At 67.6% G+C, this 57312-nt stretch carries 53 protein-coding genes (2 of these 53 running past the window's edge); 22 read left to right on the top strand and 31 right to left on the bottom strand.

All coding sequences use genetic code 11. The features are described from left to right. The 3 genes in view from alaS to AB0M15_RS30940 are tightly spaced (at most 4 nt apart) and all read right to left on the bottom strand, a layout consistent with a single transcriptional unit that may run on beyond the window. On the bottom strand, positions 1-26 hold the 5' portion of the coding sequence (gene alaS, locus AB0M15_RS30950) for an alanine--tRNA ligase (RefSeq protein WP_363825699.1). 2644 nt of this gene lie to the left of the window's left edge; only the first 26 of its 2670 coding nucleotides appear in the window; it begins with the start codon at positions 24-26; its stop codon lies beyond the left edge, outside the window. Between the two features lie 4 nt (positions 27-30). After that, positions 31-270 (bottom strand): DUF6167 family protein, encoded by a 240-nt coding sequence (locus AB0M15_RS30945; protein ID WP_343965931.1) that lies wholly within the window; start codon positions 268-270, stop codon positions 31-33. Next, positions 267-689 carry a DUF948 domain-containing protein gene (locus AB0M15_RS30940; RefSeq protein ID WP_363825695.1) on the bottom strand — a complete coding sequence of 141 codons (423 nt, stop codon included), beginning with the start codon at positions 687-689 and terminating at the stop codon, positions 267-269. The genes AB0M15_RS30945 and AB0M15_RS30940 overlap by 4 nt, the downstream gene beginning before the upstream one ends. A gap of 233 nt (positions 690-922) precedes the next feature. Here AB0M15_RS30940 and AB0M15_RS30935 point away from each other — a divergent pair, with 233 nt between their 5' ends. From AB0M15_RS30935 to AB0M15_RS30920, 4 genes are read left to right on the top strand one after another with little or no spacing between them, the layout of a single operon-like run. Beyond that, the gene (locus tag AB0M15_RS30935) at positions 923-2146 is read left to right on the top strand and encodes an NAD(P)-binding domain-containing protein (protein ID WP_363825692.1); all 1224 of its coding nucleotides are present in this window, start codon (positions 923-925) and stop codon (positions 2144-2146) included. Beyond that, on the top strand, positions 2143-3348 hold the full coding sequence (locus tag AB0M15_RS30930; protein WP_363825689.1) for an ATP-grasp domain-containing protein: 1206 nt from the start codon (positions 2143-2145) through the stop codon (positions 3346-3348). The genes AB0M15_RS30935 and AB0M15_RS30930 overlap by 4 nt, the downstream gene beginning before the upstream one ends. Next, entirely contained in the window at positions 3348-4787 is a 1440-nt protein-coding gene (locus tag AB0M15_RS30925) for a hypothetical protein (protein ID WP_363825686.1), read from the top strand. The genes AB0M15_RS30930 and AB0M15_RS30925 overlap by 1 nt, the downstream gene beginning before the upstream one ends. A gap of 4 nt (positions 4788-4791) precedes the next feature. Next, positions 4792-6003 (top strand): glycosyltransferase family 4 protein, encoded by a 1212-nt coding sequence (locus AB0M15_RS30920; RefSeq protein WP_363825683.1) that lies wholly within the window; start codon positions 4792-4794, stop codon positions 6001-6003. Here AB0M15_RS30920 and AB0M15_RS30915 read toward each other — a convergent pair. From AB0M15_RS30915 to AB0M15_RS30870, 10 genes are all read right to left on the bottom strand, one after another. Next, positions 5959-6951 (bottom strand): hypothetical protein, encoded by a 993-nt coding sequence (locus AB0M15_RS30915; protein WP_363825680.1) that lies wholly within the window; start codon positions 6949-6951, stop codon positions 5959-5961. The genes AB0M15_RS30920 and AB0M15_RS30915 overlap by 45 nt on opposite strands. Before the next feature lie 4 nt (positions 6952-6955). Further along, the gene (locus tag AB0M15_RS30910; RefSeq protein ID WP_363825677.1) at positions 6956-8338 is read right to left on the bottom strand and encodes a CpsD/CapB family tyrosine-protein kinase; all 1383 of its coding nucleotides are present in this window, start codon (positions 8336-8338) and stop codon (positions 6956-6958) included. Then, on the bottom strand, positions 8335-9864 hold the full coding sequence (locus AB0M15_RS30905) for a hypothetical protein (RefSeq protein ID WP_363825675.1): 1530 nt from the start codon (positions 9862-9864) through the stop codon (positions 8335-8337). The genes AB0M15_RS30910 and AB0M15_RS30905 overlap by 4 nt, the downstream gene beginning before the upstream one ends. Continuing rightward, positions 9861-11567, bottom strand: a complete 1707-nt coding sequence (locus AB0M15_RS30900; RefSeq protein WP_363825672.1) for a lipid II flippase MurJ — start codon at positions 11565-11567, stop codon at positions 9861-9863. Before AB0M15_RS30900 ends, AB0M15_RS30905 begins: the two co-directional genes overlap by 4 nt. Beyond that, positions 11564-12163, bottom strand: a complete 600-nt coding sequence (locus AB0M15_RS30895; protein WP_363825669.1) for a sugar transferase — start codon at positions 12161-12163, stop codon at positions 11564-11566. The genes AB0M15_RS30900 and AB0M15_RS30895 overlap by 4 nt, the downstream gene beginning before the upstream one ends. Positions 12164-12246: 83 nt before the next feature. Beyond that, positions 12247-12930, bottom strand: a complete 684-nt coding sequence (locus AB0M15_RS30890; protein WP_363825666.1) for a DapH/DapD/GlmU-related protein — start codon at positions 12928-12930, stop codon at positions 12247-12249. Further along, positions 12927-14093, bottom strand: coding sequence for a DegT/DnrJ/EryC1/StrS family aminotransferase (locus AB0M15_RS30885; protein WP_363825663.1), 1167 nt, complete (start codon positions 14091-14093; stop codon positions 12927-12929). Before AB0M15_RS30885 ends, AB0M15_RS30890 begins: the two co-directional genes overlap by 4 nt. Then, entirely contained in the window at positions 14090-15223 is a 1134-nt protein-coding gene (locus AB0M15_RS30880) for a Gfo/Idh/MocA family oxidoreductase (RefSeq protein ID WP_363825660.1), read from the bottom strand. Before AB0M15_RS30880 ends, AB0M15_RS30885 begins: the two co-directional genes overlap by 4 nt. Positions 15224-15696: 473 nt before the next feature. After that, positions 15697-17085 carry a replication-associated recombination protein A gene (locus tag AB0M15_RS30875; protein WP_363825657.1) on the bottom strand — a complete coding sequence of 463 codons (1389 nt, stop codon included), beginning with the start codon at positions 17083-17085 and terminating at the stop codon, positions 15697-15699. 149 nt (positions 17086-17234) lie between these two features. Continuing rightward, positions 17235-17444: a hypothetical protein gene (locus tag AB0M15_RS30870; RefSeq protein WP_363825653.1), complete on the bottom strand. Its 210-nt coding sequence runs from the start codon at positions 17442-17444 to the stop codon at positions 17235-17237. Positions 17445-17578: 134 nt separating this feature from the next. On the opposite strand from AB0M15_RS30870, the gene AB0M15_RS30865 reads away from it, so the two are divergent. The 7 genes from AB0M15_RS30865 to AB0M15_RS30835 all read left to right on the top strand — a co-directional run bounded on the left by AB0M15_RS30865 (position 17579) and on the right by AB0M15_RS30835 (position 24459). Further along, entirely contained in the window at positions 17579-18820 is a 1242-nt protein-coding gene (locus AB0M15_RS30865; protein WP_363825645.1) for an MFS transporter, read from the top strand. 296 nt (positions 18821-19116) lie between these two features. Beyond that, a complete protein-coding gene (locus AB0M15_RS30860) occupies positions 19117-20310 on the top strand; it encodes a GGDEF domain-containing protein (protein WP_363825642.1) in 1194 nt (397 codons plus the stop codon). A 719-nt stretch (positions 20311-21029) separates the two neighbouring features. Continuing rightward, entirely contained in the window at positions 21030-21665 is a 636-nt protein-coding gene (locus AB0M15_RS30855; RefSeq protein ID WP_363825639.1) for a hypothetical protein, read from the top strand. A 143-nt stretch (positions 21666-21808) separates the two neighbouring features. After that, the gene (locus tag AB0M15_RS30850; protein ID WP_363825636.1) at positions 21809-22237 is read left to right on the top strand and encodes a hypothetical protein; all 429 of its coding nucleotides are present in this window, start codon (positions 21809-21811) and stop codon (positions 22235-22237) included. A gap of 46 nt (positions 22238-22283) precedes the next feature. After that, on the top strand, positions 22284-22658 hold the full coding sequence (locus AB0M15_RS30845; protein ID WP_363825632.1) for a hypothetical protein: 375 nt from the start codon (positions 22284-22286) through the stop codon (positions 22656-22658). Positions 22659-22865: 207 nt separating this feature from the next. After that, positions 22866-23432: a sigma-70 family RNA polymerase sigma factor gene (locus AB0M15_RS30840; RefSeq protein ID WP_363825627.1), complete on the top strand. Its 567-nt coding sequence runs from the start codon at positions 22866-22868 to the stop codon at positions 23430-23432. A 151-nt stretch (positions 23433-23583) separates the two neighbouring features. After that, complete coding sequence (locus tag AB0M15_RS30835; RefSeq protein ID WP_363825624.1) at positions 23584-24459, top strand: hypothetical protein; 876 nt, start codon at positions 23584-23586, stop codon at positions 24457-24459. Positions 24460-24746: 287 nt separating this feature from the next. Here AB0M15_RS30835 and AB0M15_RS30830 read toward each other — a convergent pair whose 3' ends face one another. The 5 genes from AB0M15_RS30830 to AB0M15_RS30810 all read right to left on the bottom strand — a co-directional run bounded on the left by AB0M15_RS30830 (position 24747) and on the right by AB0M15_RS30810 (position 31462). Continuing rightward, on the bottom strand, positions 24747-25409 hold the full coding sequence (locus tag AB0M15_RS30830; protein WP_363825621.1) for a hypothetical protein: 663 nt from the start codon (positions 25407-25409) through the stop codon (positions 24747-24749). Positions 25410-26422: 1013 nt separating this feature from the next. Beyond that, complete coding sequence (locus AB0M15_RS30825; RefSeq protein ID WP_363825618.1) at positions 26423-26776, bottom strand: helix-turn-helix transcriptional regulator; 354 nt, start codon at positions 26774-26776, stop codon at positions 26423-26425. Beyond that, complete coding sequence (locus AB0M15_RS30820; RefSeq protein WP_363825615.1) at positions 26773-27861, bottom strand: site-specific integrase; 1089 nt, start codon at positions 27859-27861, stop codon at positions 26773-26775. Before AB0M15_RS30820 ends, AB0M15_RS30825 begins: the two co-directional genes overlap by 4 nt. Positions 27862-28120: 259 nt before the next feature. Beyond that, positions 28121-30601: an accessory Sec system translocase SecA2 gene (secA2, locus tag AB0M15_RS30815; RefSeq protein WP_363825612.1), complete on the bottom strand. Its 2481-nt coding sequence runs from the start codon at positions 30599-30601 to the stop codon at positions 28121-28123. 60 nt (positions 30602-30661) lie between these two features. Further along, complete coding sequence (locus AB0M15_RS30810; RefSeq protein ID WP_363825609.1) at positions 30662-31462, bottom strand: GNAT family N-acetyltransferase; 801 nt, start codon at positions 31460-31462, stop codon at positions 30662-30664. 93 nt (positions 31463-31555) lie between these two features. Between AB0M15_RS30810 and AB0M15_RS30805 the strand changes: the two genes are divergently transcribed. From AB0M15_RS30805 to AB0M15_RS30790, 4 genes are read left to right on the top strand one after another with little or no spacing between them, the layout of a single operon-like run. After that, on the top strand, positions 31556-32158 hold the full coding sequence (locus tag AB0M15_RS30805; RefSeq protein ID WP_363825605.1) for a hypothetical protein: 603 nt from the start codon (positions 31556-31558) through the stop codon (positions 32156-32158). A 38-nt stretch (positions 32159-32196) separates the two neighbouring features. After that, the gene (locus AB0M15_RS30800; RefSeq protein WP_363825602.1) at positions 32197-32955 is read left to right on the top strand and encodes a DeoR/GlpR family DNA-binding transcription regulator; all 759 of its coding nucleotides are present in this window, start codon (positions 32197-32199) and stop codon (positions 32953-32955) included. Further along, positions 32952-34124, top strand: coding sequence for an MFS transporter (locus AB0M15_RS30795; RefSeq protein ID WP_363825599.1), 1173 nt, complete (start codon positions 32952-32954; stop codon positions 34122-34124). Before AB0M15_RS30800 ends, AB0M15_RS30795 begins: the two co-directional genes overlap by 4 nt. Before the next feature lie 46 nt (positions 34125-34170). After that, complete coding sequence (locus AB0M15_RS30790) at positions 34171-34770, top strand: hypothetical protein (protein WP_363825596.1); 600 nt, start codon at positions 34171-34173, stop codon at positions 34768-34770. 51 nt (positions 34771-34821) lie between these two features. On the opposite strand, the gene AB0M15_RS30785 is transcribed toward AB0M15_RS30790, so the two are convergent. Further along, positions 34822-36834 (bottom strand): GxGYxYP domain-containing protein, encoded by a 2013-nt coding sequence (locus tag AB0M15_RS30785; RefSeq protein WP_363825593.1) that lies wholly within the window; start codon positions 36832-36834, stop codon positions 34822-34824. Positions 36835-36998: 164 nt separating this feature from the next. Here AB0M15_RS30785 and AB0M15_RS30780 point away from each other — a divergent pair, with 164 nt between their 5' ends. Both AB0M15_RS30780 and AB0M15_RS30775 read left to right on the top strand, forming a co-directional pair. Further along, positions 36999-37619, top strand: coding sequence for a TetR/AcrR family transcriptional regulator (locus AB0M15_RS30780; RefSeq protein WP_363825590.1), 621 nt, complete (start codon positions 36999-37001; stop codon positions 37617-37619). Positions 37620-37624: 5 nt separating this feature from the next. Continuing rightward, positions 37625-38005 (top strand): RidA family protein, encoded by a 381-nt coding sequence (locus AB0M15_RS30775; RefSeq protein ID WP_363825587.1) that lies wholly within the window; start codon positions 37625-37627, stop codon positions 38003-38005. A 2-nt stretch (positions 38006-38007) separates the two neighbouring features. Here AB0M15_RS30775 and AB0M15_RS30770 read toward each other — a convergent pair whose 3' ends face one another. From AB0M15_RS30770 to AB0M15_RS30745, 6 genes are all read right to left on the bottom strand, one after another. Next, positions 38008-38361 (bottom strand): GntR family transcriptional regulator, encoded by a 354-nt coding sequence (locus AB0M15_RS30770; RefSeq protein WP_363825583.1) that lies wholly within the window; start codon positions 38359-38361, stop codon positions 38008-38010. After that, entirely contained in the window at positions 38361-39239 is an 879-nt protein-coding gene (locus AB0M15_RS30765) for a hypothetical protein (protein ID WP_363825578.1), read from the bottom strand. Before AB0M15_RS30765 ends, AB0M15_RS30770 begins: the two co-directional genes overlap by 1 nt. Before the next feature lie 66 nt (positions 39240-39305). Next, the gene (locus AB0M15_RS30760; RefSeq protein ID WP_363825575.1) at positions 39306-39740 is read right to left on the bottom strand and encodes a VOC family protein; all 435 of its coding nucleotides are present in this window, start codon (positions 39738-39740) and stop codon (positions 39306-39308) included. Positions 39741-39772: 32 nt separating this feature from the next. Next, positions 39773-40201: a helix-turn-helix transcriptional regulator gene (locus tag AB0M15_RS30755; RefSeq protein ID WP_363825572.1), complete on the bottom strand. Its 429-nt coding sequence runs from the start codon at positions 40199-40201 to the stop codon at positions 39773-39775. Next, a complete protein-coding gene (locus tag AB0M15_RS30750) occupies positions 40198-40773 on the bottom strand; it encodes a TetR/AcrR family transcriptional regulator (protein ID WP_363825569.1) in 576 nt (191 codons plus the stop codon). Before AB0M15_RS30750 ends, AB0M15_RS30755 begins: the two co-directional genes overlap by 4 nt. 19 nt (positions 40774-40792) lie before the next feature. Then, a complete protein-coding gene (locus tag AB0M15_RS30745) occupies positions 40793-42220 on the bottom strand; it encodes an MFS transporter (RefSeq protein WP_363825566.1) in 1428 nt (475 codons plus the stop codon). Positions 42221-42557: 337 nt separating this feature from the next. On the opposite strand from AB0M15_RS30745, the gene AB0M15_RS30740 reads away from it, so the two are divergent. The 3 genes from AB0M15_RS30740 to AB0M15_RS30730 all read left to right on the top strand — a co-directional run bounded on the left by AB0M15_RS30740 (position 42558) and on the right by AB0M15_RS30730 (position 45414). Further along, positions 42558-43661, top strand: a complete 1104-nt coding sequence (locus tag AB0M15_RS30740; protein ID WP_363825563.1) for an AI-2E family transporter — start codon at positions 42558-42560, stop codon at positions 43659-43661. A 254-nt stretch (positions 43662-43915) separates the two neighbouring features. Continuing rightward, complete coding sequence (locus tag AB0M15_RS30735; protein WP_363825560.1) at positions 43916-44530, top strand: sigma-70 family RNA polymerase sigma factor; 615 nt, start codon at positions 43916-43918, stop codon at positions 44528-44530. Next, positions 44527-45414: a hypothetical protein gene (locus AB0M15_RS30730; RefSeq protein ID WP_363825557.1), complete on the top strand. Its 888-nt coding sequence runs from the start codon at positions 44527-44529 to the stop codon at positions 45412-45414. Before AB0M15_RS30735 ends, AB0M15_RS30730 begins: the two co-directional genes overlap by 4 nt. Positions 45415-45488: 74 nt before the next feature. On the opposite strand, the gene AB0M15_RS30725 is transcribed toward AB0M15_RS30730, so the two are convergent. From AB0M15_RS30725 to AB0M15_RS30705, 5 genes are all read right to left on the bottom strand, one after another. Continuing rightward, entirely contained in the window at positions 45489-46448 is a 960-nt protein-coding gene (locus AB0M15_RS30725) for a glycoside hydrolase family 19 protein (protein ID WP_363825554.1), read from the bottom strand. 123 nt (positions 46449-46571) lie between these two features. Further along, positions 46572-47516, bottom strand: coding sequence for a glycoside hydrolase family 19 protein (locus AB0M15_RS30720; protein WP_363825551.1), 945 nt, complete (start codon positions 47514-47516; stop codon positions 46572-46574). 192 nt (positions 47517-47708) lie between these two features. Further along, entirely contained in the window at positions 47709-49505 is a 1797-nt protein-coding gene (gene aspS, locus AB0M15_RS30715; protein WP_363825548.1) for an aspartate--tRNA ligase, read from the bottom strand. Continuing rightward, the gene (hisS, locus tag AB0M15_RS30710) at positions 49502-50842 is read right to left on the bottom strand and encodes a histidine--tRNA ligase (protein WP_363825541.1); all 1341 of its coding nucleotides are present in this window, start codon (positions 50840-50842) and stop codon (positions 49502-49504) included. Before hisS ends, aspS begins: the two co-directional genes overlap by 4 nt. Before the next feature lie 2 nt (positions 50843-50844). Next, positions 50845-51525 (bottom strand): MBL fold metallo-hydrolase, encoded by a 681-nt coding sequence (locus tag AB0M15_RS30705; RefSeq protein ID WP_363825538.1) that lies wholly within the window; start codon positions 51523-51525, stop codon positions 50845-50847. A gap of 262 nt (positions 51526-51787) precedes the next feature. Between AB0M15_RS30705 and AB0M15_RS30700 the strand changes: the two genes are divergently transcribed. Both AB0M15_RS30700 and AB0M15_RS30695 read left to right on the top strand, forming a co-directional pair. Next, positions 51788-53014 carry a DUF349 domain-containing protein gene (locus tag AB0M15_RS30700; protein WP_363825535.1) on the top strand — a complete coding sequence of 409 codons (1227 nt, stop codon included), beginning with the start codon at positions 51788-51790 and terminating at the stop codon, positions 53012-53014. A 115-nt stretch (positions 53015-53129) separates the two neighbouring features. Next, positions 53130-53981 (top strand): hypothetical protein, encoded by an 852-nt coding sequence (locus AB0M15_RS30695; protein WP_363825532.1) that lies wholly within the window; start codon positions 53130-53132, stop codon positions 53979-53981. 18 nt (positions 53982-53999) lie between these two features. Here the strand turns inward: AB0M15_RS30695 and AB0M15_RS30690 are convergent, their stop codons facing one another. After that, on the bottom strand, positions 54000-57312 hold the 3' portion of the coding sequence (locus AB0M15_RS30690; RefSeq protein ID WP_363825529.1) for a hypothetical protein. The gene runs 551 nt beyond the window's last position; only the last 3313 of its 3864 coding nucleotides appear in the window; its start codon lies off the right edge, out of view — the gene reads right to left on this strand; it ends in the stop codon at positions 54000-54002.

The following is a 57312-nucleotide window of genomic DNA, read 5'->3' as shown; positions in this document are numbered from 1 at the left end:
CGCCGGCGAATCTCACTGGTTTCCATGGTGTTACCGGTAGTCCTCACGTTCGTTTGCCGCTGTGTCTATGCCGAGCGCGTCGCGCAGCTCGGTCTCCCGCTCGGCCATCCCGGCCCGTACCTCGTCGCCGAAGTGCCGGATCGCGCTGGCCATCTTCTCCGCCGACTGCTGCAGGCCCTCCGGCGCGAACTGCTGGGCCCGCTTCTTCAGCCGGGTCACCGCGTACACGCCGACCAGGATGCCCACGATCAGCCACAGGATCCGCTTCATCGCACGTCACCCCGCTTCTTCGCCTTGCGCTCGGCCTTCATCTCGTCCTTCACCCGGCGGGACACGTCGCGGCGCTGGTTCTCGCCGAGCGCCTTGCGGACGCCGTAGGTGAAGGCGGCCGCCTTCACCAGCGGGCCACCGGCGGTCGCCGCGAACAAGGACGCGAGCGCGGCCGCGTTGGTTGTCACGGTGGTGGCGTTGTCGGTGATCGTGTCCACCTTGGCCAGCTGGGCGTTCGTCGTCGCGACGGTGTTGGTCACCTCGCCGAGCAACGGAACGCTGGAGTCCGAAACTCCCTTGACCATGATCCGGGTCTCTTCGAACACCTTGCCGAGCTTGAGGATCGGATAGGCCAGCAGGCCCACCAGGATGAGCAGTGCGCAGGCTGCTATCAGCCCCGCGACTTCACCGACGCTCATGGTTACGATCCGCCTTCCGTTCGTCTGCCCCGTCCCGAGACCCCGGGTACCTCAGGGACCTTATCGCGCGGATAGCACAGTCCCGGACACAGGGACACCCTCACTGCCGGGTCAGCAACACATCTGCAATCCGGCAGAAGTTCGCCGCGCGGACCCGTGACGCAGCGCCACGAATGCGCAATACTGGCCGAAGCTCCGGGGGGAGTGTTCAGGACGTGGGGGGAGACCACCTAATGGACGAGACAGCCATTGCTGTCCTTGGCGCGGGCCCGCATGGCCTCGCCGCAGCCGCACACCTTCGCCGGGCAGGTGAAGAAGTCCGCATCTTCGGCGACCCGATGTCGTTCTGGCGGACCATGCCGGCCGGGATGTGGCTCAGATCGAACTGGACCGCGACGTGTATCGCGGAGTACGACGGACCGCTCAATCTCGACTCCTACATCGCCGGGACCGGCGCCAAGGTGACCAAGCCGGTACCGCTGGACGACTTCATCGCCTACGGCACCTGGGTGCAGTCGAAGGTGGCGCCGGACGTGGACCGCCGGTGGGTCAAGAAGGTCGCCAAGGACGGTGACGGGTTCGTGCTCACGCTGGGCGACGAGTCCCAGCTGCGGGCCCGGCGGATGGTCGTCGCGGCCGGTATCGCCGACTTCGTGAACCGGCCGGACGTGATGTCCGGTCTGCCGCGCGAGCTCGCCTCGCACACGGCCGACCACACCGACCTGTCGGTCTTCAAGAACCAAGAGGTGCTGGTCGTCGGCGGCGGGCAGAGCGCGCTCGAGTCGGCCGCGCTGATGAGCGAGTCCGGCGCCGATGTGGAGGTCGTCGCCCGGGCCGAGAAGATCAACTGGCTGCACGGCGGCAAGTACCACCGCATGCTCGGCCCGAAGCTGGTGCCGCTGGTCTACGCGCCGACCGACGTCGGCCCGATGGGTCTGTCCAAGATCGTCGCCAAGCCGGGCCTGTTCACCGCCCTGCCGCGCAAGATCCAGGACCCGTTGGCCTACCGGGCGATCCGGCCGGCCGGTGCGGCCTGGCTGATTCCGCGGCTCGCGGACGTACAGGTCGGTACCGGTATCCAGGTGACGAGCGCCAAGGCGGTCGGTGACCGGGTGCACGTCGAGCTGAGTGACGGCAGTGCCCGCGATGTCGACCACCTGATGTTCGGCACCGGCTACAAGGTCGACATCACGCGGTACCCGTTCCTCGACCCGGCGCTGGCGCTGCAGGTCCGGACGCTCGACGGCTACCCGCTGATGAAGCCAGGTATGGAGTCGTCCGTCCCCGGCCTACACTTCCTCGGCGCACCGGGCGCCCGCAGCTTCGGCCCGCTGATGCGGTTCGTGGCAGGCGGCTGGTACGGCGCGGAGTCACTCACCAGGCTGGTACGCAACAGCCGGCGCAAGACCGCTACCAGCGGCGCCGGCCGACTGGAACCAACAGGCGACGGCGTATGAACAGGAACCCGTTCCGCAAGAACACTGCCGGACCGGGTTCTGGAGTAGGGGCGGTAGTCGTCGGAGGCGACTACCAGGGCCTCGGCATCGTGCGCAGCCTCGGCCGGTACGGCGTACCGGTGACTGTGATCGACGACGAGCGGTCCATCTCGCGCGTGTCCCGGTACGTCACCGGGCACGAGCGCGTGCCCGAGCTCCGGGACGCCGGCGAGACGGTCCGGATCCTGATCGACGCCTGCGAGCGGCTCGGTCTGCACGGCGCCGTCCTCTACCCGACCAGGGAGGAGACGGTCGCCGCGATCGCGGCCAACCGGGAGGAGCTCAGCGAGTACTACAAGCTGCCGACTCCCGCCTGGCAGGCGGTTCAGCCTGCCTGGGACAAGAGAGAGACCTACCAGCGGGCGGAGCGGCTCGGGATCCCCATTCCCCGGTGCTGGTTCCCGGAGTCCTTCGCCGACCTGGACCAGATCGATCTCACCTCGCCGGTGATCCTGAAGCCGGCGATCAAGGAGAACTTCTTCTACGAGACCCGCGCCAAGGCGTGGCGGGTCGACACCCGGGCCGAGCTCGAGGCGGTGTACCGGAAGGCGGTCGACATCGTCGGCGAGGCCGAGATCATCGTCCAGGAGCTGATCCCGGGCGGCGGTGACCGGCAGTTCGGCTACTGCGCCTTCTTCAAGGACGGCGAGGCGGTCGCGGAGATGACCGTTCGCCGGCTGCGCCAGCACCCGTCCGACTTCGGCCGGGCGAGCACGTTCGTCGAGACGATCGACCTGCCGGAGCTGGCCAAGCACTCGCTGACGTTCCTGCGCGACATCGGGTACTACGGGCTGGTCGAGCTGGAGTACAAGCAGGACGAGCGCGACGGGCAGTACAAGTTGCTGGACGTCAACGCCCGGACGTGGGGCTACCACTCGCTGGGCTACACAGCAGGTGCCGACTTCCCCTACCTGGTCTACCGCGACCAGCTGGGGCTGCCGGTGACCGAGTGCCGGGCCCGGGCGGGGGTCCGTTGGCTACGGCTCGCCACTGACCTGCCCAACGCGGCGCTGGACATCAAGGCCGGGAAGCTGAAGGTCTGGCCGTACCTGAAGACCTTCCGCGGCGTGCAGACGGAGGCAGTGTTCAGCCTGCGCGACCCGCTGCCCGGCCTGTACGAAGTAGCGCTACTGCCGTACCTGTTCTTCAAGCGGGGGTTGTGATGTTCGAGTCGACGCATCCCTTTGCGTTCTTCGACTACTGGCGAGTCCCGTACGACCTGAGCGGCGACTCGCCAGAGACCCGGCTAGGTGTCGTCACTGCCGGTACTTCCGGCAGGCGGCTCACCTGGGTCCGGGCCAACGGCGGCAAGGCCCGCAGCGACTACAAGGCCGGCCGTTACCAACTGGCCGGCTTCTCGATCGTCTGCCACCTCTACACCGGTACTGCGCTGTCGCCGGTCGACGAGACCTGGCACAAGCTGGAGCCGATCCTCGATGGCCACGGCACCGAGGTAGCAGCCGTCTGGGAGGACCAGCAGGGCAACGTGTTCCTGCCGCTCGACCCGGGCGAGTCGATGAGCTTCCTGTGGTCCGAGCGCTACAAGACGGTCGGCAGCGCCAACGTGAAGCGCCTTGTGCGCAAGGGAATGGTCAAGGGCTACTACGTAGTCCGCCCGCTACTCCCGCGGCCGCTGCAGCTCAAGATGCGCCGGACGCTCGCCAAGCGCCAGAACGCGCCGTCCTTCCCGTCCTGGCCGCTCGAGCCCAGCCTGCACTCGTTCTACGACTGGCTGTTCGACCTGACCACGCGACTGGCCGGTGCACCGGTGCCGTGGATCGACCTGTGGCCGGACGGCCGCTCCTGGGCGATGGTGCTCACGCACGACGTCGAGACCGGTTTCGGTCGCGACGAGATGGAGCTGCTGCGGGCGCCCGAGCGCGACCGCGGCTACGTCTCCTCGTGGAACTTCGTGGCCGAGCGGTACGAGGTGCCCGACGAGGTAGTCGCCAAGGTCAAGGCCGACGGGTGCGAGGTCGGCGTACACGGTCTGCGGCACGACGGGCGGGATGTGGCGTCCAAGCGCATGCTGGGCCAGCGGTTGCCGGCCGTGCGCAAGCACGCGGACCACTGGGGTGCGGTCGGCTTCCGCTCCCCCGCGACCCAGCGGTCGTGGGAGCTGATGCCGACGATGGGCTTCGACTACGACTCGTCGTACACGGACTCGGACCCCTACGAGCCGCAGCCGGGTGGTTGCTGCACGTACCTGCCGTTCTTCAACGAGGGCCAGGTCGAGCTGCCGATCACGCTGCCCCAGGACCACACCCTGTTCGAGATCCTGCAGCACGACGACGGCGAGCTGTGGGTCGGCAAGGCCCGCGACATCCGGGAGCGGCGCGGCATGGTGCTGGTGCTGGCGCACCCGGACTACGCCGAGGACCCGCGGCTGGCCAAGGGCTGGCAGCAGCTCCTGGACGAGTTCCAGAGCGACGAGACGGCATGGAAGGCACTACCGCGAGATGTGGCGTCCTGGTGGCGCGACCGCGCGTCCAGTGAGCTCCGCCAGAGTCCTGACGGGTGGACCCTGACCGGGCCCGCCGAGGGCCGTGGCAGGGTTCAGCACGCCCAGCTCGCAGACTCTGCCGTCTCAAAGGAGGCCTAGCAGCATGCCGAAGCCGTTGCACGTCGCAGTGATCGTCGAGAACGTCGCACTGGGCGTCGACACCCGGCTGCGCAAGCAGGTCGACAACCTGATCGAGGCCGGGGTCCAGCTGTCGGTCATCACCATGCGGGACGACGACAACGCCCGCTACCGCGACATACCGAACCTGACGATCTTCGAGTACCCGGCGCCCAAGCAGCCGTCCGGGCCGGTCGGGTATGTCGGTGAGTACCTGCAGTCCTTCGCCTGGGCCAGCTGGTACCTGGCCAAGCTCCGGTTGCGCGGGCGGATCGACGTACTCCAGATCTGCCAGCCGCCGGACATCTACTTCCCGCTGGCCTGGGTGCTGCGCTGGGCCGGCACCCGCATCCTGGTCGACCAGCGCGACCTGATGCCAGAACTCCTCGGCAGCCGGTACGACGAACCGCCGAAGCTGATGCTCAAGGCGATGCACTGGCTCGAGCGGCGTACCCAGCGGGTTGCCCACCACAGCCTCACGGTGAACTCCTACCTGAAGAACCGCATGGTGGAAGCCGGAGCCAAGCCGGACGCGATCTCCCTTGTCTACAACGGCCCTGTACTGGCCCGTACTGCGCTGGCCGTACCCGAGCCGAGCCTGCACGGCGAACACCGCTACCTGGTCGCCTGGGCCGGCAAGATGGGCCGCCAGGACCGGGTGGACCTGACGATCGACGTGGCCGAGCACGTGATCCGCCAACTCGGCCGGGAGGACGTCGGCTTCGTCCTCCTCGGCGACGGCGAGTGCGTCGAAGAGCTGCAGCAGTCGGTCCGGGACCGTGGACTGGAACGCTGGATCACCTTCCCTGGCTGGATTCCCGAGAAGGACCTGTTCAGCTATCTGGCCACCGCGGACCTCGGGATCGACTGCAGCCTGCAGGTGGAGGTCTCGCCGGTGAAGGTGATGGAGTACATGGCTCAGGGCCTGCCGGTCGTCTGCTTCGACCTGCAGGAGAGCAAGCTGCTCGCAGACGGCGCGGGCGTCTTCACTCCGGCCGGCGACATCCCGGCGCTCGCCGCGAAGGTGGTCGAACTGCTGGACGACCCGACCACCCGCAAGCAGCTCGGCGACACCGGGCGGCAGCTGATCACGGAGAAGCTGTCCTGGGAGCGGCAGACGCCGATCTATCTGAAGGCGATCGGCTGGGAGCCGTCAGTTGTTGCTACCGCAGCGGCGGAGCCAGGAGCAGACGCCTGACGGTGAGGCCCAGGTCCTGTTCAGCCAGGGCCTCTCCTTCATCGTCTTGTACACCAGTGCGGTGTAGTCGTCAGCAGGCTTGGTGTGCCAGGCGCCCGCGAACCAGGCGCCGACACAACCGTCCAGCCGCTTGTCCGGGTCGACCGGGTTGTCCTTGCCGGTCAGCCACCAGGCCCAGCCCTCGAGGCAGCCACGGATGTAGGCGCCGTAGTAGTCGAGCGCGAAGGCCGTCGAGTCGCGATTGAAGGGAAAGGTCCCGTTCTGGTTGCCGGCCATCTCGCCCCAGGCCGGGTCCTGCCACGACATCACGCCGATGATCGAGAACGTCTTCGGGCACAGGTTCTGCCCGTAGTCACGCTGGTAGTCGTAGCCGGCGAGCTTGATCTCGTTGCAGTACTCCCCTGAGGCCGCTGACGGCTTGGGGAACAGGTCACCGCAGCCACGCTTCTCGACGCAGGCGCCGGAGGGGTACAGGTCCTTCTGGTACCAGGTGGACTCGGTCACGGCCACTGCGCGCACCAGGTTGTCGGCTAGCCCCCATTTGCAGGCAGCCCATTGGATGTTCTCGTCCGTAGTACCGGTGTGGTGGCCGGTGACCCGGGCTAGTCCGAGGCTGTCCCAGCGGGTGTCGTACGCCTCTGCGGGAGTCGCCCGCGGCCGGACGGCCAGTGAGGTGTGCACCTGCTCCACGGCCGGCATCGTCTGGTTGGGCTTGCTGTTGCCCGGGCGGGGCTCCCACTCCGACCGATGCACGCGGTTGGCGCACTCGGCCTCGGTGGGCAGCTGGGCGAACGATCCCGCGGGCAGCGTCTGCCAGTAGCCATCCGCCGCCGGTGGATCGTCGCCCGCACTGTGTAGCCCAGGTAGTGCGAAATACACGCCGGCCAGCGTCACCGCGGCGATGATTCCCCGTACTGCGCGCCGCTGGAACCGGCCCTCCAGACGCATCCGATCAGTGCCCGACATGTTCCGACTTGGCGACCGGACCGTCGCCTACCGGGTGACCGTCGCCACGCGCGCTCCCCCGGCCGCTGTGCGGCTCGAAGGACGCGGGCACCGTCTTGCGCTTGAACCGCCGCGAGCGCGGGGCGTTCGTCACGCAGCCGATGAGATTGCCACCGACGCCGGTGAGGGCGGAGACGGCCTCGGCGGCCAGTGCGCGGGAGCCCCGCTGGCCGTCGACGACGAGCAGCGTGAAGTCGGTCCGGCCGGCCAGCACGGCCGACTCGGTCGCACCGATCGCGGTCGGCGCGTCGACGATCACGAACGAGTGCTTCGAAAGGGCCTGCAGCAACAACTCGAGGTCCTCGACGTTGAACCACGCGCCGACCCGCGGTGTCCCACCAGGCAGCACTCGCAGGTTCACGAACTCGGTCGACTGCACGGACCGCTCGAGCTTGCCCGAATCAGCCAGTACGTCGGTCAGCCCAGGCGTCAGCGGGAGCCCGAAGAGCAGGTGCAGATCCGGGTGCCGCAGGTCGCCGCCGATCAGCACGACCTCCTTGCCGGTGGCCGCCATCGCGATCGCCAGCTGCGCGGCCACGGTGGTCTTGCCGGCGCCCGGCGACGGGCTGGTGATCAGCAGCGAAGCGCCCTTGCCACGCGTCGTCAGCGTGGTCAGATGCGCTGCCAGATAGCCGAAGACCTCGCGTTCCGGGGTCGACGGCCCGACCTGTGGAGCCAGCGGGAAGTGCTGCTTGACGACCGGGATCTGGGCGAGCACGTCCAGCCCGGTCTGCCGCGTGACGTCCGCCGCGCCTCTGAGCCGGCCGCGGACACGGTCCCAGACGAAGGCGAAACCGATGCCCAGCATCAGGCCGAGAACCAGGCCCAGACCGATGATCAGCGGCATGTTCGCCGCCTCCGGCTCGGTCGGCACGGTGGCCGGCGAGATGACCTCGGCGAGCTTCGCCGACCGGCCCTTGTTGCGGTAGTCGACATAGGCGTCGGTGAACGCGGCTGCACCGGCCAGTGCCCGCGAGCGGTTCTCCGACGAGTACTTGAACTGCAGCACCTGAGCGTCGACCGGCACGGAGACCGAGAGTGCCTTGGTGGCCTCGGTGACGCCGATCCCCATCGCCTTGGCCGCCGCGGCCGAGACGAGACCGGAATTCGCCACCTCACGCTCGGTGCCCATGTCGGGTGCCACTGTGCCGCCACCACGGGCTGCATCCGGGTAGACGACGACCTGGGCGGCACCGACGTACATCTTCGGCCTGGACATCACCGTGGCGCCTGCTGCGGCGGTGGTGAGCAACGTGATCAGGATGATCACCCACAGGTAGCTGCGGACGATCCCGCGTGACTTCGCGGTGCGATGGGTCGATCCGCTCATCTGTCCACTCCCGTGAGTGTGTCTGCTGATCTCATCATCGCTCCCCGTTGCGGCTTTTCGACAGTATCTTCCACTTCTTGTGCCTGAGCTGTATCCGGCGGATCCTTGCCGACCGCCGCCAGAGCCAGCAGCGCGAACAGCAGGTCCGCGGTACCTCGGTAGGTCAGGTGCGGGTCGAAGTTCATCAAGACGATGATCACCACGACCGCGGTGAACGCTCCCACCGCCGCCACCGCGCTCCAGTCCGTCAGGCCCCGGCAGCGCGCCCACAGGTCCTTGATGGCGACCCGGCAGAACCACACGTAGGCCGCGAACAGGGGGATCCCGCCACCCCACAGCAACCAGGTGTAACCGCTCTCGATCCAGACGTAACCGGTGCCCTGGGTCAGCACCACGACCCGGGCCGACGGCCGGACGCCGAAGAGCACGTTCGAGCCGTGGAACAGATCCGGCCAGAAGTAGGTCTGCAGGTTGTACCAGCGCACGATCCAGCTGTTCGGCAGACCCTGCGCGGACTGGAACCCCTCCAGCCGGTGCGTCACCGCGGGCCAGGCCGCGATCACCGCGACCGACAGGCCGACCGGCGCGTACTTGAGCAGGTCGAGCCGGCGGAGCGCGAACGCGATGCAGATCACCGCGACCACCAGGCCGAGCACGCTGGAGAACTCACCGGCGGCGAAGGTGCCGATCACGAAGACCAGGCAGGCGATCACCAGCAGGGCGGTCTGACGGCGGTTCTTCCACAGCATCGCCACCGCGATCGCCAGGTTGAAGATCAGGACGTCGGCAGTTGCCGCCGGCAACGAGAGCGTCGAGCTGCCGCGCGGGATCTCCAGCTGCGCCTCGAACCCGAACGGCACCCAGTACGTCATCAGCAGCGCGCGGACCCCGAGCACGTCGAGCGTCTGCAGGATGGCGAGCCCGCCGAGGATCACCGCCGACGACACCGACGCCCAGAGACAGAACCAGACCTGCCGCTGGGTGTGGACGGTCCCCCGGACGATCGCGTACACGCCGAGGAACTTCCACAGCACCAGTGCGTAGGTGATGTCGTCGCCGGTGATCTCCTTGCCCTGCAGGAACATCCAGGCCAGCGGGGTGATCGACGTGGTGATGGCGATCGCGATCAGGGAGGCCTCGATGCGGCCTACTCGCAGGCGCAGCGCAGTACCGGGGCGGTACCGGACGAAGAACCTCAGGGTCAGCAGGCCGGCGAAGAAGACGGCCAGTGCCTCGTTGGGGCGCAGCACCGGCACGATGCGGCCGCGGTCGATGCCGGCGACCAATGGAGTCAGGAAGATGATCAGGTACGCCGCTACTGCGGGCTTGCGCCAGATCACGATGGACAGGCCGATCACTGCTGCCACTGCGAGTGCTGCCATCGCCGAGACGGCCACCAGCGCGCCCAGCAGGACTGGGAGGCAGACACCTGCCGCCACCAGCCCGACGAGGTCCAGACGCAGCCGACGGGCCCGGTCAGTCGCCTGACCGGACCCCAACAGCACACTCGGAGCGGCGACCGTCATCCGGTCTCCACCACCGTCGTCTTGCCACGATTCCGTAGTCCTGAGGTCAGCCAGGCGAATTCCGGCGAGCGCAACAGGAGCTGGATGAGGGCATACACGATCACGCCGACCGCGGCTCCGACGACCAGTGCGAGAGCCTGTCCGGGCCGGCCGCCGAGCTGCGAGCTGATCAGCTGCGCGCTGAAGTACGCCGGGATGGCCATCACGATCGAGCCGAAGGTGATCCGGACCAGCGAACCCCACAGCTCCCGCCGCTGCCAGCCCCGGCTCATCCGCAGGAACAGGTGAGCGCCGCCGATGACCGCTCCGATCGCGTAAGCGCCACCGATCGCCGGTACCAACAGCCTGGCCGGAGCGAAGGCAGCCAACGCACAGAGAGTGAGGCAGAAGACCGCCTGGATGCCCATGGACACCAGTGGCGTCCGGGTGTCACCGCGGGCGTAGGAAGCCTGCGTGGTCACGTAGAAGGTGGTCTCCCCCACCAACCCGAGCGCCAGCGCGGCGAGCCCCAGGGCGATCATCCGCAGACCCTCGGGCGAGGCCATCTGGCCCGCCGCGATGGTGTGCGCGATCGGGTCGGCCAGTACTACGAAGCCGACCGCCGCAGGGATCGCCATGAACAAGGCCAGCCCCAACCCCTCGATGAACGTGCTGGTGAATTCACCTGTCGAGTCGCTCTGGTGCAGCCGCGACAGCCTCGGCAGGAGCGCCAGGGCGACCGGGGTGGCAGCAAGCGCGATCGGCAGATAGTAGAAGTTCAGTGCCATCTGTATTGCGACAGTACCGCCTGCGACCCGGTTCGAGACCAGTAGCAATGCCAGGAGCTGTACTGCGAGCAACCCCGCCTGGCTGACCGAGCGCAACGCCTTGCGGATCGTCACGAGTACTTCCGGGTCACGCCAGCCGGCCCGTGGACGTAGGAGCACACCAGCCCGGCGAGCACCCCACCACTGGATGGCCGCATGGGCCGCGACGGCGCCTGTCGAGCCGAGGCCGAGCAGGAGGACTTCACCGGTCGACTGTGCACCCAGCTCCTTGCCGGTGCCGTAGATCATGCCGACGAGGATCAGTACGAGGATGATGCCGAGGTTCTCCACCAGTGGAGCCGCGGCGGCCAGGGCGAAGCGGCGGTGCGCGTACATGACGGCGGTGGCGGAGCCGACTACGGCGTACAGGAAGACCTGCGGGATGGTCAGCAGGATCAGGAGGCGGGTGACCCCGATCTGGCCGCTGTCCCGCGTTACCTCGCTGAGCCCGACGCCACCGAGTGAGGTGATGCGTAGGAGCTCAGGGAGCAGCAGCACAGCGATCGGCGCGAGTAGTCCCAGCAGGACCATGGCGATCCCGAGGAAGCCGCCAGCGACGCGGGCGCTGTCCTTGGGACGGTGATTGTCGATGTGCTGGACCAGTGCGGGCACCAGGAGCGATACGAACAGCGAGCCGGCCAGGAAGCCGTAGTAGATGAGGTTCGGCAGCGAGTTGGTCAGCTGGTAGGTGTTACCGAGGAACGTCGGACCGAGGACGGCACCGATGACCACCACCCGGATGACACCGGTACCACGGCTCAGAGCCGTCCAGGCACCGACGGTGACCGAGTCCCGCGCGGTACCGGACGCACTGGTCAGGTCCTCGCGCAGTTCGTCGCCAGAACCGGCCGTCGGCTCCGGCGACGTGACCTGCTCGCTCTGATCGGCTGTTGTCAACGCGCTCCCCCGAGCAAGGCCGGAATGGTCTTGAAGATGATCCGCAGGTCCAGCCGGACGCTCCGGGTGGAGACGTACTCGAGGTCCCAGCGCAGGCCCTCGTCCATGGTCAGCTGGTTGCGGCCGTTGACCTGCCACAACCCGGTCAGCCCGGGCTTCACCTTGAACCGGTCGAGAGCCCACTCCGGGAACAGCTCGGCCTCGAAGGGCAGTACCGGCCGCGGGCCGACCAGCGACATCTCGCCGCGCAGCACGTTCAGCAGCTGCGGCAGCTCGTCGAGGCTGGTCTTGCGGAGGAACTTGCCCGGCCTGGTGATCCGCGGGTCCTGGTGCAGCTTGTAGAGGCCGTCGACCTTCTCGACCTCACCCGCCGCCATCGCGCGGACGTACTCCTGGTGGACCTTGGGATCCGCGTCGGTACGCATGGTGCGGAACTTGTACATCACGAACTCGCGCTGGTCCGCACCGAGCCGCACCTGACGGAACAGACCTGAGCCCGGGCTGGTCCACCGGATCCACAGGTAGATGCCGAGCAGGATGGGCATAGCCAGCACCATCCCGGTGAAAGCAAGGATCAGGTCAAGCGACCTTTTCACCAGCCCCACCGGAATGATGCGGCTCACTCCGCGGACGGGAATAGGCCGGGTTACGGGGGTTGCCCGGCTACCGCGGAGGAGACTCATCCCGCTACCTCCATCGTGACACTGACGCCAAGCCCCGTCTTCTCCTCGGCCGAACCGTTGGAGAATCGGTAGCGGGAAGCGGACCCGTCTTCCGGCTGGATCCGGGCGCTGATGTCTTCCAGCTCGCCGACCAGACCTCGGACGCGGGCCGGATTTCCGAAGGCGACGGTCCCGGCGGGCAGGTCGCGGGTGACGACCGAGCCCGCTCCGACCAGGCAGTTGGCCCCGATCCGGACGAACGGCAGCACGGTGACGTTGACGCCGAGCTGGGCGCCGGCCCCGATCGACGGACCGGACATCACCTCGGCCGACTCCGCGCTGCCCGGATACAGGTCGTTCGCGATCGTCACACCGGGTGCGAGGAACGCGCCCGGGCCGATCTCGGTGTACTGCGCGACGTAGCAGTTGGTGTGGATCTTGACCCCGGCGCCGATCTTGCAGCCGTAGTCGATCACCGAGTTGCTCCAGACCGACACGTCGTCGGCGATCTCGCACTGTTCCCGGACCACCACGTGGTGACCGGTCTCGAACCGGTCGCCGATCCGCGATCCGGCGTACAGGATCGTGCCACTGCGCAGTCTGGCGTCCCGGCCGATGGTCAGCTCGGCGCCGGCCACCCGCGCCGCCGGGTAGCCGATCTCGACTCCCGGATCGGCGTTGATCGGTGGGTGGCTGGTCATCGGTCCAGCTCCGCCAGTACTTCGTTCAGTCCCTCGGCGACCCGGCGCGCGTCGTCCTGGGACAGATGCGGGAACATCGGCAACGACAGTTGGCGCGCGGCGGCCGCCTCGGCGACCGGCAACGGCCCGTCGGCATACTGCTCGTAGGGGCCCATCACGTGGCAGGGAACGGGATAGTGGATGCCCGTCCCGATCCCCCGCTCCTGCAGGAGTTCACGGACCCGGTCGCGCTGGTCGACCTGGACGACGGCCAGGTGGTGCACACCCTCGCCGTCCTCGAGCTGCTCGACCAGCTTCGCCCGCGCCGGATCGATCAACTCCCGGTACGTCGCCATCAGCGCGCGCCGCTGCCGGTTCCACTCGTCGAGGTGCCGCAGCTTCGCCGACAGTACGACAGCCTGTACGCCGTCGAGGCGGCTGTTCATGCCCAGTACGCCGTGCGAGTAGTGCCCACCCTCGCTCTGCATCCGGCCGTGGTCGCGGATGGACAGCATCAACTGGGTCAACTCGGCATCCGAGGTGACCACCGCGCCCGCGTCGCCGAAGGCGCCGAGGTTCTTGCCCGGGTAGAAGCTGAAGCAGCCGACCTTGCCGAACGAGCCGGCCTTGCGGCCGTTCCAGGTCGCGCCCTGGGCCTGCGCGGCGTCCTCGATCAGGATCAGCCCGAGCTCGTCGCAGATCTGCGTGATCGCGGTCATGTCGGGCAGCTGGCCGTAGAGGTGGACCACCGCGACCGCCTTGGTGGCGGGCGTGACGGCGGCCTTGATCGTCTCGGGCGTGAGCAGCAGGGTGCCGTCGTCGACATCCGCGAACCGCGGTACGGCGCCGGCCAGGACGACCGCCTCCGCCGTTGCCACGAAGGTGTTCGCGGGCACGATCACCTCGTCGCCGGGACCGATGCCGAGGGCACGGATCGCCAGGTGGAGGGCATCGGTGCCGTTGGCAACACCGACCGCGAAGTCGGTACCGCAGTACTCGGCCCACTCCTTCTCGAACGCCGCGACCGCCTTACCGCCGACGTACTGGCCGTTGCGCAGCAGCTCGTCCCAGCCCGCGCGCACCTCCTCGGCCACGTCGCCGGTGGCGCCCGAGATGTCCAGGAAGGGCACAGGTTCGGAAGACCGCACCGGCGTCGGCCGGCCGGTCGGGGTACCGGTGCTCACCGCAGGTCACCGACCGGGGCGGAACCGTTCTGGTGCAGGACGCCGCTCTGGTGGATGAGGCCGTTCTCCTTGTCCAGCACGACCTTCGCCGGCCCGCTGCCGCTGAGCTCCTCGATCAGCACCTCGCGGCCCTCGGTCGCCGACAGCTGCGCGGCTTCCAGCACCTCGACCACGGCCAGCCCGTTGGCGCCGCTGGTCAGCGGCGTCAGCCCGGTCAGGATGCAGTCGACGAAGTGCTCGTCCTCGACCATCAGCGGCTCGTTCATCACCAGGTGAGGAGACACCACGTCGCCGTACCGGTAGGACATCGGCGGCTGGGTCAGGTCGTCCCCGAGCTGCGGTCCCTGGGACACGCCCTTGTCGTGGACCTTGATCCGCTCCTCCGACGCGAGGTCGTTGAAGATGACCATCTTCTGGCTGCCGACCATGGTGACCCGGCGGACCTTGCACGGGTCCAGCCAGCTGACGTGCACGTTGGCCGTCACGTCCGGGTCCTTGTAGTGCAGCCGCAGGTAGCCGACGTCCTCGAGCTTGGCGTTCGCGTGGTGCGACGACCAGCACTGGACGCTGACCGGAGTCGCGCCGAGCACGTAGTTGAGGATCGACACGTCGTGCGGCGCCAGGTCGAACAGCACGTTGCAGTCGTGCTGGTAGAGACCGAGGTTCAGCCGCGCGGTGTCCAGGTAGTACAGCTCGCCGAGCTCCTTCTTCTGCACCATCTCGCGCAGCTGCCAGACCGCGGAGTGGTACTCGAAGGTGTGGCCGACCATCAGCACCACGCCCGCCGCCTCGGCGGCCGCGATCATCTCGCGGGCGTCGGCCGCGGTGGTCGCCAGCGGCTTCTCCACCATCACGTGCACGCCGGCCGCGATCGCCTTCAGCGCCAGCGGTTTGTGCGTGCTCGGCGGTGTGGCGATGATGACGGCGTCCAGGTGCGGAATCGCCTCGTCCAGATCCTTGTACGCCTCGAGCGCCGGGTAGTTGCGGGACAGCTGGAGCGCGCGATCCGGGTTCGGGTCGATCACCGCGATGGTGCCGACCGACTCGAGTGAGTGCAGCACCCGGATGTGCTTGGAGCCCCAGTAGCCACAGCCGACCACGCCTACGCGCAGGCCAGTAACGTTCGTCATTGCCATTGCCGGAAAACCCCCATAATGAGACCACCCCTGACCCTGCAACCAGCGGTGACTCTCAGCCCCCGCTGACCCCCTGACCGACCCCCCGGCCAGCAAATGTCGATTGAACCGACAACGAAACAATAGGCCGACTTTCAGACCACGTACAGGCCTTCATCGGCTCGCGTGTCGCAAACTCGTTGGGTAAGCGGACGACTCCAGAGAATCACAGTCCAACGGGCAGCCGCAAGGGCTGGATGGCTCGACTTCTGGGCAGTTTCTGACTGTTCACCGGGACTTCGGCCGGAACTCCTTTACCTGCCAGAGGTCGCGGACGGAGCCGTCCGGAGCGGTTCCGGTGGTGAAGTATTCGACACCGAAGCGTCTCGTTGCCGATCGGGCCTGGGCAATTGTTCGGGCGCCGATAACTACGCCGGTTTATTCGACATAAATGACCCGGTTATTCGAGTGTGATTACCGGGTGTGTTTCAGCGTTTCCGGAGGATCTCCCGGATCTTGGCCAGCGCCTCGGCGTAGGCCGCCTCGCCACCGCGCCGGGTCGGCTGGTAGTAGTCCACCTTGTCGACCACGTCCGGCGCGTACTGCTGGCCGACCACGCCGCGCGGATCGTTGTGGGAGTACTGGTACGTCGAGCCGTGGCCGATCTTCTTGGCGCCGGCGTAGTGCGCGTCGCGCAGATGCGCCGGGACCGGCCCGACCTTGCCCGCTTTCACGTCGGCGATCGCGGCGTCGATGGCCAGGATGACCGCATTGGATTTCGGCGCGAGGGCCAGCGCCACGACCGCCTGGGCCAGATTGATTCTTGCCTCCGGCATCCCGATCAGCTGAACCGCCTCGGCCGCGGCGACGGCGACGCCGAGCGCGGTCGGGTCGCCCATCCCGATGTCCTCGCTGGCCGAGATGACCAGTCGGCGGGCGATGAACCGGGGATCCTCGCCGGCCTCGATCATCCGGGCCAGGTAGTGCATCGCGGCGTCGACGTCGGAGCCGCGGATCGATTTGATCAGCGCGGAGGCGACGTCGTAGTGCTGGTCGCCGGCCCGGTCGTACCGGACGGCGGCCCGGTCGACCGCGGTCTCCAGCGTCTTGAGGTCGATGAGCACCGCGCCCTCGCCCGGCTCGTTGCCCTCGGCAGCTCTTGCCTTGGCGCCTCCGGCAGCTGCCTCCAGATACGTGAGGGCCCGACGGGCGTCGCCACCGGCCATCCGGAGCAGGTGATCCTTGGCGTCGTCGGCCAGCTCGAACTCACCGTTCAGCCCGCGCTCGTCGACGAGGGCGCGCTGGAGCAGTACGGCGATGTCGTCGTCGGTGAGCGACTCGAGGGTGAGCAGCAAGGAGCGGGACAGCAACGGCGAGATGACCGAGAAGAACGGATTCTCGGTGGTCGCCGCGACCAGCGTGACCCAGCGGTTCTCGACTCCCGGGAGCAGCGCGTCCTGCTGGGCCTTCGTGAAGCGGTGCACCTCGTCGATGAACAGCACGGTCTCGACGGTGTCGGCCCGGGTCAGGTCGCGCCGGGCGGCGTCGATCACCTGACGGACCTCCTTCACCCCTGCGGTGACCGCCGACAGCTCCACGAACTTCCGGTTGGTGGCGTGCGACACCACCGCCGCGATGGTGGTCTTCCCGGTCCCGGGCGGCCCCCACAACAGCAACGACATCGGCTGGTCACCCTCGACCAACCGCCGCAGCGGCGAGCCCGGACTCAGCAGATGCTGCTGGCCGACCAGCTCGTCCAGACCGCGCGGCCGCATCCGGACCGCCAGTGGCGCCGAGGTGTGATCGGCGTCGGCCAGACTCCCACCCCCACGACTGGAAGCAGGCACGCCTGGCAACTCGAACAACCCATCACTCACCCCCCGACCCTAACCGCCGCCACCGACATTTAGTCCACGAAACCACCGTGACCACAAGGCGAAGGGCCAGACCTCCGGTACCGGCGAGCCCGCTGGCGGACTGGCTCCACGGCCCAAAGCTGACCCCTGCGCCCCCAAGGCAAAGCTGCTCAGATTCTCTTCCGGTACCGGCAGCGCCGACGGATTCGGCGTGGCCTCGGGCTACAGCTGCTCAAGCGATTGAGCAACTCCTCGTCGCCTTGCTCGGTCGCGAACGGCACCGGCACCGTGACGATCGCCCACAACGCACGCAGCCGCCGCGCAAGCTCCAGCTCCGCAGCCTCAGCCCCCGCTCGCAGCGCCATTTCGTCTTCTCCCATGAGTCCCCAGTTCTCCCCTGCCCGGTGTATCGCTGAGGAGGACGACAACGTTTCACCGCCCGCTGGCTTCGAACGGATAACGGCTCACCGCTACCGGCCGCCGACGCCCCTCGACCCTGGGTAACTTGGCCAGCATGGCCCGCCCCCATGAACCCAGCACCACCGATCCCGCCGACCGGCCGGCGACCTACCGCGACGTCTTCGCGGTAGCGGAGTTCCGGTGGTTGTGGGGAGCGCTGCTGGGCTCGGTGATCGGGGACCAGCTGGCCCGGGTCGCGCTCGCGGTACTGGTGTTCGACCGGACCGGATCGGCCGGGCTGTCCGCGCTAACCTATGCGCTCACGCTGCTGCCCGACATCGCGGGCGGTCCGCTGCTGTCCGGGCTCGCCGACCGGTACCCGCGGCGTACGGTGATGGTCGGCTGCGACGTCGCGCGGGCCGGCCTGGTCGGGCTGATGGCGATCCCCGGCACTCCGCTGGTGATTCTGTGCGTGCTGCTGGTCGCCGTACAGTTGCTCGCGGCACCGTTCCAGTCGGCCCGGATCGCCTCGATGGCCACCATCATGACCGGCGACAGCTATCCGGCCGCGATGGGCGTCTCGGCGATCACCCTGCAGCTCGCCCAGCTCGCCGGCTTCGTCGCCGGCGGCACGATCGTCGCCGGGCTCGGCGCGAGCCAGGCACTGACCATCAACGCGATCTCCTTCGCCGTCTCGGCGGTGGTCCTGCGGTTCGGCATCAAGGAACGGCCGGCCCCGGCCGGTACCGAGCCGACCGCCAAACCGAGCTGGTGGGGCTCGTTGTCCGCGGGAGCCCGGCTCGTCTGGCAGAACCGGAGGCTGCGGTACCTGACCGCGCTGATCTGCCTGCCCGGCTTCTACATCTCGGTCGAGGGCCTGGCGACCCCGTACGCCGCGACGCTCGGCGGCGGCCCAGTCGCGGTCGGCGTGCTCTTCGCGGCGAACCCCGCCGGGTACGTCATCGGCGTGTGGGGTTTCGGGCGACTGGCCCCATCGCGGCGACTCGCCTTGATGGGGCCGCTCGCGGTCGGTGCCTCTGCCCCGCTGATCGGGTGCGTCGTCTCACCCGGCCTCTGGGTGACCGTGGCCCTGTGGATGCTGTCCGGCGCCTGCTCGTCGTACCTGATCACCGCCCAGACCACGTTCGTGAAGGATGTTCCTGACGCGCAGCGCGGTCAGGTGATCGGCCTGGCCCGCACTGCGCTCACGGTTTCTCAGGGGTTGGGAATCCTCGCCGCCGGCGTCGCCGCCGACAGCGTCCGTCCGGCCTTGGTCGTGGCCGGTGCTGGTCTTCTGGGTGTCGTCTTCGCGGTCGGCGCCGCGGGCGGCTACCGGCGGGCCGAACAGCCTGGCTGACCGGATGCCCGATCACGACGGCTCGTCCCTGGGTTTACGGCCATTCGTGTACGCGCATCTGAACCCACCTCCTCCTGGACTAACGGTCCGCCTACCGTTGGCCCCTCCGGCCATGACAATGGGTTACTTCGCGTTTACTCTGTTACACGAGGACCAGTGGGGCTGGGGGAACTGTTATGTCGAGTATCAGGTACTGGAGACCAAAGCGCAGGCGTAGGCGCGAGACTGACACCGCTTCTTCATGGGCGCCGGCCCGCTGGGCGCTGTGGTCCGCACCCAAGCCTGTTCTCTTCTATGTGCTCGCCATCGACGCACTCGCGTTCGTCGTCCTGGCCGCATCGTTCCGCGACCTCTCGATCAGCGGCGACGACTGGATCCGGTTCGGTGTGCTCGCCGTCGGCTCGGCGATCCAGACCGAGGCCGGACGAGAGATCGAACGGCTCCGCTGGACCGCCGCGGAAGGCGCCACCTACGCGAATCTGAAGTCGATGTGGATCTTCGCGGCCGTGCTGGTGCTGCCACCGTTGCTCGCGATCGGGATCACGGCGTTGAGCTTCCTGCACTCGGGAATCCGGCTGCGGCGCACCGCGCCCCATCGCGCGATCTTCTCGGCTGCCAGCGTGGTCGTCGGCGCGGCCGCGGCATCGGTGAGCCTGGCCGCCGTCAATCCGACCGCCCATCCCGGCTATGTGGGCGGGTTCATCGGGCTGGTCGCGGTGATCGTCGCCGCCGTGGCCTTCTGGTTCGTCAACTACGCGCTGGTGGTCGGCGCGATCCTGTTGTCCAGCCCAGAAACCAATGCCCGCAAGGTGCTTGGGCGGTCGTCGGATCATCTGGTGGTGTTCGGTGCTCTCGGGCTCGGGGTCGCCAACGGGGCCTTGCTGATGGAGCAGCCGTGGCTGACTGTCGTGCTGCTCATCACCGTGCTCGGGCTGCATCGGGCGCTGCTCGTCGGGCAGTTCCAGTTCGCCGCGCGGACCGACTCGCAGACCGGGCTCGCGAACGCCGTCTTCTGGCACGAGCTGGCCGGCAAGGAACTCGAGCGGGCACAGAACGGTGAGACCTCGCTCGGCGTGCTCTACCTGGACCTCGACCACTTCAAGCTCGTCAACGACACCTACGGGCACCTGGCCGGAGACCAGGTGCTGAAGGTCGTGGCGAACGAGCTGAAGGACGACGTCCGGACCGACGATCTGGTCGGCCGGCTCGGCGGTGAGGAGTTCGCGATCCTGCTGCCGAACACCAGCGCCGAGGAGACCAGCCAGGCGGCGGAGCGGATCCGCCGACGGATCTCCAGAATCACCGCCGCTGTCACCACGGCTCGCGGCCACACCACCGTCGAAGGTCTCACCTGCTCGATCGGCGCCGCCAGCTACCCCGCCGCGGGCAGCACCCTCGACGAGCTACTGCTGGCAGCGGACGCCGCAACCTACGCCGCCAAGAACGCCGGCCGGAACCAGGTCGTCACAGCTCCCGCAAGTTCACGCTAACTGAACGTTTCTCAACCGGAACCCACGGGTCTAGGGCAGATGTTGCGGGGCTTGGACCCGTGTGTTCGATCTAACCCGAGCAAGGGTATCGGTAAGGGAGCTGTCATCAGCCGTCACACTTACGAGTGTGCCCGGTAGGTGGCGCTGACCTTCGGTCGCGGGAGTATGCCGACCGTGGATCGGTCGGTCGAGCTGGAGGATTTGGTCGAGCAGTGGACCCTGCTGGACGAAGAGAGCAGATTCTGGTGTTCGGTAAGGGCAAAGCTAGAAGCTCGGCATTGCCTTGCTGTTGAGGTTCATTGTCCGGCGTGGCGCAGATCAAGCGGATCAACCACGTGAAGCTGTACCGGCCAGCTGCCGGCGAACAAGACGCCTACCCGCGGCTCGCGCCGGTACTGACCTAGCCGGTCCGGTGGGATGTGATCAGTGAGCAAACGACCAAATGATCAAGTACGCCACCGCGATCCAGTCCGGTACCGCCTCCACCGAGGCGATCCTGCGCCGGTTCACGTGCGAGCCGAGAAGAGACCGGTAGGCGGAGCAGTCTGCGGAGTTGGGCGTTGCAGGTTCATGCAATCTCGGTAGGCACCTACCCACCGCCGTTGACTCAGTGCAGTCGGATAGTTACGTTGCGGCTGCAACTTGGGGACCGATGTGTTTGGCGTCGGTGCTTACTCCCAAGTCTCTGCTCGGGGACCGTCCACCTTGATCGGAGAACAATGAGAATACTCAAGACAGCTTCGCTGGCAGCCGCCGCGGCGATCCTCTGCCTGGTCGGCGCGGGCCAGGCCAGCGCCGCTCCTGTGAGCGAGCAGCCCTCGGCGGGATCTGTCGAAGGCCCGTTCGCACGCTTCGCGTTAACCGCGGCTCAGGCGAAATCGCTCCAGGCGCAGGTCGACGAGCAGCTCGCCGCCACCTCCGGCGGTAAGCAGATCAGCCAGAACGAGGTCGCCTACGACGGCGGCGACACCATCATGACCTTCAGCATTCCCGGCCGCACGGGCACTCCGCCTTCGTCCAAGGTGGCCGCTCCCGACGCTGTGGCAGACGTGAGGGGCTGCCCCACCGGTACCTTCAAGGACTGGTCGTGTGTCTACGAATTCAGCAACTTCAACGAGAACACGAACGGTCGGCGGCTCCAGTTCCACGATTGCGGCGGGCGTGACTTCGATACCTACAACTTCCGCGACAAAACTTCATCATGGGTAAACACGCAGTCGAAAGAAGTTCACGTCAGCAACTTCACAACCTCCGGCTCTCTCGTGCTGCTATGGAAAGAGCCAGCGCAGAGTCAGAGTTCCTCAGTCACGCCTGCGAACGACAACAAGGCCGACTACCTCGACGTCAGGTGCTGACTTAGGGCCGCGCTCAAAGTGCATCTGCCGACCTTGAATCTAGTTGGCAGGTCGGCAGACGTCCTCTTAGGTCAAGACGGCTGAGTCGTGATGTCCAGCCAAGAAGAGCGTTCGGGAATCAAGCGACGATGGAAGAGGCGAAAGTGAAGCGCAAGCACTGGGTAACACGTCTAGGTGCGATGATCGGCGCAGGAGCAGTACTCGGCGGTGGCCTGATCCTGCCTCTGCAGGCGCAGGCGGCAGCCCCGCCGTTCACCGGCTGCAAGGTGATCGATGACTATCTTCAGTACGATTTCGCGCAGGACGGCCGCTGGCTGAATACGTTCATCAAGTACAAGTGCAACAACGGAGAGCCGTACAGCTTCGAGGCCAACATCATTCGAGTGTCGGACGGTTCATCGGTCGCCTTCGGCGGGCACGGCGGCGTGGACACCGAACCCTATGCGATCGTCCAAAGCAGATTCTGCAAGGGGAGCGTGAATACGGTCTATAAGGCGGTCTGGAGTCTTCAGATTGATGGCACCACGAAGACCTACACCACCCCCAAGCGCACGCTCCCCTGCTCGTTCTGAGGTGTATAGTCCGCGCCTCGACCACCATGCCGACTCAGGAGATCTGATGCCTTCCAGAGAAGACCCGATACAACTGGTGGCTCCAGCCAACATCGGCCAGGCCAGCGATGGAACCACGGTCTTTCACACCGGGCTGTGGCTGACCCCGAGTAAGAAGTACATGTTTATCGGCTTGATGGTTGAAGGCGAGCCCGCAGCACGGCCCAAGAGGCCGCAGATCGTAGTGAGCGACGGCGCTCAACTCCGAATCGCCGACTTCTACGGTGGTGGCGGTGGAGGCACCCAGAGCCATGCTTGGGTGTTCCAGGCCGAGATCGAGCCCGAGCAGACGAGCCGTCTTGCGGGCGCCACGCTGACGCTCAACTACGAAGACCTTGGGCTCGAGCACACTGCTCAAATCACAGGTCCTGAAAAAAAGTAAGTTCCAGTCCGGATGTGCCGACATCCTTGGATGCTGGCCCTCTCCTGACGTGGCCAGGCCCGCAGGACTCTGCGGGCCTGGCCGCCTCAGGGCTCTCCCGGTAGTGCCTCTCAGCCCCTCCCGACCGAGTTCGCCCTTCGGGCACGGAACGCCGAGAAGTTCCACGGCCCTGTAATGAATCGGCTGCCAGCGTCATAAGAAGGTGTGATGCAAACGGAGGAAACACCTCACGACGCGTTTTGCCGTCTCTACGCAGAGACCTGGCCGGACGTGCTCAGGTATCTAGGTCGCCGCTGCGGGCCAGACGCCGCGGAAGACCTGGCGAACGAGGTGTACCTGATCACCTGGCGACGCTGGAACGAAGTTCCCGGTCGGCGTGAGTTGCCTTGGCTGTATGGGGTCGCTCGTAACTTGCTGCTTGAGCGCTCGCGGGCCCAAGGACGCGACGGCATCGCGGTCAGCGCACAGGCCACGGAGCTGCCCGCTTACCGGGATATCGCCGAGGGTGTCGTGTCCGCCCACGTCGTACGCCAGGTGTTGGCCGAGCTGAAGCCCAACGATCGCGAGATCTTGATCCTGTGGGCCTGGGAAGGTCTCGCGCCACCCGATCTCGGTGGAGTCTTGGGCTGCAGGGCGGCGACGGCCGCGGTTCGGCTCCACCGCGCACGGCGGCGGTTCTCAGCCCTCTACTTCGTTCACGCTCACGACTCAAACCCCGACGTTCCGCACCGGAACGGACTGCGAAAGGCTGTGAGCACCGATGAAACTGTCTGACTCCTCGATCTTCAACTTGATCCGTTCGGTCGATCCAGACCCGGAGGACTCACCGACGCCGCCCACTGAAGTACTCCAGGAACGCGCTCGCCGGCTGACCATCAGAGCTGAACCGCACCAGCCAGCTCAGCAGCCTCGTCGACGGTGGTCCGTGCGTCCCGTGCTGATCGCCGCAACAGGAGTCGCCGCGCTCGCACTGGTCATCCCGGCACTCATCCCAAACTCCACTCCCCAGGCCAGAGCGGCGACTCCGCCGACACTCACCTTCACCCCGAACGCGCAGAATGGAAAAGACCTCCTTCGCTCGATGGCGGCCGGACTGCGTCAGCAGCCCGCCACCGCGCAGGCGACACGTCAGCGCGGAGCCGTTTTCATCAACGAGGGCTACGCCCTGGTCACCAGCGCTCCCGGCAAGGGCGAAGCCACCAGCGCATGGTTCTCCAAGAAGATCACCACAGATATCGAGATCAAGGGCGCAGGTGGCACGACGCGGATCACCTCCGATGAGAGCGAGCCGCATTTCGCGACCGAGGCGGATCGTAAAGCCTGGATCGACAGCGGTGCCGGCGGTACGACCGGAGCCGGTCACGAGTCCACCACCGAGCCGACCGAGCCCGGCATCGTGGCCTGGTACACCCAGCCACCGCTGACCAAGCAGGCTTTCCTCAACGCGGTGTTCACCCGGCAACCGGATCGATCAACCGGCATGCTCCTCAACGGCATCGCGGAAAACTTGGGGACCGCCGTGCTTGAGCCGGCACAGCGCGCTGTCTTGCTGGACGAACTGGCCGCCCGAGATGACGTGCGGTATCTCGGAACGACAACGGACCGAGCTGGTCGACCGGCGTATGGGTTCGCCTACGACAGTGACCGCGCGGGCCTCCCCACCCGGCACATCCTCTTGATCAGTCATGAGGGAGTACTGCTGTCCTACGAGCAGATCCTGACCAGCAATGCCGGCAGCCTGAACGTGGCAATCCCCGCCACGATCTCCTACGCCCTCTATCTCTCGGCCAAGTACCGCTAGCCACGATGCCAGGCCCGGGCGTCATCCGAACAAGCCTCACCCTCAACTTCCAGCGCGAACAACAATCGGCCAGATTGGGCCGGAGATCGAGGGGCTGAACAGGGTGGTGTCCGTTGGGGGAACCCTCAACGGACACCATCCGGCCAACTCGCGAGATCCGGGCTCTGGACAGTGAACTCCCGTCTCAGTTGAGCCTGAACTCCCGAAGCTGGCCCGACGTGACAAGTAGGGGGCTGCCGTAACCTCGCACCGGCCAACCCACCCTCAGCTCGGAAAGATCAGCGAAGTTAGTCGGCGGACCGATAACGGCTCGGGGGCTGATCGGCCGCGTCGGCGTGAGTGGGATCGGTTTGGAGGAGCTCGCGCGCGGCGGCGGCGTAGCGGATCGCGGTGGGGGCGGTGACACCGAAGACGGCGGCTAGGTGGAGTGGGTCGAAGCCGTGAGTGATTGCTTCGTCGAGGTGTCGGTCTTGGCGGAGTCTTTCGATGGTGGCGGGGAGTCCTCGGACGGGCTGGTTGAGCCAGCTTGACGTGACCGGTTTGGTCTCCATGGCTGTCTGTCGGCTGATGATCAGGTGCGGGTTGGCGCTGTGTGGCCACAGGTTGTTCCGATGGTCGAGCCACTCGCGGATGGCCTGGTAGGTGAGGTTGTCGAGGGGGCGTGTGACACCGGCGATGGTGATGCGCCGGTTGCCGAGGTCGACGTCGTCGAGCTGGAGGGTGCGGATGTCGCCGGTGCGGGCAGCCTGGATCGCGGCGAGGGCGAGAACGAGTCGGGGCAGCGGTGTGCTGGTCTGGTTGACCTTGGTAACGGCGTCTGTGATGTCGTCGGGCTGAAGCGGAACGAGGGCCCGGTAGCACCAGATGCCTTTGGGAAGCTTGGTGGTGGGGTTACCGAAGATGGTGCCGGTGCGTTTGCAGTGGCCGAACAGGGAGCGCAGTGCGGTCACGGTCCGGCCTTGCTTGTTGCCTTGGAGGGCGCTGGTCCCGTTGGTGCCATTGAAGAGGTCGAGGAGGTCCTCGGTGGTGATCTCGCGGAGGTGGGAGTAGCGCTGGGACCATGCGGTGAGGGCCGGCAGCAGCAGTGCGGAGGTAGCTACGGGCGGACTCTGGGGCTCGTGGGCGGCTGCGTGGTCCGCCGTCGCGCAGCCGCAGGTGCCAGGCCATGACGTCGTGGCGGATACCTGGTGCGAGTGGGGCGACCTTGCGTTCGAGCCAGCGGTCCTGTGCGGGTACTCGATCGTCGTCCAGGAGCCCGATCGCGGCGAGCACGGCGGTGGTGCGTTCGACCGGGACTCGGCGAGACCGCAGGGCCGGGAAGAGTTCGCTATGCCGTACTGGTTCGCCGTGCTGGTTGGTCGACAGCGCGATCACGAGGCCGACGTTGACCTCCCGGAGCGCGAGCGGCGACCAGCCGCGCAGCTCGGCGAGATCCTGGGCTGCATGGAAGGCCCAGTTCAACCAGGGGTTGTCGGACTCGAAGTGGAAGTATCGCCGATCGATTTGGGCCGGAAGCTCCACTCGGGAGTAGTCGCGGACCATGTCGAACAACGCCAACTGTATGCCCCAGGTACCGCGACGGCGATTCGGGATCTGCAGCGGTGGGAGCCGCTGAACATACAAGCGCCGGTCCGACGGTCGTGGGGGCCGCGGGTCGGCTTTGCGGGGACGATGCATGTGAGTGAAGAACAGCTGGTGATAGCGGGTGTTGACCATGTTCGGCGTCAACCCCCAATGCTGCACGCCCCGCATCCGGTCGCTGGCACATGCCCAGCACAACCGGCAAAAGCCTTTGCTGAGCGCGATAGTGCGTGCGCAGCCGCCACAGTCACCGATGGGATGAACGAAGTTGAAGCGAGCACATGGACCGCACCTGCGACCCGGTAGTTGCCCCCAGGCGAAGCAGTCCACGCAGCCCGACGGTGGCTTGTCAGGCGAGTTCCGGCCACCCATCAGATCCCCGTCACCGCGGCGGCAAGGATCGTCCGTCGCGGCGCTTGGGCGTCACCGCTGGTCCAGGTCCAGCGACCGGCGAGGTGCCGCCACCGCCGGCGGCCTGCACCGACGAGCTGCCCGAGTCGTCTGATTGCCGGGTCACCTTGTTCGGCTCAGGGAGCAGTAGTTCGTCGACCGAGCACTGCAGGACTACGCAGATGACGTCCAGGTCGTCGAGTTTGATGCTTGCGGGCTGGCCGGACCACAGGTTCGACATCTTCCCCGTGGAGATGACCAGGCCGTGTTCGGCGAGCATCCGTTGCAGCTCGCTGGCCTTCCAGATGCTGCGGTTGGCGGCGGCGAGCCGCAGGTTCCACTTCATGACAGTGTTCCTTCCTGGAGTCCGTTGAGGCGATCGGCGGCCCGCTGGTTGCCTGCGACCCAGGCGTCCTCGATCCGGGTGCGGTGGACATGGACGTAGCGCATCGTAGTGAGGATCCAGGAGTGGCCGAGCAGCTCTTGGACCGCCAGCAGATCCAGCCCGGACAAGTACAGCTGGCTCGCGCAGAAGTGCCGCAGTACATGCGGAGTGACCTTGCCTGCCCAGGTCGGTAGGTGGGTCGCGGTCGCTCTGACCAGTCCTCGTCGTAGTGCGTCGTCGCCGACCCGGGCACAGCTGCCGTCAAGGTTCTTGCGTTCGGACGGAAACAGCGGCGCACCCGGCCGCAGGTGATCGTCGTCGAACTGGCCCCAGACATCTTCGATGAACCAGCGCAGAATCTGGTCCGCACCGTTGATCAACGGCACCAGCCGCTCCCTGGGTCCACTACCTCGACTGCCCTTGCCCCAGCGAACATGCAGCTCGCCGAACCGGCCCAGATCCCAGCGCACGTCGGCCAAATCCAGACAACGGGCCTCGTTCACACGCAACCCGACCTTCGACATCAACCGGGACGCGGCGAAGTCGCGAGCCATCGGAGCGAACTTCCGGCATCCGGCCAATTCCTCACGCCAGCCCGCAAACAACGCCTCCAGCTCCGGCTCTGTCGGTGGGATCCGCAACGACGCCGTGGTCACTGCCCGCGGCCGGTTCAGCTCGTCCAGCGGACACTCCACCACCCGCCCTGTCAGCTGATGGATCTCGATCTTGTGCCGCAGCTCGAGGTACTCGAAGAACACGCTCAACGAGCTCGCCCGGCTAGCCCGCGTCGTCTTCGGACTGCTGCGCAGCACCCGCCCGAAATACGCATCGGCGTCGGCCGGCTCCATCTCCCACAATGGACGCCCGAACCACGACCGGACATGCTCCAACCGAGCAACGTCGGCCTGGATCGACGAATCCAGCAACCCAGCAGACGCCCGTGCCAACACGAACCCAGCCAGCACATCAGTCTCGAACCCGGCCAGTTCCTCCGGGCCAACCAGCTCCCGGTGTCCCCGCAGGTCACGTACTACGGCCAGGCTCAAGAGCGCACCTCCGCCTTCACCCAGGGCAGCTAGCTATCACAACTGCCGATGCTTCTTCAGAATTCATGAAGAAGCATCATGTCGAGACGCTGGTTCTCACGGCAAGACAACACGCCAGGTCAGAGCCACACAACCGCCACGGACTACAGATCCGAACTCGAAAACCCACGGGATATTGGACTCGCTCCGGCCATGAGCTGACAGCAAGACAGCCACCACAGAACCTCTGTGGTGGCTGTCTTCTGACTGCTGTGGAAGCTCAGTCCTTGGTGTCCGGCTTCTTGTCTTCGCTGTCGTCGTCCGCCTCGCGGAGTTCCTCCGGGAGTTCGTCGGCGAGGTCTTCGTCGTCGAGGTCGCGGAGTTCTTCGGGGAGGTCGTCCTCGTCGAAGGTCTCGGCGGGGATCTCTTCGGACTGGCCTTCGGATTCGGGCTTGATGGCGTTGCGGAGGCGGCCGAGGATCCGGTCCGCCTCGGTGCCGAAGGGGTTGTCGTTGACCAGGTAGGTCCACGTCGCGGTCGGGCGCGGAACGCCGGAGGCTTCCTCGTCCAGACCGTCGGCCGTGATCTCGGCTTCCTTGAAGGTCTCGGCGGCCTCGGTCCACGCGTCGGCGATCAAGGTGTCGAAGGACGCGATCGCGGACTTGTTGAACTCGTCGATCGGCTTCATGTGCACGATGCCGCCCGCCAGCGAGCGGAGGTGGATGCCTTCGCGCAGGTCGGCCAGGTAGGCGAGGTGGTCGGTCCACTTGCGGTCCAGGTGGTGCAGCGCGATCTTCCGCGCGGCCGCCTTGACGGTGTCCTCGTCGAGCTCCTCGACCAGTTCGTCGTACCGCTCCTTGGCCCGCTCCGCCAGCTCCTCGGCGGCGAGGTCCTCGGTCAGCACCTTCTCGCGGGTGTCGAGCAGGATCGAGCGCTGCTGGCCGGTGAGCCGGTGGTACGACCACGTCGTACGGTGCAGCTCGGCGTTGGCGCCGTCCGCGACGCGCTGCGCGTGCTCGAGCATGCCGATCGCCTTGCGGTCGGTCAGACGGCCGTCGGCATCCGGCGACGGCCGCAGGCCCGACGTCACGGAGTACCGGGTGACGAGCTCGTCAGCCAGGCTGGCGAAGAACAGTGAGCCGCCCGGGTCGCCCTGGCGTCCGGCGCGGCCGCGCAGCTGGTCGTCCAGCCGGCGCGACGCGTGCAGGCCGGTGCCGATGACGTACAGCCCGCCCAGCTCGATCGCGCGGTCCTTGTCGTGCGACTCGTCGCGCCCACCGAGCCGGATGTCGGTACCGCGGCCGGCCATCTGCGTCGACACGGTCACCGTCCCCGGCACACCCGCTTCGGCGATGATCGCGGCTTCCTCGGCGTCGTTCTTGGCGTTCAGCACGACGTGCGGGATACCGGCTTCCTCGAGCTGATCGCTCAGCTGCTCGGATTCCTCGACACTGTGCGTCCCGATCAGGATCGGCCGGCCGGTCTCGTGGACCTCGCCGATGTGCTCGACCAGCGCCTTGTTCTTCTGGGCGACGGTCAGGTACAGCCGGTCCGGCTCGTCGACGCGGACGTTCGGCGTGTTCGGCGGGACGACCGCGACCTCGACCTTGTAGAACTCCTGCAGCTGCTCGCCGACGACGACCGCCGTACCGGTCATCCCGCACAGCGTCGGGTAGCTGCTGACCAGCGCCTGCACGGTGATGCTGTCGAGCACCTCACCGGAGTCGCTGACCGGGACGGCCTCCTTGGCCTCGACCGCCGCCTGCAGACCGTCTGGCCAGCGCTGCAGCTTGGCGATCCGGCCGCGGTTGTTGTTGATCAGGCTGACCTTGCCGTCGCGGACCAGGTAGTCGACATCGCGGCGCAGCAGCACCTCGGCGTGCAGCGCGACGTTGATCTGGGTCAGCCGGTCGAGGTTCTCGTCCTCGTACAGGTTGATGTCGCCGAGGGCCGCCTCGACCTTGTCCGTGCCCTTGTCGGTCAGGGCGACCGTCCGGCCGTCGCCGTCGATCTCGTAGTCGAGCCCGGCGCGCAGGGTGCGGACCAGCGCGACCACGTCGTCGTCGAGCTCCTCGGTCCGGGTCGCGCCGGCCAGGATCAACGGCACCCGGGCCTCGTCGATCAGCACCGAGTCGGCCTCGTCGACGAGCGCCACGTCGGGCTCGACGGTGACCCGGTCGGCGACGTCGTCGACCAGCCGGTCACGCAGTACGTCGAAGCCCAGCTCGCTCACCGGCGCGTAACAGACGTCGGCCTGGTACGCCGTCCGCCGTTCCTCAGGTGTCGAGGCCTGGCCGATGTGGCTGACCGTGACGCCGAGGAGCTGGTAGATCGGGCCCATCCACTCCGAGTCGCGCTGGGCCAGGTAGTCGTTGACCGCCATCACCTGGACGCGCCGGCCACCGATCGCGTAGCCGGCGGCGGCGAACGCACCGGCCAGCGTCTTGCCCTCACCGGTCGCCATCTCGACGATCCGGCCCTGCAGCAGCGCGAGCGCGCCGACGATCTGGCCGTCGAAGGCCCGCTCGCCGATGGCCCGGAGTCCGGCCTCCCGGGCGAGCGCGAAGAACTCGATCTGGTCGCCCTCGTCCAGACCACCGGTGGTCCGCATCTCGGTGACGACCTCGGTGAGCTCTTCGTCGGTCAGGTCCTTGAGCGACTCCTCCGCCTCGCCGACCGCGGCGGTCAGCTTCTCGTACGGGCCGAGGTCGATCGAGCCGGGGCGCTGCAGCAGCCGGCGAAAGCGCGAGGTGAGTTTCATGGCCATGATCTCCGCAACGTACAGCCTGCCGAGGTCGTTCCGCTCACCGGGTTGGGCGTGTCAGGGCTTCCATTCGTAGGGCGTGGTCGTAGTGACCGCATGGAGGCCGAGCTTCTGCAAGATCGGGCGAGAGTCCTCGGACGCGTCGACGCGCAGGAACTCATACCCGCGCTCCTTGGCGATCTTCGCCCGGTGCACCAGGATCGCGCTGTACAGCCCCTGCCGGCGCCACTCCGGCAGCGTCCCGCCACCCCACAGGCTCGCGAACCCGGTCCCGGGATGGAACCGGATCCACGCGGCCGTCAACGCCGGTCCCTCCGGACCCCGCAGCGCATCCTCGATCAGCGTGATCGCCAGCCGGTCCGGAAACATCCGGTACTCCGCGGCCAGCCGCTCCTCGATCCGCTCCAGCCCCATGTGCCAGAGCGAATCCATCAGCACCGCGATCCGATGGAAGTCGGCCGGGTCCTCCCCGACGTCCCGCATCCGGACCTTCGACGGCAGCGCCGACGGCCGGGCCAGGATCGCGTCAACATCGCCGAGGATCAGCGTCTCCGGATCGGCCTTGACGAATCCGGCGCGGACCAGCCGCTCCCCCAGGTCCGCGGGCTCGTCGTACGCGTAGGTCTTCCACTCGAACTCCAGCCCGCGCTCGCGGAAGAACGCGACCTGGGCGGCGATCACGGCGTCCGGGTCGTCGCCGAGCCCGCGCGGCGTCTCGACGAACCCGCCGCCGCCCTCGCCCTCGAAGTACGAGCGGTGCACGAGCCCGTCCAGCTCCTGCTTCCAGCCGGGAATCGTGTCGGCGTCCGGCAACCGGATCCGGCGGTGGAAAACGTCTAGCAGCTCATCGGGTGTCATCCCGGCCATCCTCGCCGTTCGCAGGTCAACCGTCATCCCCTTTACGGCGTCTTACCGGTAGAGCACTCGGACGTCACGGAAGGGATGAACGTCATGAGCAGATTCGGATTCGTTCGCCACCCTCTCCGCGGCTCGATCGGCACGGTCGCGATCGCCGCCCTGGCAACCGGCGCCGCGGTCGCGGTACCGGCGCAGGCGAGCCCACTCGTCGAGCGGTCGGTGGCGCGCTCGACCAGTTGCCCGACCGGCTGGGGCTCGTTGCCTGAGGCAAGCACCAGGGGTGGCGCGTCGGCAGTCAAGAACGTCCGGACCGGTCGGCACGCCTGTTTCGACCGGCTGGTCGTCGATCTGGCCGGCAGGGGCGGGACCGGATTCCGGGTCAAGTACGTGAAGGTGGCCACCGCCGACGGCTCCGGCGCACCGATCCGCACCCGCGGCGGCGCCGTCCTCCAGATCGTCGTCACCGCACCGGCGTACGACGCGGCCGGGCGGCCGACGTACCGATTCAAGAACCAGAAGGAGCTGACCACCGTCGCCGGGTACAGCACCTTCCGCCAAGTGGCCTGGGGCGGCAGCTTCGAAGGCTGGACGACTCTGGCGCTCGGCGTCCGGGCTCGGCTGCCGTTCCGGACCCTTGTCCTCACCGGCCCGGGCAACACCACCCGCCTGGTGATCGACGTCGCGCACCACTGGTGATCTTGCGGTTCTAACAGCAGTCGTGTTCGAATGAACATGTGAACAGTGAGGAACGACTGAAGTTCGTCGTTGAAGAGCTTGCCCGGGCTGGGCGGGTCGGGGTTGCTGAGCTGGCTCAGGACACCGGGACGTCGGAGATGACGATCCGGCGCGACCTCGACCTGCTGCAGAGCCAGGGCCTGGTACGCCGGGTCCGCGGCGGCGCGGTCGGGGTCGCCCTGCGCGGCGAGATCATCCCGTTCACGTTGCGGGACAAGCAGGGCAAGGAGGTCAAGCGACGGCTCGCCGCGGCCGTCGCCGAACTGATCTCCGACGGCGAGGCGGTCGCGCTCGACAACGGCACGACCTGCCTCGCCGTCGCCCGCGAGCTGGCCGGGCGCGCGATCACGGTGATGCCACTGTCGCTGCACTCGGCGGTCGTCCTGGGCGAGGCGGCGCGGACCAAGCTGATCATGCCCGGCGGCGAGGTGAGCTCCCCCGAGCTCGCGTCGTACGGCGCCGCCGCGGAAGCTGGTGTCCGTGGCATCCACTTCGACACCGCGGTGATCAGCAGCTGCGCGGCGCTCCCGGCGCACGGCCTGACCACCAACACCCTGGCCGACGCAGCGATGAAACGCGCCCTGATCGAGTCCTCCGCCCGGGTCCTGCTGGCCGTCGAATCAGCCAAGCTCGAACGCACCGCCATGGTGACCGTCGCCGGCCTCGAATCCGTCGACGTCCTGATCACCGACGCCGCCGCCAACACCGAAGCCCTGGAAGCCTTCCGCTCCGCCGACGTCGAAATCAGGTTCGCATGACCACCACATCCCCCAACCCCATGTCCACCCGGACTGCGGCTGGAGCGGTGTTCCTGCTGTTTGTTACCAACGGGATGCTGATCGGTGGCGTCGGCGGCAGCCTGCCTGCGCTGCGGGAGCGGCTCGATATCGGCGCCCAAGGGCTTTCGTTGTTGCTGTTGTGTCTGGCGTCGTCGGCTCTCGTGTCGATGCAGATCGGTGGCCGGCTGGCGGACCGGATCGGTGCGCGGCCGGTCGCGCTCGTCACGCTGACCCTGCTCGCACTCGGCGTCGGTACCCTCTCGCTCACCTCATCGTTGCCCTGGGCAATCGTCGCGATGGTGCTGGCCGGGCTGGGCAACGGCGCGATGGACGTGGCGATGAACTCGCTCGGCGTCGAGGTCGAGCAGGCCCGCCCGAAGCCGATCATGAGCCGGTTCCACGCCTTCTGGAGCGTCGGCAACCTGACCGCCGCCGGCACCATCGTGCTGATCGCGCGGGCCTTCGACAAGACCGGGGCGAGCAACGTCGGCCCGGCGCTCGGCACGCTCTGCGTCGTCGGCCTGATCTCGATCGCCGTCTGCGTCCGGATCGTGCCGCACGGACGGAAGATCGAGCACACCGAGGACGGCGTCCGTACGGCGATCCCGCGGCTGGCCTGGGCACTCGGCCTGATGGCGTTCTGCTTCGGCCTGGCCGAGGGCACCGCCATCGACTGGTCCTCGGTCCACGTCACCGACGTCGCCGAGGTCGACCCGTCGACTGGCGCGCTCGGCCTGGTCGCCGTCAGTGGGTTCATGGTCGTCATCCGGCTGCTCGGCGACCGAGCCGTCGACCGGGTCGGCCGACGGGCGGTGGTACGGGTGGGTGCGGTGACCGCCATCGGCGGCTACCTCTTCACGGTCTTCGCCCACCCGCTTCCGCTGGTGCTGATCGGTTGGGCGCTGGTCGGCCTCGGCGTCGGCCTGGTCGCACCCCAGGTCTATGCCGTGGCCGGCCACGTGGGCGGCGGCCGCATGCTCGCCATCGTCGTAACCTTCGGCTACGCCGCCTTCCTCGTCGGCCCGGCGATCATCGGCCAACTGGTCGAGCACTTCGGCGTCCAGCACGCAATGATCCTCCCGCTGGCGTTGTCAGCCTGCCTGGTCGCCGTTTCGGCCGTTCTCCCTCGCGACGAAGAGGATCGATAACTTCCGACCCTCGGGGCGCATCTAACAAGTGTCCTGAGGGGGGCACATGAAATGCATCCAGTTCATCCACCACCACAAACCGATCCGCACCGCACTCGCAGTACTCGCCCTCGCCGCACTACCGGCGGGCGCGGTCAGTGTGCCGGCGTACGCCGCGCAGACCGCGGGGACCGCCCTTGCCGCCTCCTGCCCCACCGGCTGGGGTTCATTGCCTGAGGCAAGTACCTACCAGGGCTGGGGACAGCTGACCAACGTCCGGACCGGCAGGCACACCTGCTTCGACCGGATCGTGTTCGACGTGCAGGGCAAGCCGTCCTGGTTCCGCGTGCACTATGTGAAGGACTTCTACACCGTCGGCGAAGGCAAGCTGATTCCGGTGCGCGGTGGCGCCAAGCTGGAAATCATCCTGTCGGTGACCTCGTTCGACAGCGACGACGGCGTCCCGAGCTACGATCCGGCGAACTACAACGAGCTGGCCAACGTGCACGGCTACCGGACGTTCCGGCAGGTCGTGGACGAGGGATGCTTCGAGGGTGAGACGGCCATCGGTGTCGGACTCCGCGCCCGCCTCCCGTTCCGCGTCTTCACCTTGAGCGGCGCGGGCAACACCAGCCGCATCGTGGTCGACGTGGCGCACCGCTGGTAAAGCCGCTAGCCGCTGGACCTGCCGCGCCACCGCGGCAGGTCCAGCTCTTTGTCAGAGCACGCGGTTGAGCAGGTCGAAGAAGGTGTTCGCGAGGACCAGTTCGTACGGGTCTTTGAGGAGGGCGGCCAGCGCTGAGATGTCCGACGGGGTCCACGACCACGCGTTGATCCCGCCGGAGATGAACAGCGGCTTCGTACCGTCCCACTGCGCGACCCGGGCATCCAGCGCCGCCTTGTACTCCGCGGCTTTGCCGGGCGCACCCCACTGCCCGACGACCGGCAGCCCGCCCTGCCGGACCGCGAGGAGATCGCCGTCCCAGGTCTGCATGATCCCCTTCAGCGGCGTGTACTTCTTGAAGCCGGCGGCGATCTCCGGCGACAGCAGCACCCACTTGTCATTCTCACGGTGACTGTAGGAGTAGACGACGTCCATCCCGGTCCGGCGCAGCGTCGAGCCGGTCAGCTTCAGGAACTGGGTGAAGTCGCTCGGCACCCAGGACCCGGGGTAGGTGTAGCCGGCGCCCGAGGGGCCGCAGACCAGCAGGTCGTTGGCCGTCGCGGTCCGCTGATAGTGGCTGAACAACCCCGGACCGGTCTCCAGCAGCAGTGGGCTGATGGTCCAGTTCGCCGGCGCATCGCCACGCTTCGGGTCGTCCCACAGGTCGCGCATGTGCCGCTGGCAGTACTGGATGTTGTCGCCCTCGCCGAAGGTCAGCGTCAGGTACACCTTGTTCTTCGGCTTGCTGATCCGCCGGACCGGCCGGACCTTGTCCGAGATCGGTGCGGTGAAGCCGGCGTGGACGGTTCCGTTCATGTAGAAGTCGGCCGCGATCACCGGCGAACCACCTTGCGAGGCGAGGTCGACGCCGTCCCATTCGCCGGAGACGTCGTTGGCGAACCAGCCCATGTACGGCGCCAGCGTCGGGTACTTCGCGAAGTGCTCGACCAGCAGGTCGCCGGTCTCGCCACCCGGTGGTAGCCAGCTCACCAGGGCTTTGGTGGCCACCACGTAGTCACGGAAGTACGCGAACGGCTCGATCCGGGTCGGCGAGGTGTCCGTCGCGCTCACCAGGTACTGGTTCCACATCGTCACGGTGACCACGAGGGACGTCGTACCGGCCGGTGGCTCGAACTGGTAGATGAAGTAGCCGCCGCCGTCGCTGAAGCGGTTGGCCTCGCCGCCGATCGAGGAGTTGACGCCGTCGAAGAGGAACGGCGCCTCCTCCGGCGTACCGGGCAGGAAGTGCGCGATCTCGGTGCCGTTGGCCTTCACGGTGATCTCGGAGACCGACGCGCCCCAGCCGTCGTCGGTGAACGAGTCGGCGAACCGGACGAAGACGGTGCCCTTGCCGAGCTTGGCCGAGACGTCGAGGTCATAGCTGCCGCGGTTCGACGAGTCGCGGATCTGCCGGGTCTCGCGGGCGATCTCCTGCCACTGCACGTTCTCGACCGCGACCACCCGGGTCGGCGGCAGGCCGGCGAGCAGCTTGTGGGTGACGCGCGGGAACAGGTTGTCGAGCTGCCAGCGGTAGGTCTTCACCCGATCGCCGTCGAACATGCCGCGCAGGTCTTTGACGATCCGCAGGCCGTGCGCCTTGGCCTGATCGGCGTCCGCGACGACGGCGTTCTCCAGCCCGGCGAGGGTGGTCGCGACGTTGAGCGAGTCCGGCACGGCGGGGTCGTGGACGATCGCGCCGCGAACCCGATGCCGGCACTTGGCCACCAGATCCAAGGGGTTCTGGTACGTCGTCGTGGGCAGGTGCATGTCGGCGAGCCACTTCGCGTCCGGCGTACTCATGGTGCCGGTGTCGAAGCTGAAGTACAGCTCGGGCCGGGTGCGGTTGACGATGCCCTGCAACGTCGTCAGCAGGGTCTGGTCGCCGCCGCTGAGTTTGCTGACATCGCCGTAGTGCAGGTGTTTCGGTCTCTCGAAGGCCGGCAGCAGCCGACCGCCTCCGGAGGTACTCATGGTCGGCGTCGCGCCCGCGGGCAGGCCGGGGAGCAACCCGAACCCACCTGCTGTCAGTGCGCCGCTACCCGCCAGGAACGTTCGTCTCGACACCATCGTGACCACTCCCCTGTCGCTGACATCGCTGTCAAATGACGGGGAGATTAGTCAGCATTACAGCGCGTGTCGAGACCTCGGACAACGTTGTCGGCAAATTGCTTGGAATCGTTTCCGTTTGCTCGCCTGCTCATGCCACTACCGTATGGTGATACGGTACGAGCATGAGCAACCTTGGATCACGGCGCGCTCGCCGGGCGGGCGGCGCCAAGCGCACGCTCGTGCTCGACCAGGTGATCACGGTGCTCGCCGACCGCGGCTATGCCGGGACTCGATATGTCGATGTCTCCGAGGCGTCCGGGGTGGCGGTCAGCACCCTGCAGGGCTATTTCGGGTCGCGCGAGGACATGCTGATCGAGGCGTTCGGGCGCGCGACCGCCGTTGCGGTGACCGCGATGGATGAGCTGGTCGCGCAGTTCGACGATCCCTGGCAGCAGTTGGTCGCGATGGTCGATCAAGGGCTGTCCACCGACGTCGCGACGTGGCGGATGTTGATGGAGTTCTGGACGGCGGCCGCTCATGACGCCGAGTTGCAGGAGCATGCGGGCGCGCTGGCGGCGCAGTACCGGGAGCCGTTCCTCGATGCAGTGCGACGTGGGGTCGAGAGCGGTGCGTTCACGCCGCGGTTCGAGATCGCCGCGGTGGTCGAGGTCGTGGTGGCGGCGATCGTCGGGCAGCTCTACCCGGTCGTACTGGGTCATCAAACGCCGCAGGACAAGGAGTATCGCGAGGTCGTGCTGGCTCAGCTCGCCTTCGCGCTCACGATCAATCCAGCAGAGAGGTGACGTCGATGTTCGTCAATCCGGAGGGTCTGCACAACCCGGTCCCGTTCGGCTACAGCCATACCGCCGCCGTTCCGGCCGGCTCGGAGCTGGTGTTCGTCTCGGGTCAGTACGGGTCGGGCCTGGATGGCATAGTCGTGTCGCCCGACTTCGCTGAGCAGGTGAAGCAGGCGTTCAGCAACCTTGGGATCGCACTGGCAGCCCACGGGCTCGATCTCAGCCATGTCGTCCAGCTCAGGACGTACGTCGTGAATCCTGACTTCGAGAAGCTCGGGATCATCGGTCAGGAGGTTGGCGCCACTCCCCCGACCCAGACGGTGATCGGGGTGGCCGCGCTGGCGATGCCCGACATCCTCTTCGAGGTCGAAGCGGTCGCCGCACGTTCCTAGAACTACCAGGCTTCGTGCAGGATCCGGGTCGCCTCGGACAGCGAGATGTTTGCCCGGCGGGCCGCGCGGGCGAACACCGTGGCGGCCGCCTGCGTCTCCTCGTCGTCGATCTCGCTGCGCGCGGCGAGCACGAACGTCCCGTTCCGCCCGCGGGTCTCCACCAGCCGGTCGGCCTCGAGCTCCTTGTACGCCCGGGCGACGGTGTTGACCGCGAGCCCGAGATCCCCGGCGAGCTGGCGCACGGTCGGCAACCGCGTCCCCTGCGCCAGCTCCCCCCGGCGGATCAACTGCTCCACCTGCTGCTTCACCTGCTCGTACGGCGGCCGGGATGCGGCCGGATCCACCGAGATGATCATCAGTTCTGCCTGTCTCCCAGGGGCGACCGGATCGCTTGCTGCGAACGACGCAGGCCCCGCTTGCTGTCGCCGGCTCCCCAGATCAGGCATTCGACTGCCGTGCCGCCGACGAAGATAGCCCACGCGAACGGCGTGGCGAAACCAGGTACGCCGGCCGGCCACTCGAAGGACAGCACCAGGGCCGCGCCGAACAACCAGCCGGCGCCGATCAGGATGTTGAGCATGTCCCGCAAAGCCTTGGCCCGCAGGGCTTCCTGCCAGCGCAACTCGTCCGCACCGGAGGCCGGCTGGTTCAGCTCGAGGATCCGGCGTTGCAGGTAGATGCCGACCGCCGCGACCGGGATCGTCGCCAGACCAGGAATCACCAACGCCCACCCGCGCGCGGCGTGGTCGTCGGCGGTCGCCAGCACCAGCACACCCAGAGCCAGCGCGAGCAGCGGAAAGACGAGCATGACGTACTGCCCGATGATCTCCACCGGAGTCAGGTAGTCCCCCAGCCGACGCTGCTGCAGAGTCGCCGTCCGCGGGCCGGCCGGCCGCGCGGCACGCACCGCCCGGAACTGCAGCACGAAGGATCCGATGCCGACACCGGCGATCATCCCCATCAAGGTCCAGCCGAGCACCGGCGAGAAGAGGCTGTCGCCCGCCAGCAGGACGATCCCGCCGACCACCACGCCCGCAACAGCCAGCCCGACCGCGCTGGCGACCTGCGTCTGGGCCAGCCGATCCTCCGCCGCCGCCATCAACCGCGCGTCCTTCGGGAGGCCGCCGGTGTAGACCAGCCGCCCCACCTGGCTCCGCGCGATCGACCTGCGCGACGCGAACAGTACGGCCCCGCCCACCATCGCCACGATCACCAGGCCGAGTGACAACCCCATCCTGACCAGCTCCCCTCGAGTCTTTGTCTCAATTGTATTGATACAAAGACTACTGTCAAGCAGGGGTCAGTCGGCGGAGTGGAAATCGGCGGCTGAGTACAGCTTCTGCTCGACCAGGACCAGCCAGTTGCCGGAGTTGTCGCGGAGCACCGCCTCGACGCCGTACGGGCGGTCGGACGGTTCCTGGATGTACTCGACCCCCTTGGCGACGAGTTCGGCGAAGGTCTTGCGGCAGTCGTCGGTGTTGATGCCGAAGCCGTGCATCGAACCCTTGGCCATGATCCGGCGGATCGACTCGGCCGACTCGGGATCCATCGGCGGGCCGGGCAGCATCAGCACCACGTGGAGCTCCGGGTGATCGGCCTGGTGCACGGTGCACCAGCGGAACTCGCCGGCGGTGATGTCCTGGCCGAGCGCGAAGCCCAGCTTCTCGGTGTAGAACGCCTTCGCCTCGTCGATGTCGTGCACGTAGACGGTGATCAGGCTGACGTTGGTGATCAAGGTGCCTCCTCGTCGGATCTGTGGCTACGACGCTACGTCCGGGGAGGCTGCGGTGGCTTCTCCGCGATTGCGGAGTTCAGGCCGAGCATGAAGACGAAGCAGCCGGGGATGCGGGCGCCCGGCTGGGTGCGCTGGTACTCTGACGGGCTCATCCCGACCAGCTCGGAGAAGCGCTGCGAGAACGACCCGAGACTGCTGTACCCGACCAGCTGACAGACCTCGGTGACGGTCAGGTTGGTCGCCCGCAACAGATCCGCCGCCCGCTCGATCCGCCGCCGGGCGACGTACTGCATCGGCGTCTCACCGTATTCAGCGGTGAAACACCGCAGGAAGTGGTACTTCGAAACGCCCGCCGCCGCGGCCAGCGCACTCAGGTCGAGCGGCTCGGCGTAGTTGCGATCGGCGACGTCGCGGGCTCGCCGCAGGTGGGTGAGCAGTTCGGCCGGCACGGTCACGGTCATGGGCGGAGAGTGGAGAGCAGGGTGCTGATCAGGAGCGCGGGCGCGTCGGCTGAGGTGAGGCGGCCGGCGTCGACCTCGTCGGCGGCTGCGTGGAGGATCGCGTAGAAGGTGGCGACCAGCCAGTCCACCGGCTGGTCGGTGCGGAAGTCACCTGCTGCACGACCCCGCTCGATCAGTCGGCCGACATGCTGGAAGGCGGCGTCATGCTGTCGCCGGAGCGTCTCCGGGCCGATCTCGGCGAGTGCGATGGTCCGCACCCGCCGATGCCGGTCCAGGATCGGCCACGACGTCCGCACCACCAGCGCCAGCGCCTCCGCCGGTGACTGCTCGTCCAGAGCGAGTTCCGTCAGTACCTGGTCGGTGTGTGCGATCCCCCGCCGCAGCACTTCCTCCAGCAGGACCTCGCGGGACGGGAAGTGAGAGTAGAGGGTGACGCGGCCGATTCCGGAGGCAGTGGCGACGTCGCTCATCGACGGCAGCGTGCCGTGCGCCATCAGCTCATGGGTCGCGCGCAGGATGGTCTCGATGTTCCGCTCGGCGTCGGCCCTGCGCTTCGGGGTGGAGGTCGGCACGCCTACACCTTACGAGGCCTCAGTGCCCGTGTCCGTGACCCGCCACTACGAGCGCTTTGCCTGCTGGGACGAGCAGTAATGCGATCACCCCGGACACAGCCGCAGCGACCGCGCAGACGGCGTACCCGGCGGAGAAGCCGTCCGTGCCGCTGACCACTGGACCGGTGAAGCTGGCGGCCGCTACCGTCGACATCACGGCGACACCGATACTGCCGCCGAGCTCGTGGAAGGTTGTGACGACGCCTGACGCCACCCCGGCCTCGGCTGTGGGCACATTGGCCATCGTGGTGGTCATAGCCGTCACGAAGAGCGGTCCGATCCCGAACGCAGCCAGCAGGAACCCGGGCAGCACACCGGTCCAGACGCTCTCGCCGACCTGCGTCAGCAACGCTGCTCCGAGCGCGGTGACCAGGAAGCTCCCGGCTGCGACGGCACGTCCACCGATGCGGCCGATCAGGTGTCCTCCGACCTGCGCTCCCCCGGTGATCGCCAAGGCGACCGGCAGGAACACCAGGCCGGTCTTGAGCGCACTGTAGCCGCGGACCTCTTGCAGCAAAGGCGAAGTCAGGAAGAACAGGCCCAGCAGCAGCCCGGTCGCCACCAGCATCAGGAACATCCCCGAGACCACCGGCCTGCGCCCCATCGTCCGCAGGTCCATCAACGGAGTCGCAGTCTTCGCCTCCACCAGCAGGAACAGCCCATAGCTGACCACCGCGGCCGCAAGGAAGCCCAGCGTCCTGCCAGCACCCCATCCATCCGCTCCCGCGTTGACCAACCCATAGATCAACAGCCCGGTCGCAGCCGTCACCAGCAAAGCCCCCGGAATATCGATCGCCCTCCGTCCAGCGCCCACCGAACCTGCCCGGCCCGTCTCCACCCGGCCCGCGTCCGCCTGGTGCGGGACCAGGCGGGGTAGCAATGCGAGCACCGCCAGTCCGATGGGGACGTTGACGAAGAAGACCCATTGCCAGCCGGGTCCGGCCGTCAGCAGGCCGCCGAGAAGGACTCCGGCCGCTGCGCCGGCACCGCCGATCGCGGCCCAGATCCCCAGCGCCCGGCTGCGATCCCGTTCGTGGAAGGTCGTCGTGACGATCGCGAGCGCCGCCGGCGAGAGTAGAGCCGCGCCCAGCCCCTGCGCGGCCCTGCCTGCGATCAGGACCGCGGCCGACCCCGCCAACCCGGAAGTCGCCGAGGCCAGCGTGAAGATCACCAGCCCGGTCAGCAGCGTCCGGCGGGCGCCGAGCACGTCGGCCAGCCGCCCGCCGAGAATCATCAGCCCACCGAAGACCAGCGTGTACGTCGTCACCACCCAGGTCAGCGACTGCCGGCCGAGCCCGAGGTCGGTCCCGATACTCGGCAACGCGATCTGCACGACGGTGATGTCGACCACCAGCATGAACTGCACGAACGCGAGCAGACCGAGCACCAGCCATTTGTTCTGTCGCATATCCCCACTCCCCTAAACTGAACATGACTGTATAGTTTACCCAGGAGAGCGTGGCACGAAGGATGAGTTTCGGCAACCTGGCGACGCGTCGCCACGGAAGGCGGCGGGTGCATAGTGGCCGGACCTGTGGGGTACCGAGACAGCAGGTGGTGCTGTGGTACCGGGGATCGAGGTTGTCCGTATGGCTGGCGTTCTGGGGCAGGCGGCGGGGCTATGAGTAGCGGACGCAACGGCGCCCTGCGAACTGGCACGGTGAGCCCGCCACTCGCTTCCTTGGGGGGTTCCGATGACTGTCCAGCCCGATGACCCACGCGGCCCTGGTTCCAGCGAGCGGGTCGTGACAATCCGCGCGCGCACGCTGCTGGCGGGCCTGGGAATCCTGCTCGGCGTAGCGGCCGCACTCTGGCTTGTCCTTCGGGCCGAGAAGGGACTCACGATCATCGCGATCGCCCTGTTCCTGGCGCTCGCGCTGAATCCGGCCGTCGAGTTCTTCCAGCGTCGCGGGCTTCGCCGCGGGTTCGCGGTCGCAACGGTCTGCATCCTCGCGGTGGTCATCTTCGCGTTGCTGGCCTTGGTGTTCATTCCGCCGCTGGTCACGCAGATCACACACTTCGTCAACGCGGTGCCCGGACTCGTGGACGAGTTGACCAAGGGCCGCGGACCGCTGGGTTTCCTCGAGCGTAAGTACCAGGTGGTCGAAGAGGTACAGAAGGCAGTGTCGAAGCAGGGCGCCAGCGGGGTGACCGGTGCCGCTGCCCCAGTGCTCGGGATCGCCAAGGGCGTAGCCACCACCATCAGCGGGATGATCATCATCGCCTTCCTGACGCTTTTCATGTTGTTCGAAGGCCCGGAATGGCGCCACCGGATCACTTATCTGATCCCAGCGACGCATCGAGCACGCTCCGAGCGCATCGGAGCGGGCGTCTACAAATCGGTGAGCGGGTTCGTGACCGGCAACCTGCTGGCGAGCTTTCTCGCCGGAGCCGTTGCGACCGTCATCCTGCTGATCGTCGGCGTGCCCTACGCCTTGGCGCTGGGACTGTTCACGGCGATCATCGAGTTCATCCCGTACGTCGGGCCGGTGGTGGTGACCGTCCTGCTCAGCTTGGTCGCACTCACCGTGGGCCCGGTGTCGGCCCTGGTGGTCTTCGTCCTCATGGTCGTCTATCACCTGGTCGAGGGTCACACGTTACGTCCGCTGATCTATGGGCACGCACTGAAGCTCTCACCCCTCGCCGTATTGATCGCGATCATCCTCGGCGCCGAGGTCGCCGGGATCCTCGGAGTGCTGGTGGCCATCCCCGTCGCCGGTTCGATCCAGGTCATCGTCAGCGAGGTGGCCGGCCGAAGGAACTCCGGCCGTTCCTCGGGTCCGGACACGAAATCGGTGCCGCCACCCTTCACTGAGCCTGGCGCGCCAAACCGCGAGCCTTTGGTCTGACCCGGGCGAAGCCCGGTAGGCGAAGAGACCTGCCGTATGAGCTTGCCCGGGCAAGCGCATGGAATTCGGGGTGGGGGGAACCCGGAGGACACAAGCGTCCGCCCGCGCGCAGGGTGGGTCGTTTGAGATGGCGGGTGTTGAGACAACGAGCGCCCACTGTTCCGTCCGCCCGGCTGGTCCGTGCATCTTTGAGTGGGCTGGCCGGGCGAGCGCGGCGCCGGCAACCAAGCGGGCAGCCGCGGACCCTGTTAGGTATGCCCATGACATCGAGCAGGCAGGACAAACCTCCGCCTGCCCTGCCCGCCGACCACGACCTGTGGGAGGCACTGCGCCGCTGCGACCCGGACGCCCTCGGCACCCTCTTCACCCGGTACGCCGGTGTCGTCCACGCCTACGCGGTCCGCCACACCGGCTCGTACTCGACCGCCGACGACGCAGTACAGGCCACCTTCATCACGGCGTGGAAGCAGTTCAGCCATGCAGACCCAGGGCCGCTGCTGCACGACACCGCTCGCGCCTGGTTGCTGACGATCGCCCGCAACGAGCTACGCAACTCGACTCGCGCCAAGCGACGGCTGGCGCAGTTCGTCAGCCGGCAGCCCGCTCCCCTGCATGCACCCGACCACGCCGAGAGCGTCGCGGCCCGGGTCGACTCGGAGCAACGGATCAAGGCCGTCCGGGCTGCACTCGGCCGACTGCCCGCGCATGAACGCGAAACGGTCGAGCTCGTCTACTGGGCCGAACTACCGCTTGCCGAGGCGGCCGAAGTACTGGGGGTCGCTGAGGGCACCGTCAAGGCAAGGCTCGCCCGGGCCCGCCGCCGCCTGCCCGCCCTGCTCGACCAATCCGGACCGGAGGAGGCCCGATGAACAACCTCACCACCCCGCCACCGGTCGAGGAGCTCGACCCGCAGTACATCGAAGACCTCCGCGTAGAGCTGGTCCGGAACGCCCGCGGCACCCGCCGCGAGTGGTCCGTCTGGACCCCGATCGTGGCCGCCGCCTGCGGAGTAGCCGTCATCACCGGCGGGGTAGTCGCCAGCACCCGCGTCGGCGGCGACTCCGGCTCTGTCGGACCGGCCGGTCCTCGGCCGACAGCGGCTCAGCAACTCCCAGCGAACGCCTCGGAACGCATCAACCTCGACCGGGGATCCACCTCCACCAACGACAACGGAATCGTCGACGCAGCAGTTGCCAGGAAATGCCTTGCGGCGAAGAAGAGCGCGCTCGGCCAGCCGAATCCGGTGACCCCGGCAGACGTGTCGCTCAAAGGTTCCTACATGGCCCGCCTGCAGAAGGCGCTACCCGGCGAAGGCGGCCTGCTCGAACCACTGCGGAACAACCTGCTGATCCAGGAGTTCACGACCCTCGCCGGCGTACAGGTCGAGTGCTACGACGACAAGCTCCTGTATGCCTTCGATCCAGCCGCCGTCCCGCTGGAGAAGAGCCTGAAACTGACCAATAGCAAGCCGATCAGCGGGCGGTGGAGCTTCTCGGAGATCCCGGACGGCAACTCGACCCGGCTCTTCGTCAGCTACACCTTCGCCGCCCTGCCCACCACCAACTACGTGGAGATACGGATCCGGTGGACCGGCGGAGCCTCACCCTGGTACGTCGTACCGGCGTACTTCGGTCGCGGCTACGCCACCGCCTCCCAGCTGGGCGCTGTTCATCGGCCTGGGCTGACCGAGGTGGACTACCGCGCCGTCGGCAAAGACGGCGAAGTGCTCTTCAGCGGGGTCGAACGGGGCTAGCGAAGACCGCCGGCCGGACTCTGGGCGGAGTCCGGCCGGCTTGTCGCCGAGGTGGCGCTTCGGTTGAGGAGGGGTCAGCCGAGGCCGCCGCCCACCTTGGTGAGCGCGTCGAACTGGGTGCGGGTCAGCTTGCTGGTGTCGCCGCTGAGCGCCTTGGAGCGGGTGCAGATGATGCCACCCGGCACCGAGCCGGTCAGCACCCGGATCGCGTTCTTGAACGAGTCGCAACGCCGCTGGTCCTCGGCACCGGCCGGGTAGCCGATCGCGGCGTTGACCTTGCCCATGTTGAGCTGGTCCGCGAACGGGTTGATGTTGCGGGCGACCGTCCAGTACCACCGGGCGATCGGAGCGCTCCACTCCAGCGAGCGGGCCAGCTCGGGGTTGCCGAGCAGGTCGATACCGAAGTACCGGCCGGCCGGTCCGTAGTTGAAGTCGCCGGTCAGCTGGATGTAGCCGCGACCGCCGTAGACACGGGTGTCGCCGATCTCGCGGATGTTGTACTCCAGCCGCGACTCGTGCACCAGCGTCGCGAGGAACGCGGCCTTCCGGTACGGCGTATTGATGTTGGCGTCCCGCATCGCCTGGTTGAGGGACGGCAGCCCGGTCTGGACGAGTGAGGGATTCGCGATCCGGGTGCCGAACATCGCCTGCACCTGCGCCAGCGTGATGTCACCCGACGGCGGGTTGGTGCCGCCGCACTCGGCGACGCCGGGGAGCTTGTCCTCGGGGATCGCCACGTAGGCGACGGTGACGTACCCGCCGAGGGCCGGCACGTGCGCCCACCAGCGGCTCGAACCGCCGGAGACAGTGACGAGGTCGCCGTACTTCTGGCAGTCCACGTCGATGGAGGTCGGGCCGGGCAGCGTCCGGACGACCGGTGAGGACAGGTAGGCGTCGGCGCGGACATTTACGCCGGTGCCGTAGGTGTTGAAGACGGCTGCGTTGGCCGGAATGGCGGTGATCAGGCCACCGGCGGTGAGCCCGGTGAGGGCGAGGGTGGCTATCAGGAGACGGCGGATTCTTCGCTTGAGCATGGCAACTCCCGGGGCGGGGACAGCATGGGCACGGTGTCCGTGAAAAGTTAACCAGCATCTTCCACGGCGATGTCACTTTCCACCCAAACTGTCCCCGACTCAAGCCTTTCGACCAGGTTGCAATCAGCCGACGGTGCCGGGGATCCGGTCGAGGGCCTCGAACTGGGCCTTGGTGAGCATGCTCGTGTCACCGCTGAGCGCCTTCGAGCGGGTGCAGATCACGCCGGCCGGGACAGAGCCGGACAGGTACCGCAGGGCGTTCTTGAAGGAGTCGCAGCGGCGCTGGTCCTCCGCGCCGGCCGGGTACCCGATCGCGGCGTTGACCTTGCCCATGTCGAGCGCGTCGGCCATCGGGTTGATGTTGCGGGCGACCGTCCAGTACCAGCGGGCGATCGGGGCGCTCCATTGCAGCGAGCGGGCGAGTTCGGGGTTGCCGAGCAGGTCGATACCGAAGTACTGGCCGGCGGGGCCGTAGTTGAAGTCGCCGGTGAGCTGGATGTAGCCGCGGCCGCCGTAGACGCGGGTGTCGCCGATCTCGCGGATGTTGTACTCGAGCCGCGACTCGTGCACGAGGGTGGCGAGGAAGGCGGCCTTGCGGCGGGGCGTGTTGATGCTGGCGGTGCGCATCGCCTGGTTCAGCGACGGCAGGCCGGTCTGGACGATCGACGGGTTGGCGATCCGGGTGCCGAACATCGCCTGGACGTCAGCCAGGGTGACGTCACCGGCGGGCGGCGGCGGGTCGGCCGGACAATCCGGTACGCCGGGAAGCTTCGTCTCCGTGGTGTTGATGTACCCGACCGTGGCGTACCCGCCATGCGCCGGCAGATGCGCCCACCAGCTGGTCGCCGCCCTCCCCGGCACCGTCACTGAGTCCCCCAGCTTCTGGCAGTCGACGTCGACCGCGGTCGGCCCGTTCAGCACCTTCACCACGGCGGCGGACAGGAAAGGCTCGGACCGGATATTGAGCGCACTCGCAGTGGTCTGAAACCCAACTGCCTGAGCAGGCGCAGCAGCACCGAATGCCACCGCAGCCAACACCACAACCGACGACACAACACGCTTGAACATAAGAACTCCCGGGCGGTAGGAGGATGATCGCCACCCTCCCACCGCCCGGGAGCCGTTGCTCAAGTGCGCAACGCCCCGCGGCCTTGGGGGCCGCGGGGCGTTGGAAGTACGAGGCGCGCTCGCCTACCCGAACAACCCCGGCGAGCTTGCTCGCCTACCCGGGCGGGCAGCTACTGGCGCCGACTGCTGAAGCTACTGCTTGGCTTCGGCTTTGGCCTCGCCCTTGGGCTCCGGCTTCGCGTCTACGCCGGCTTCCTTGCGCTGGGCGGGGGTGATCGGGGCCGGAGCCGCGGTCAGCGGGTCGAAGCCGCCGCCGGACTTCGGGAAGGCGATGACGTCGCGGATGGACTCCGTACCGGCCAGCAGGGCGGTGATGCGGTCCCAGCCGAAGGCGATGCCGCCGTGCGGCGGCGCGCCGAACTTGAACGCGTCGAGCAGGAAGCCGAACTTCTCGCTCGCCTCCTCGTCCGACAGCCCCATCACCTTGAAGACCCGCTTCTGCACGTCCTCGCGATGGATACGGATCGACCCACCACCGATCTCGTTGCCGTTGCAGACGATGTCGTACGCATACGCCAACGCGCTGCCCGGGTCGGTGTCGAACGTCTCCAGCGAGTCCGGCTTCGGCGACGTGAACGCGTGGTGCACAGCAGTCCACGCCCCCGACCCGACAGCGACATCACCAGCAGCGGTCGCGTCATCGGCCGGCTCGAACAGCGGCGCGTCGATGACCCACACGAACGACCAGGCCGACTCGTCGATCAGCCCACCGCGCCGGCCGATCTCCAGCCGCGCCGCACCCAGCAGCGCCCGCGACGACTTCACCGCGCCGGCGGCGAAGAAGATGCAGTCGCCCGGCTTCGCGCCGACGTGGTCGGCCAGCCCGGCGCGCTCCTGCTCGGACAGATTCTTGGCGACCGGTCCGCCCAGCTCGCCGTCCTGACCGACCAGCACGTATGCGAGTCCGCGCGCACCACGCTGCTTGGCCCACTCCTGCCACGCGTCGAGCTGCTTGCGCGGCTGGTCGGCTCCGCCCGGCATCACCACGGCGCCGACGTACTGCGCCTGGAAGACCCGGAACGGCGTGTCCTTGAAGTACTCCGTGCACTCGACCAGCTCGAGCCCCATCCGCAGATCGGGCTTGTCGCTGCCGAAGCGGGCCATCGACTCGGCGTACGTCATCCGCTGGATCGGCGTCTGCACCTCGTGCCCGGCGAGCTTCCACAGCTCGACCAGGATCTCCTCGGACAGCGCGATGATGTCGTCCTGGTCGACGAAGCTCATCTCGATGTCGAGCTGGGTGAACTCCGGCTGCCGGTCGGCGCGGAAGTCCTCGTCGCGGTAGCAGCGGGCGATCTGGAAGTACCGCTCCATCCCGGCCACCATCAGCAGCTGCTTGAACAGCTGCGGCGACTGCGGCAGCGCGTACCACGATCCCGGCTGCAGGCGCGCCGGTACCAGGAAGTCGCGTGCGCCTTCCGGCGTCGACTTGGTCAGCGTCGGCGTCTCGATCTCGACGAAGTCGTGCTTGTCCAGTACTGCGCGCGCCGCCTTGTTCACCTTGCTGCGCAGGCGAAGCGCCGAGCCGGGGCCCTGGCGGCGCAGGTCGAGGTACCGATACTTGAGCCGGACCTCTTCGTTCACCGGCGTCGCGTGGTGCTCCTCGACCGGGAACGGCAGCGGCGCGGCCTCGTTGAGGACCTCGATCTCCTCGGTGATGATCTCGATCTCACCGGTCGGCAGGTCCGGGTTCGCGTTGCCCTCGGGGCGCGCCGACACGACGCCGACGATCTTCAGGCAGTACTCCGAACGCAGGCCGCTGGCCGCCGCTTCGTCGCGGATGACGACCTGGACGGTGCCGCTGGCGTCACGCAGGTCGATGAACGCCACGCCGCCGTGATCGCGCCGCCGCGCCACCCAGCCCGCCAGCGTGACGGTCTGTCCGGTGTTCTCGGCCCGCAAGGAGCCGGCGGAATGGGTACGGATCACGAGTTCTCCTGAGGGGTTTCGATGCTGGGTCGTACGTCCTGCGCCGGGGGTGACCAGGTGGCCGGATCGGCCGCCACCTGCTCACCACTCCGAATGTCCTTCACTTCTGCGCCGTTCTCCGTGGTGAACCAGACGAACGGGATGCCACGCCGATCGGCGAACTTGATCTGCTTGCCGAACTTCGCGGCCGCCGGCGCCACCTCGACGGGGATGTTGCGTGCCCGCAGCGCGGCAGCGGTGCGCATCGCGTCGGCGCGCTCGTCTTCGTTGTTCAAGGCAACCAGTACGGCCGTCGGCGTACTGCGGCTGCCCTTCACCAGCCCCTGGCTGAACAGCCGGGCGATCAAGCGCGACACCCCGATGGAGATGCCGACGCCGGGGTAGGTCGTCTTGCCGTCGCTGGCGAGCGAGTCGTAGCGTCCACCGGAGCAGATCGAGCCGTACGACTCGTGGCCGATCAGCTGGGTCTCGTAGACCGTGCCGGTGTAGTAGTCCAGCCCGCGCGCGATCTTGAGGTCGGCGACCAGCAGGCCGGGCGCGTGCTCGTTGGCCGCCGTCATGATCGCGGCCAGCCGCTCGAGGCCCTCGTCGAGGATCTCGTGCTGGACGCCGAGCGCCCGCACCTGCTCGACGAACGAGGCGTCGGTGCTGGAGATCTCGGCCAGCCGGAGCACCTGCTTCGCGGTCTCGGCCGTCAGCTGCGGGCCGGTCTCGGCGGTGAGCAGCTGGGTGATTTTGTCCGGGCCGATCTTGTCCAGCTTGTCGACGATACGGAGTACCGAGATGACGTCCTCGATGCCGAGGCCGCGGTAGAAGCCCTCGGGGATCTGCCGGTTGTTGACCTGGATCCGGAACGGCGGGATCGGCAGCTTGCCGAACGCATCGGCAATGACGAGCGGCAGTTCGACCTCGTAGTGGAACGGCAGCGTGCCGTCGCCGACGATGTCGATGTCGGCCTGGGTGAACTCGCGGTACCGGCCCTCCTGCGGGCGCTCACCACGCCAGACCTTCTGGATCTGGTAGCGGCGGAAGGGGAACGCCAGCTTGCCCGCGTGCTCCAGCACGTACCGGGCGAAGGGGACGGTCAGGTCGAAGTGCAGTCCGAGGTCGGACTTCTCCTCGACGGGCGCGCCGAGGCGGCGTACCGCGTAGATCTCCTTGTCCGCGTCCTCGCCCTGGTTCGAGAGCCGGTCGACCGGCTCGACGGCGCGCGTCTCGATCGAGGCGAAGCCGTGCAGCTCGAACGTCTCCCGGATCACGTCGAGGAACTGCTGCTCGACGATCCGGTCGCTCGGGAGGTACTCGGGGAACCCGCTGATCGGGGTTACCTTGCTCATTTCTATGTCTCCAGGTCCTGCAAGTAAGGGTTGGTCGCCTTTTCCCGGCCGATCGTGGTCTGGCCGCCATGACCCGGCAGGACGACGATCTCGTCGCGCATCGGCAGGATCTTGGTGGCCAACGTATGCAGCATGGCCGGATGGTCGCCGCCGGGCAGATCCGTCCGGCCGATCGACCCCGCGAACAACACGTCCCCGGAGAACAACACCGCCGGTACGTCCTCTGGACCCAGGTACGGGGTGGTGAAGGTGACCGAGCCCCGAGTGTGGCCCGGGGTGTGGTCGACGGTGAACCGCAGGCCCGCGAGCTCGAGCTGCTGGCCGTCCTTGAGCTCCTGGACGTCGTCGGGCTCGGCGAAGGTGTGATCCCCGCCGAGCAGCATCCGGGCGCTCTCCTGGCTGATGCCGGCCATCGGGTCGGCCAGCAGGTGCCGGTCGTCGGGGTGGATCCAGGCGGTGCTGTCGTAGGTGCCGCAGACCGGTAGTACGGAGAACATGTGGTCGATGTGGCCGTGCGTGAGCAGCACCGCGACCGGCTTCAGCTTGTTCTCCCGGACCACCTGCTCGACCCCGCTGGTGGCGTCTTGCCCTGGGTCGATCACGATGCACTCCGCGCCCTGGCCGGTGGCGACGACGTAGCAGTTCGTACCCCACGACCCCGCGGGGAACCCGGCGATGAGCACGACAGACCTTCCTGGAACCGACAAGGGACCTGCCAAGGCTACCGGTGACGCTGTGCTGAGTACGAACCGCATTGTTGTCTGCTTGTTTTGTGCCCGATTGTGATGGCAACCCCGTTGCGTAGCGGCCGGGAGTTTGTGATTGTTCAGTGATACGCGTGGGGACAGCTCCCGACGCGCCCGACTGCACCCTGTCGACGGCGATGAACCGCCGACTGGACAGAATGGGCACGAGCGCAGTACATACCGCCGGAAGGGGCGAGTTGTGGCCGAGGAAAGCTGGGGCCGGGTAGCCGACGACGGAACGGTCTTCGTACGGACCAAGGACGGGGAGAGGGCGGTCGGCCAGTGGCCGGACGCGAACCCTGAGGAGGCGCTCGCCTTCTACACCCGCCGGTACGACGCCCTGGCGTTCGAGGTGGACCTGCTGGAGAAGCGGGTCCAGGCGGGCACCGTCTCGCCCGACGACGCCCGGGCCGCGGTGAAGAAGGTGACCAGCGCGATCGACGAGGCGCAGGCCGTCGGCGATCTGGACGGCCTGCGGGCCCGGCTGGACGCGCTCACCCCGCTGGTCGCCCAGCAGCGCGAGAAGAAGAAGGCCGAGCGCGCCGCGAAGGTCGAGGAGGCCCGGGACGCGAAGACGAAGATCGCCACCGAGGCCGAGACGATCGCGGCCGGTACCGACTGGCGGCACGGCGTCACCAGGCTGCGCGAGCTCCTGGACGAATGGAAGGCACTCCCCCGGCTCGACAAGTCCAGCGACGACGAGCTGTGGCACCGCTTCTCGTCCGCGCGGACGACGTACACCCGGCATCGCAAGCAGCACTTCGCCGAGCTGTCCTCCAAGCGTGACGAGGCAGCCGTGGTGAAGGAGCGCCTCGCAGCCGAAGCTGAAGGTCTCTCCTCCTCGACCGACTGGGGCCCGACGTCAGGCCGCTTCCGCGACCTCATGCGCCAGTGGAAGGCCGCCGGCCCCGCCCCGCGCGAGGTCGACGACAAGCTGTGGGCCCGCTTCCGCAGCGCCCAGGACGCCTTCTTCGGCGCCCGCGACGCCGAACAGGCCCAGGAGAACGAGGAGCAGGTCGCCAACCTCGCGGCCAAGGAATCGTTGCTGGTCGAGATCGAAGCGATCCTCCCCGTCAACGACGCCAAGGCCGCCCGCGACCAGCTCCGCGACCTTCTGGACCGCTGGGACGCCATCGGCAAGGTCCCCCGCGACTCGATGCGCACCATCGACGGCCGGCTCCGCGCAGTCGAGCAGGCGGTCAAATCCGCCGAAGACGAAGTCTGGAACCGCAGCAACCCCGAGGCCCGAGCCCGAGCCGAAGCCACCGTCAAGCAACTCCAGTCCCTCATCACCGACCTGGAGAAGCAAGCCGCGAAACACGAGGCCCAAGGCAACACCCGCAAGGCCACCGAAGCCCGCGAGGCAATCGCCGCCCGCCGCGAATGGCTAACCCAAGCCCAAAACGCCCTCACCGACTTCAGCTGAACCGCTCGCAGAACAGCCCGCCAGCGCTGCTGGCGGGCTGTTGTCGTCTGGCTGCCTTTCGGGACCTGTGGACAACGGAAAGCACGAGATCGCCACCTTCGGTCATCCTGTGCCGATGTCCTTCCCACCCTTCTTCTGCGGCCTCCCCTTCACCGGCCGCCAGGCCGGCAAGACGCTGAACTGGCTCCTCGACGGCGGCGAGATCCGCCAGCTCCTCAAAGGCGTGTACGTCGCCACCGAGACACCGGACAGCCCAGAACTCCGCGCGGCCGCCGCAGCACTCGTGATCCCCTCCGGCGGTGTCGCCCGCGCCGAAACCGCAGCCTGGATCCACGGCATCCCCACCACCGCCCTCAACGCGGCCGACCACGTTCCGATCCGCTGGACCAGAACCCCAGCCGACACCGTGAATCTCGCCGGACACAAGGTGACCAGCCCGGCAGCCACCGGCGTCGACCTCGCCCTCCATCTCCCCCGACCGTTCGCGCTGGCATCGATCGACGCCCTCCTACGCTCCGGCCGAGCAGACCGAGCCACCCTCGAAGCCCTCCTGGACCAGCACGACGGACACCGGGCGCACCTACAGGCTCGCCACATCATCAAAATCGCCGACCGCCGAGCCGAGTCCCCCGGCGAGTCCTGGCTCCGCCTCCGCCTGATAGACGCCGGCTTCGGCACCCCCGGCCTTCAGACCCGTGTCAAAGGCCCCACCCGCGAGTACCGCATCGACGTCGCCTACCCCGACCCGGTAGACGGCAAGTACCTAGGCCTCGAATACGACTCCGACCGCTGGCACTCCAAAACCCACCAGCAATCCCAAGACGAAACCCGCCGCACCGAACTAGCCGCACTCGGCTGGCACATCATCGCCGTCCGGCGGACCGACCTCTGGGGTTCCTATCCAGCCCTGGAACTGGCCGTGGGTGCCTTTCTGTGTGCCTGGCCCCGCCTCCCCCGCCGGTGGTGAGGGAGGCGGTTGAGAGGCTCAGGGGGCGGCGAAGAAGGTCATGGTTCGGGTGACCAGGTTGGTCTTGTCAGGTGCGGTGCCGTAGGCCTCCAAGGGGAAAGCGAGGAAGACGACCTTGTAGCTGCCTGCGAAGGACAGGGCGTCTGCCTGAGTGGCGTCGTCGGTGAAGGCCGGCAGCGCACCACCGTTCGGGGTGACCTGGTCTTCGAAGGCTGCGTCCAGGACCGAGTGGTCCAGCGGTACCGTGCCGATGCCGTCGGTCACCGGGTTGCCGGCGACGCCATGGACTGCGGCAGTGCCCTTGTCGTTCTGGGCTTCGGTACCGTCCCAGGTGATGTGCAGGTAGTCGTGCACGAACGCCGTCGTACCGGCCGCCTGGTCGAGAATGTCCTGGCCGGACATCAGCAGCCGTCCGCCGCCGTCCAGGAACGCCTGCAGCCGCGACTCGTACGGCGTGATCGGCGCCGGGTAGGTGTTCCCGGTGAACCAGACGAGGTTCCGGTGCGCCAGCAGGAAGTTCGCGGGAAGGTTGCTGTCGGCATCCAGGTCCCAGGTGTCGAACGAGACACCCGCGCCGGTCAGCGCGGCGGCGTACGAGGACTGTACGTCGGGCGCATTGCCGTCCTCGTCCACCAGCAGGGTGTCGACCGTGACCGCGATGGTCTTGATCGTCGCCGCCGCCGAGACCGCGGGGCTGCCGACCGAGGTCGCCGTGACCGTCGCGGTGTTGGTTCCGGTGGCTCCGGCCGGCACGGCCACCTTCACACAGACCGTCGCCGTCGCGCCCGGCGCCACAGTGGGCGTGGTCGGCTGCGGCGTCGTGCAGGTCGCGTCGAAGAAGCTGACGGGATCAGTTCCGCCACTGCTCGACAACGTGTAGCTGTCGGGTGTGAACCCAAGGTTCCTCACCGTCTCGGTGTAGGAGACGGAGGTGCCCGGCCGGCCGCCGTCGATCTGCGTCGCCGGAGTGAGGCTCACTCCGTACGCCGGGGCTATCGGCGTGGTCACCGGCGATCCGGTCGTGAACGGGCCTTGCGCCGACACCGCCCGGATACCGTCGTCGACGATCGCCGTCGTCACCCCGGAACCGATCTTCACCCTCAGGTGCACGGTGGTGCTGCCACCGGCCGGAACGGTCAGGCCGGTCCAGGTCGCGACGCCGCGCACGTTCGTCCCGCCGCTGTCGGCGGACAGGAAGGTCGTGTTCTTCGGCACCGGGTCGGTCAGCTTGACTCCGGTGGCGGCGGCGTTGCCAACGTTCGCGAGCGTGATCGTGTAGTCGAGCGTGCTCGACGGTCCGACCGGAACATCCGCGGCCGTCTTCGTGACGACCAGAGCGGGTACGGCCGCCGACGTGTCCGTACTCCGGAACGCCCCGCGCCCATGCGTTCCGGCGGCGAGGACCCGGTGCGACGGGTCGAGATCGAGCTGCCAGATCGCGATCTCGGGGATCCCCGAGCCCAGCGGAGCCCAGTGCCTGCCTCCGTCATGGGTGACGAACGGGCCCACGTCCGTCCCGGCGTACAGGGTGTCCGCGTACGACGGGTCGAGGATGATCGAGTTCACCGGGCTGTCCGGCAGGTTGGAGGTGATGTCCTTCCAGTCCTTGCCACCGTTCGTCGTCTTGAAGACATGACCTGGGTGGGCCGGAGTGGCGGAGTCGAAGCCGGCGAACGACGCATAGGCGATCCGGTAGTTGCTGCGGTCTACGGCGAACTGGGTCACCGGCCGCTTCGGCAGCTGTCCCTTGTCCACCCGGGTCCACGACGGCGTGTCACTGACCTGCGCATCCGGACTGACGTAGACGTAGCCGTCTTCCGCACCGGTGTAGGCCGCGTCGCCGCCGCCCATGCCGACGGCGGAGATGACACACCCACGCCCGCCGTTCGGCGCCTCGCCGGTGCAGCCGCTGGTCAGGTCCGGGCTGATGGGCTTCCACCGGACGTCACCGGCCGACGGCGCCTTCGCGTTGTCGGTCCGGTACAGCCGGTACGTGCCCAGCATGAGCTGGTTGGTCTTGCGCTGGTTCTGTACCCAGGGAGCGTAGAAATCGGAACGGTCGGTCAGGTCGATCCCGGACCTGATGAACTGGTTGCTGAAGAAGGTGAGGCCGCCATCGGTGTACCGGTACGGCGAGATGCCGAAGTAGGTGCCGTAGACGTAGTTCGCGTCGGCCGGATCGACCAGGACCTGTCCGCCGTCACCGCTGGCGACATCGAACCAGCTCGCCGAGGCCGTCGACTTGCGGTCGGTGCCGTTGTCCTGGGTACCACCCCAGACCCGCCCGGGGACGGTCGGCGCGTTCGCGATGGAGGTGAACTGGCCCAGCTGCAGGCCGGTCCGATGGGTCACGGCCGCGGTGTCGGGATCGACCGTCCCGTTGAGGTTCTGCCACGTCACCGCGCTGACCGGGTCGGTCGCGTTCGGGCGGCCACCGCGGTCACCGGAGTACCAGACGCCGCCGTCCGAGCCGATCAGGACGTGGGCCGGGTTCGCCGGGTCGTAGGCGATGGCGTGGAAGTCGGGGTGCTGGTCCCAGCCGAGGTTCTTCCAGGTCTGGCCGCCGTCGTCGGACCGGAAGATGCCGCCCGAACCGATCGCGTAGTTGAACTGTCCGGCCGCATAGACGATGTCGGGGTTGACCGGATCGGCGACGATGACGTTGTCGTACGAGCACTGCTCGGCGCAGTAGTCCTCGACCGTGTCGTCTCCCGTGCCCGGGGCCGTGATCGACCAGCTCGCACCCTCGTTGGTGGACTTGAAGACTCGCGCCGGCTGATCGGTCCAGGTGAAGCCCGCGTAGAGGACCGCGCTGTGGCCCGCGGGATGAGAGATCCCGAGCGAGAAGCGGGTGGCAGTCGCGGCATAGTCGACCGCCGGGAGGCCCGTCATGATCGGTGCCCAGTGCCGGCCGGCATCGGTGCTCTTGTAGATCGCGTCGCCCCAGAACGAGCTGTAGAGAACGTTCGGGTTCTGCGGGTCGATCTCGAGGTCGGTCGCACCGTTGGACGCGGACTTCGCGACCTTCAGGATCCGCCAGCTCGTACCGCCGTCGGTGGACTCCCAGACGCCGTACCGCGAGTGGTCCGGCGGCGTGGTCCGTCGTGCGCCTCCACGGCCGCGGAGGATCGCGGCGTACAGGTGGCTGGCGTTGCGCGGGTCGACGACCAGGGCCGAGGTCGAGACGCCCTCGAAGAAGTCGCCCGACACGTGCGCCCAGTGCTGGCCGCCGTCGGTCGACTTCAGGACGCCGTTGCCGAAGTAGCTGTCACCGGACAACGCGCCCTCGCCGGTACCGGCGTACACGATCGCGTCGTTCGACGGTGCGACG

The organism is Kribbella sp. NPDC051718 (genome assembly GCF_040681515.1).
Classification (GTDB): Bacteria; Actinomycetota; Actinomycetes; order Propionibacteriales; family Kribbellaceae; genus Kribbella.
Note: the sequence above shows the minus strand (reverse complement) of the source record. Positions and strands in the feature narration are given on the sequence as shown.

Coding starts and splice junctions, on each gene's coding strand:
- hisS (WP_363825541.1), bottom strand. CDS start 50,842: ATGAGCAAGGTAACCCCGATCAGCGGGTTCCCCGAGTACCTCCCGAGC.
- AB0M15_RS30695 (WP_363825532.1), top strand. CDS start 53,130: ATGTCCTTCCCACCCTTCTTCTGCGGCCTCCCCTTCACCGGCCGCCAG.
- AB0M15_RS30735 (WP_363825560.1), top strand. CDS start 43,916: ATGCCCATGACATCGAGCAGGCAGGACAAACCTCCGCCTGCCCTGCCC.
- AB0M15_RS30730 (WP_363825557.1), top strand. CDS start 44,527: ATGAACAACCTCACCACCCCGCCACCGGTCGAGGAGCTCGACCCGCAG.
- AB0M15_RS30915 (WP_363825680.1), bottom strand. CDS start 6,951: ATGCGTCTGGAGGGCCGGTTCCAGCGGCGCGCAGTACGGGGAATCATC.
- AB0M15_RS30910 (WP_363825677.1), bottom strand. CDS start 8,338: ATGAGCGGATCGACCCATCGCACCGCGAAGTCACGCGGGATCGTCCGC.
- AB0M15_RS30770 (WP_363825583.1), bottom strand. CDS start 38,361: ATGATCATCTCGGTGGATCCGGCCGCATCCCGGCCGCCGTACGAGCAG.
- AB0M15_RS30870 (WP_363825653.1), bottom strand. CDS start 17,444: ATGGGAGAAGACGAAATGGCGCTGCGAGCGGGGGCTGAGGCTGCGGAG.
- AB0M15_RS30805 (WP_363825605.1), top strand. CDS start 31,556: ATGAGCAGATTCGGATTCGTTCGCCACCCTCTCCGCGGCTCGATCGGC.
- AB0M15_RS30925 (WP_363825686.1), top strand. CDS start 3,348: ATGTTCGAGTCGACGCATCCCTTTGCGTTCTTCGACTACTGGCGAGTC.
- AB0M15_RS30780 (WP_363825590.1), top strand. CDS start 36,999: ATGAGCAACCTTGGATCACGGCGCGCTCGCCGGGCGGGCGGCGCCAAG.
- AB0M15_RS30795 (WP_363825599.1), top strand. CDS start 32,952: ATGACCACCACATCCCCCAACCCCATGTCCACCCGGACTGCGGCTGGA.
- AB0M15_RS30755 (WP_363825572.1), bottom strand. CDS start 40,201: ATGACCGTGACCGTGCCGGCCGAACTGCTCACCCACCTGCGGCGAGCC.
- AB0M15_RS30935 (WP_363825692.1), top strand. CDS start 923: ATGGACGAGACAGCCATTGCTGTCCTTGGCGCGGGCCCGCATGGCCTC.
- AB0M15_RS30865 (WP_363825645.1), top strand. CDS start 17,579: ATGGCCCGCCCCCATGAACCCAGCACCACCGATCCCGCCGACCGGCCG.
- AB0M15_RS30855 (WP_363825639.1), top strand. CDS start 21,030: ATGAGAATACTCAAGACAGCTTCGCTGGCAGCCGCCGCGGCGATCCTC.
- AB0M15_RS30745 (WP_363825566.1), bottom strand. CDS start 42,220: ATGCGACAGAACAAATGGCTGGTGCTCGGTCTGCTCGCGTTCGTGCAG.
- AB0M15_RS30790 (WP_363825596.1), top strand. CDS start 34,171: ATGAAATGCATCCAGTTCATCCACCACCACAAACCGATCCGCACCGCA.
- AB0M15_RS30890 (WP_363825666.1), bottom strand. CDS start 12,930: ATGACCAGCCACCCACCGATCAACGCCGATCCGGGAGTCGAGATCGGC.
- AB0M15_RS30810 (WP_363825609.1), bottom strand. CDS start 31,462: ATGACACCCGATGAGCTGCTAGACGTTTTCCACCGCCGGATCCGGTTG.
- AB0M15_RS30775 (WP_363825587.1), top strand. CDS start 37,625: ATGTTCGTCAATCCGGAGGGTCTGCACAACCCGGTCCCGTTCGGCTAC.
- secA2 (WP_363825612.1), bottom strand. CDS start 30,601: ATGAAACTCACCTCGCGCTTTCGCCGGCTGCTGCAGCGCCCCGGCTCG.
- AB0M15_RS30720 (WP_363825551.1), bottom strand. CDS start 47,516: ATGTTCAAGCGTGTTGTGTCGTCGGTTGTGGTGTTGGCTGCGGTGGCA.
- AB0M15_RS30845 (WP_363825632.1), top strand. CDS start 22,284: ATGCCTTCCAGAGAAGACCCGATACAACTGGTGGCTCCAGCCAACATC.
- AB0M15_RS30920 (WP_363825683.1), top strand. CDS start 4,792: ATGCCGAAGCCGTTGCACGTCGCAGTGATCGTCGAGAACGTCGCACTG.
- AB0M15_RS30880 (WP_363825660.1), bottom strand. CDS start 15,223: ATGACGAACGTTACTGGCCTGCGCGTAGGCGTGGTCGGCTGTGGCTAC.
- AB0M15_RS30840 (WP_363825627.1), top strand. CDS start 22,866: ATGCAAACGGAGGAAACACCTCACGACGCGTTTTGCCGTCTCTACGCA.
- AB0M15_RS30905 (WP_363825675.1), bottom strand. CDS start 9,864: ATGACGGTCGCCGCTCCGAGTGTGCTGTTGGGGTCCGGTCAGGCGACT.
- AB0M15_RS30930 (WP_363825689.1), top strand. CDS start 2,143: ATGAACAGGAACCCGTTCCGCAAGAACACTGCCGGACCGGGTTCTGGA.
- AB0M15_RS30765 (WP_363825578.1), bottom strand. CDS start 39,239: ATGGGGTTGTCACTCGGCCTGGTGATCGTGGCGATGGTGGGCGGGGCC.
- AB0M15_RS30825 (WP_363825618.1), bottom strand. CDS start 26,776: ATGAAGTGGAACCTGCGGCTCGCCGCCGCCAACCGCAGCATCTGGAAG.
- AB0M15_RS30725 (WP_363825554.1), bottom strand. CDS start 46,448: ATGCTCAAGCGAAGAATCCGCCGTCTCCTGATAGCCACCCTCGCCCTC.
- AB0M15_RS30785 (WP_363825593.1), bottom strand. CDS start 36,834: ATGGTGTCGAGACGAACGTTCCTGGCGGGTAGCGGCGCACTGACAGCA.
- AB0M15_RS30945 (WP_343965931.1), bottom strand. CDS start 270: ATGAAGCGGATCCTGTGGCTGATCGTGGGCATCCTGGTCGGCGTGTAC.
- AB0M15_RS30940 (WP_363825695.1), bottom strand. CDS start 689: ATGAGCGTCGGTGAAGTCGCGGGGCTGATAGCAGCCTGCGCACTGCTC.